We start from the raw sequence: 57,671 nt of genomic DNA on the forward strand, positions 1-57,671 counted from the left end.
CTCAACCGAGGCGCGCATTCTACAGCAGCCTCATTTGCTGTCAAGTGATTATTTTCAGAAGTTTTCGAAGAATTCTTCAACAACTTCAACCACTTGCGCTTCCGATCTCTCGTTAGCGGGAGGCGAATTCTACAGCGTTAAACGCTGCTGTCAACACCTCTTTTTCTCCGCTTTCGACCGAGAGGATCGAACCGTTAAAAGAGCAACACATCACCGCTCTTTCAACTTCTTCCAGGCTTCGATGATCTGAAGCAAGTCGCTGTCGAAAATCGCTTAACTCTTTGAATCTCAAGGAATTTTCCGTTTCGACTGCGCCGGAAGTGGGGCGAATTATAGACCTCTAAGATTCGCCGTCAACCCCTATTCCCAACTTTATTCAGTTTTCAGCGTAATACGCGCAAACGCCTTCTTGCCGGCCTGGCAAACATGAGTCGCGCCCAGTACGTATATAAAGGAGCGATCAACCACTTCACCATCAACACGCACGCCTCCCGCCGCCAACAGATCGCGCGCCGCTGCCGAGTTCTTTACCAGACCAGCCTTATTAAGGACGGCAGCAATAGGCATGTCTTCAACCGAAGCCAGCTCAATTTCTGGCAAATCATCTGGCAGCTCGCCATCCTTCATGCGGTTGCCAGCGCCACGGTGAGCATTTGCAGCCGCCTCTTCACCATGGAAACGCGCAACGATCTCTTCAGCCAGCTTGATCTTGATGTCACGCGGATTCGCACCCGCCTCAACATCAGCCCGGAATGCGTTTATTTCATCCATGGAACGGAAGCTGAGCAATTCGAAGTACCGCCACATCAGCGCATCCGGGATGGAAACCAGCTTGCTGTACATGACGCCCGGTGCTTCCTGAATACCGACGTAGTTGCCCAACGACTTGGACATCTTCTTAACGCCATCCAGACCTTCCAGCAAAGGCATGGTCAGAATGCACTGAGCCTCCTGTCCATAACCGCGCTGCAACTCGCGCCCCATCAACAAGTTGAATTTCTGATCGGTACCACCCAGCTCGACATCCGCGCGCAGTGCGACCGAATCGTAGCCCTGCACCAGCGGATAGAGGAACTCGTGAATAGCGATTGGCTGATTGGTGGTGTAGCGCTTGTCGAAGTCATCGCGCTCAAGCATGCGGGCGACGGTGTATTGCGAAGTCAGACGAATGAAATCCGCCGGACCCATCTTGTCCATCCAGGTGGAGTTGAAGGCCACTTCGGTTTTCGCCGGATCAAGAATTTTGAAAACCTGAGTCTTGTAGGTTTCGGCGTTCTCGAGGACCTGTTCGCGCGTCAGCGGCGGGCGCGTTGCGCTCTTGCCACTCGGGTCGCCGATCATGCCGGTGAAGTCGCCGATAAGGAAGATCACCTGATGCCCCAGCTCTTGGAACTGACGCAGCTTATTAATAAGCACGGTATGACCCAGATGCAGATCCGGAGCGGTAGGGTCGAAACCAGCCTTGATACGCAGCGGTTGGCCGCGTTTGAGCTTCTCGACCAGCTCGGACTCGACCAACAGTTCTTCCGCACCACGTTTAATCAGCGCTAGCTGCTCTTCAACCGACTTCATAACAGACCCGCAAGGCTCAGATTCAAAGGGAACCAACCATACAAGAACGCGCACCAATTACAAGTTTTGCCCGGCGCACGGACAGCAATCCACAGGCCCGAGGTCTGTGGACTTGCTTCAGAGATGATTTGGTTATATTTTATACAGTTATTTCATCTTCATCATGTCATTCATCTTTTCCAATTCATCTATTTCAAAGTCAAAAATTACCTATGACCACAGAACCGTCTAAAGCGCCCCCGCTTTACCCGAAGACCCACCTGCTCGCCGCAAGTGGAATCGCCGCCCTTCTCAGTCTGGCGTTGCTGGTATTTCCCTCCAGCGATGTTGAAGCCAAAAAGACGACTCTGAGTCTTGAACTGGAAAGTCCTGCTGAACAACTGACACAAGATCAAGACGCTGCTGAAGCAGCTCAAGCCACAAACGAGCCCGCAGCCTCACCGTTCGCACAAATCGAAAACACTGACGAAGCTGAGCCTCAGACGGCTGAGGCCGCGCCGGCTCCTGCTGCTCCGGCAGAAAAGCCGAAAGAGCCCGGCCATCGCGAAGTGATAGTCTCCAAAGGCGATACGCTGTCGACCCTGTTTGAAAAGGTAGGTCTGCCGGCGGCATCCGTGCATGAAGTGCTGGCAAGTGACAAGCAAGCCAAACAGTTCAGCCAGCTCAAGCGCGGCCAGAAACTCGAATTCGAACTGAGCCCGGAAGGCCAGTTGACCAGCCTGCATAGCAAGGTCAGCGATGCTGAAACCATCACCCTGACCAAGAACGACAAGGGCTTTTCATTCAACCGCGTCACCGCCAGGCCCACTGTTCGCACTGCCTACGTACACGGCGTTATCAATAGCTCGCTATCGCAATCCGCTGCACGCGCCGGCCTTTCTCACAGCCTGACCATGGATATGGCCAGCGTATTCGGTTACGACGTCGATTTCGCGCAGGACATTCGTCAAGGTGACGAATTCGATGTGATCTACGAGCAGAAAGTCATCAACGGCAAGGCTGTGGGCACCGGCCCGATCCTGTCCGCGCGCTTTACCAACCGCGGCAAGACTTACACCGCCGTTCGCTACACCAACAAGCAGGGCAACAGCAGTTACTACACCGCCGATGGCAACAGCATGCGCAAGGCTTTCATCCGTACGCCGGTTGACTTCGCCCGCATCAGTTCGAAGTTCTCCATGGGCCGCAAACACCCGATTCTCAATAAGATCCGCGCCCACAAAGGCGTGGACTACGCGGCGCCACGTGGCACGCCCATCAAGGCTGCAGGTGATGGCAAAGTATTGTTGGCCGGTCGACGCGGTGGCTACGGTAATACTGTGATCATTCAGCACGGCAACACTTACCGTACGCTCTACGGCCACATGCAGGGTTTCGCCAAAGGCGTGAAAACCGGTGGCACTGTCAAACAGGGCCAAGTGATTGGCTATATCGGTACCACAGGTCTGTCCACCGGCCCGCACTTGCATTACGAGTTCCAGGTCAATGGCGTTCATGTCGATCCTCTCGGCCAGAAGCTGCCGATGGCTGACCCGATCGCCAAGTCCGAACGGGCCCGCTTCCTCGCGCAGAGCCAGCCGTTGATGGCGCGTATGGATCAAGAGAAGGCCACCATGCTGGCTTCGAGCAAGCGCTGAGTCATGGCCCTGTATATCGGCGTGATGTCCGGAACCAGTCTCGACGGGCTGGACATCGCCCTGATCGAGCAGACCTCGGCGATCAGACTGATCGCTACCCACTACCTGCCGATGCCTGACTCCCTGCGCGCCGAGCTGCTTGGCTTGTGCGCCAGCGGCCCCGACGAGATCGCCCGCTCGGCGATTGCCCAGCAACACTGGGTCGAACTTGCTGCTTCAGGTATTCACGCCCTCCTCGCTCAACAACAGCTCCCACCCGAGGCCATCCGCGCCATTGGCAGCCACGGCCAGACCATCCGCCATGAACCGGCACGCGGCTTCACCGTGCAGATTGGCAATCCAGCGCTGCTGACTGAGCTGACCGGCATCACCGTTGTCAGTGACTTCCGCAGCCGCGATGTCGCTGCCGGCGGCCAGGGTGCGCCGCTGGTGCCAGCCTTCCATGAGGCCTTGTTTGAAGAGCGTAGCGGCAACCAGGCGGTCTTGAATGTCGGCGGATTCAGCAATCTCAGCCTGATTGAGCCGAACAAACCTGTAGCCGGTTTCGACTGTGGCCCGGGGAATGTTCTGATGGACGCCTGGATTCACCGGCAACGTGGCGAGAACTATGATCGGGACGGCCAATGGGCTGCGACCGGCACGGTTCAACCGATCCTGCTCAAGGCACTGCTCAGCGACCCGTTCTTCGTTACCAAAGGCCCGAAGAGTACCGGCCGTGAGGTCTTCAATTTGCCTTGGCTGGAACAGCATCTCTCGCGCGTGCCGACCTTCGCCGCCGAAGACGTTCAGGCCACGCTGCTCGAACTGACGGCGCAGACCATCGCCGATTCGCTGCAAAGTGCTCAAACGGACACACAGGAACTGCTGGTCTGTGGCGGCGGCGCGCATAACGCCACATTGATGACGCGCTTGGCGCAACTACTGCCCGATACTAAGGTTGCCAGCACTGCCGCCCGCGGCGTTGACCCTGACTGGGTTGAAGCCATGGCCTTCGCCTGGCTGGCCCATTGCTGCCTCGAAGGAATCGCAGCCAACCGGCCAAGCGTGACTGGCGCGCGGGGTCTGCGCGTACTCGGCTCCATCTACCCGGCATAATCTGCACACACAAAAACGCCGCAGAACCGAAAGAGCTCTGCGGCGTTTTGTTGTGTGCAGTGAAGTGCGATCAGATCGAGAACGAGGATCCGCAACCACATGTCGTTGTGGCGTTCGGGTTCTTGATCACGAAGCGCGAACCTTCCAGACCTTCCTGATAATCCACCTCGGCACCGGCCAGGTATTGAAAGCTCATCGGATCGACCACCAGGCTCACGCCTTCGCGCTCAACAATGGTGTCGTCATCGGCCACGTCTTCATCGAAGGTGAAACCGTATTGAAACCCTGAACAACCGCCGCCCGTAACGAATACGCGCAGCTTCAAGCGATCATTCCCCTCTTCATCGACCAGGCTCTTCACCTTGTGCGCAGCACCTTGAGTGAATTGCAAAGCCGTGGGGGTGAAGGATTCGACGCTCATGCTGACTATCTCCCGGCGTTACGCCGCCATAATGCGTGATGACGCGCATTATCCGCTTGTCCTAGAAAATTGGTCAACTATTAGAGGAGCAGCGGCAAGCTTCAAGCGGTGAGCTTCAAGCTTGCAGCTGGCAACTTTTAGCGTGTGGCTGCTTTCAAGGAAGCATGCCGGCGTGGGACAGACCGAAGCGCTCGTCCAGGCCGAACAGAATGTTCATGTTCTGCACCGCTTGGCCCGAGGCGCCCTTGACCAGGTTGTCGATCACCGAAAGCACCACCACCAGATCGCCATCCTGCGGACGATGCACGGCGATACGACAGACGTTGGCACCACGCACGCTACGGGTTTCCGGATGACTGCCGGCTGGCATGACATCGACGAACGGCTCGTTGGCATAACGCTTTTCGAACAGCGTCTGCAGATCCACTGAGCGATCGACCACCGTCGCGTAGAGCGTTGAGTGGATACCGCGAATCATCGGCGTCAGGTGCGGCACGAAGGTCAGGCCGACTTCCTTGCCAGCTGCGCGACGCAAGCCTTGGCGAATTTCCGGCAAATGACGATGACCTTTTACCGCATAGGCCTTCATGCTTTCCGAGGTTTCGGAATACAGAGAACCTACAGCCGCACCGCGACCGGCACCGCTGACGCCGGATTTGCAGTCGGCGATCAAACGCGAAGCATCCGCCAGACCCGCTTCCAGCAACGGCAGGAAACCCAGTTGCGTAGCTGTTGGATAGCAGCCCGGCACCGCGATCAGACGCGCTTTCCTGATCTGCTCGCGATTGACTTCCGGCAGACCATAAACGGCTTCGTCCAACAGTTGCGGCGCACCGTGCGGCTGGCCGTACCACTTGGCCCATTCTTCAGCGTCCTGCAAACGGAAGTCGGCCGACAGGTCGATGACTCTGGTGCCAGCTGCGAGCAACTCGCCTGCCAGTGCGTGAGCCACACCATGCGGCGTGGCGAAAAACACCACATCGCAAGCGCCGAGGGTTTTCACGTCCGGCACGCTGAACGCCAGACCGTCGTAGTGGCCGCGCAGATTCGGGTACATGTCGGCCACGGCCAGACCGGCCTCGGATCGGGAAGTGATGACGACCACTTCTGCCTGCGGATGCTGTGCCAGCAGACGCAGCAGTTCGACACCGGTGTAACCCGTGCCGCCGACAATACCGACCTTGACCATAAACCTGCCCTCAACGAACCCACTGGAAAGCCGTCGATAATAGGGGCCGCGCGCGCCTGCGACAACCGCCAAGGTGACGTGCGGACGCTCAAGCCTCTACTATCTGGCTACCGTGAATGAGGGAATAACCAAAAATGCTCTATCTATGGCTCAAAGCGTTCCACATTGTCAGCGTTGTCTGCTGGTTTGCCGGACTGTTCTACTTGCCGCGCCTGTTCGTTTACCACGCGCAAAGCGCCGACACGATCAGCAAAGAACGCTTCAGCGTCATGGAGCGCAAACTGTATCGCGGCATCATGGGCCCGGCGATGATCGCCACGCTGATCTTCGGTGGCTGGCTGATCTACCTGAATCCGAGCCTTTTCAGCCAGGGCGGCTGGATACACGCGAAACTGACACTGGTCGTGTTGCTGATCGGTTACCACCACATGTGCGGCGCGCAGGTAAAACGCTTCGCCCGTGGCGAAAACAAACGCAGCCATGTCTTTTATCGCTGGTTCAATGAAGTGCCGGTTCTGATATTGCTGGCTATTGTAATTCTGGTCGTGGTCAAGCCGTTCTAACTTCATTCAGTACAAATCCTGGGGTGTTCATCATGTCGCTGCCCGCTCTGCTCGAACAACATCTGCGTCTGCCCGTGGTAGCGGCGCCGATGTTCCTGATCTCCAATCCTGAACTGGTGCTTGCCTGCTGCCGCAACGGCGTGGTGGGCAGCTTTCCAGCGCTGAACCAACGCGAAAGCAGTGGGTTCAAGGCCTGGCTGGAACAGATCGAAGCAGGCCTCGCGACACTGCAAAATCCTGCCCCTTATGCGGTGAACCTGATCGTTCACCACAGCAACCCGCGCCTGCAGGCGGATCTGGACATATGCGTCGAGCACAAAGTACCGATAGTTATCACCAGCCTCGGCGCGGTGAAGGAACTGGTCGACGCGGTGCACAGCTATGGTGGTCTGGTTTTTCACGACGTCACCACGCGACGTCACGCCGAGAAAGCCGCTGAAGCCGGCGTCGATGGCCTCATCGCCGTCGCGGCCGGTGCCGGCGGGCACGCGGGCACCTGGAGTCCGTTTGCCTTGATCGCCGAGATTCGCCAGTTCTTCGACAAGACGCTGTTGCTTGCAGGATGTTTGAACCACGGCCACGAGATTCTCGCCGCCCAACTGCTTGGCGCGGATTTGGCCTACTTCGGGACGCGATTTATCGGAACCACCGAAAGTCACGCGCCTGACGCCTACAAGGACATGCTGCTGACAGCCAAGGCTTGCGACATCATTCATACTCCAGCGGTGTCGGGAGTGCCGGCCAGTTTCATGCGCCAGAGTCTGGAGGCGGCCGGTTTCGACACGGCAGCACTTCAAGGCAAGGGTGAGGTGAACTTCGGCGACAAACTCAAACCGATCAACGACGAAGCCAAAGCCTGGAAGACCGTGTGGTCGGCCGGCCAGGGTGTCGGGCAGATTGATGACCTGCCGAGCGTGGATCAGCTGATCGCGCGACTGGACGCCGAATATCGTCAGGCCCAAGTGCGCGCCGCACAGTTGCCGCAACGCTGGCCACGCTGAAAACATGCCAGCTGGAAACAGCCTGGCCGTACACTGAACACCTGCAAATCAATCGCGACAAGGATGCCCCGCAAATGAGCGAACCCCGTTACAAGATCGTCTTCGACGGCGCCCTCCAGCCCGGCGTCGACCCCACTACCGCCAAACTGAATCTGGCGGACCTGTTCAAAAGCGACATAGCCGCCATCGAGCGCCTGTTCAATGGCCGCGCCGTCGCCCTCAAACGGGATTTGTCCCACAACGATGCCCAGACGTATTTCCAGGCGTTGAGCAAAACCGGGATCGATGCGCGGATCGAAGCGGAACCTGCCATTGAGCTGAATCTCGCGGAGGTTCATGACAACCCTGCAGCTGTAGCCGAACCGGACTCGCCCTACGCCCCGCCTCGCGCGAACGTCGGAGAGAACCTGCCGCCGTTTGCCACACTCAAGCCATTCAGTGTCGAAGGCCGAATCGGTCGCCTGCGCTTTCTGGCGTGGACCATGGTCTTGAGTCTGGTGACCCTGCCCATCGTTGGCGTGTTCGCCTTGTTCGCTTTGGGACTGGTCAGCGGCGACTCCACCACGGGCCTGATCATCGGCGGGATTCTGGCTTTCTTCCTGTTCATTGGCTTCATGATCGTCAGCATCCTGTTCAGCGTTCAGCGTCTGCACGATATCGGCTGGTCGGGCTGGCTGTGGTTGTTGAATCTGGTGCCCGTCGTGGGCAGCTTCTTCCCGCTGGTGATGATGGTCGTCCCCGGCAATACCGGCGCCAACCGTTACGGCCCGCCGCCTCCGCCGAACAGCACGGCGGTCAAAGTGCTGTGCTCATTGTGGATCGTGTTCTTCGCGCTGATTTTTACTGGCGGGATACTCGGCGGTTTCTCGGCTGTACAGGAGGAATACGAAAGCAATCTGGAAAGTAGTTACGACAGCGGTTCGGTGACCACCGATGAAGTTGAGGCCGTCGAGCCGCCAGCGATTTCCGCTGACGAGGCAGCCGAACCTGAGCAGGCCCCTGTAGACTCTGCAAAAGAATGAACAGCGCTCCCCGCAGTGACAACCGCGTCGCCGGCGCGGAGCTGTTGCGATGGAGAACTGCATGACCCGTTACGCTCTGATCACTGGCGCTTCCAGCGGCATCGGCCTGGCCATGGCCGAAGCGCTGGCCCGGCGCGGCCGCAGCCTGATTCTGGTGGCACGACAGCGTGATCAGCTGGAAAGTATTGCCATCGAGCTGACCCAGCGCTTCGATGTCGAAGTGTTGTTTCGCGCCTGTGACCTCGGTGAACCTTTGCGTCTGTCCGGCTTTTTGCTGGAGCTGGAAGAAGGAGACCGGCAGATCGACCTGCTGGTCAATTGCGCTGGCATGGGCACTTGCGGCCCTTTCCTCGCCCAGGACTGGATGACCGAGCAGGATCTGATCGAGGTCAACATCCTCGCCCTCACCCGCCTTTGCCATGCGGTGGGCAACAACATGGCGCTCTTGGGCGGCGGGCAGATTTTGAACGTCGCTTCGGTGGCCGCCTACAGTCCCGGCCCGTGGATGAGCACCTACTACGCCAGCAAAGCCTATGTGCTGCATTTTTCCGAAGCCCTGCGCGTTGAACTCAAACAAAGCGGCGTAAAAGTCTCGGTACTGTGCCCTGGACCGACGCGCACACCTTTTTTCCGTACGGCGCAAATGAACAGCGAAAAGATCGAAAGCAGCCATTCGCTGATGAGCCCGGAAGAAGTGGCGCTGCACGCCGTACGCGCTCTGGATAAAAACCGTGCGATCATCATTCCGGGACGCCGCAACCGCTGGCTGGCGTTCCTGCCGCGACTGGGGCCGCGCTGGCTCAACCGCACGATCGCAGGCATGGTTAACAAGGCCTACTGCCCGCGCTGAAACGACCTACAAAAATCATTGGGCGGGGATCTTTGCTCGTGATTACACTCAGACCAGCCCTAATAACGGAGAAAACAGCAGTGGATACTCTGTTCACCAAGATCATCAACCGGGAAATCCCGGCCAACATCATCTACGAGGACGACCAGGTTCTGGCCTTCCACGACATCGCCCCGCAGGCTCCGGTGCACTTTCTGGTAATCCCGAAGAAACCGGTGCGCACGCTCAATGACCTGACCGAAGATGACAAGGCGCTGGCCGGACATATCCTGTTCACCGCACAGCGTCTTGCGCTGCAACTGGGCTGCGAGGAAGGCTTTCGCGTGGTGATGAACTGCAATGAACTCGGCGGGCAGACTGTCTATCACATTCATATGCATGTGCTGGGTCAGCGTCAGATGAACTGGCCGCCGGGCTGAAACTCACCGCCTGTGTGTAGGAGCTGCCGAAGGCTGCGATCTTTTGATCTTAAAAAACCACAGCAAAATCAAAAGATCGCAGCCTTCGGCAGCTCCTAAATGAGGCGAATGAACCGCGACACTGCGGCCAATGACCCAGCGCAAACCTTCGCCGGCCGATTCGGTTAAACTGGCCGCCGAGATTCTTCTGGAGGTCAGCATGACTACCCAACGTCACTACTCGCCCATTGACCGTCTGCTGCTGCAAGCCGATGCCGCGATGCGGACCCTGTTGCCTTTCAGCGGCCAACCCTACCGTCCATCACCGGCGCTTCTGCAAGCGGATAGGCAAATGAGCGATGAAGACACCCGCCACGTCGCTGGCCTGATGCGTATCAACCATACCGGTGAAGTCTGCGCCCAGGCGCTGTATCAGGGCCAGGCGCTGACCGCCAAGCTGCCGCAGGTACGCGAGGCCATGGAGCATGCGGCAGAGGAAGAAATCGATCATCTGGTCTGGTGCGAGCAGCGAATCCATCAGTTGGGCAGCCATACCAGCATCTTGAATCCGCTGTTCTATGGCATGTCATTCGGCATTGGCGCAGTGGCCGGATTGATCAGTGACAAGGTCAGCCTCGGGTTTGTCGCGGCGACCGAGCATCAGGTCTGCAAGCATTTGAATGAGCATCTGGAACAATTGCCGGTGGAGGACGAGAAGTCCCGGGCGATTCTGGAGCAGATGCGCGCCGATGAAGAACATCATGCGCAAAGTGCGCTGGATGCGGGCGGCTTTCGTTTTCCGGCGCCAGTGAAGTTCGGGATGAGTTTGTTGGCGAAGGTGATGACCAAGAGTACCTACAGGATCTGAAATCAGTATCGCTGCAGAAGGCCTCTTCGCGAGCAGGCTCGCTCCCACAGGTGGCAGTGTTCCGAGCATGAAAAAGGCGACTGCCGTGACGGAGTCGCCTTTTTTTGTGTCCGGGAATCTTACGTGGGCATGTTGCGCGCGTAGAAGATTTCCAGCATTTCGTGTTTCACACGGTCCGTCACCTGGGCACGCTGCTCGGGCGAGAGGTTGCTGGTGGCGTCGCCGAACAGGTAATTATCCAGTTCGAAGTTCTTCAGCAGCATTTTGGTGTGGAACAGATTCTCCTGATACACGTTGACGTCGGTCATCTGATACGCGTCGCGAGTGTCTTCGGAAAGGTAGTTCTGGATCGAGTTGATCTCGTGGTCGATGAAGTGCTTGTTGCCTTCAACATCACGGGTGAAGCCGCGCACACGATAATCCACGGTGACGATGTCCGAATCGAACTGGTGGATGAGGAAATTGAGCGCTTTGAGCGGTGAAATGACACCACAGGTCGACACGTCGATATCTACACGGAAGGTTGCAATACCGTCGTCCGGATGGATCTCCGGATAGGTGTGCACCGTGATGTGACTCTTGTCGAGGTGGGCCAGGATAATTTCGGGCAATGGGCCCGGCGATTCTTCGATCTGGCTGTCAGTCGGGGTCACCGGCTCTTCCGAAATCAGAATCGTGACGCTGGCGCCCTGAGGTTCATAGTCCTGACTGGCAATGTTCAGGATGTTGGCACCAATGATCTCGACAACTTCTGTGAGAATCTGCGTCAGGCGTTTCGCGTTGTACTCTTGATTGATGTACTCGACGTAAGCCTGCTGGTCTTGCGGGGTTTCCGCGTAGCAGATGTCATAGATGTTGAAGCTCAAGGTCTTTGTCAGGTTATTGAACCCGTGGAGCTTGAGTTTGCTTTTCACCGTTAAAAACTCTCTATGTATGCGGCGCGGCCGCGTGATCAAGCATGCCCGTCAAGTGCGAACAACGCACCTGCGTAGGACGGTTAACACCTCTTCGCGATGGCGATTTTGGTTATCTGTTCAGGCGGATGACCTGTCGGCTGACCGATCACTGCCCTGAAAAAAGTGGCGCATTATGCAGACGTCAGCGGGGGATCGCCAGAGTCTGCACTGCTTTTATGATAGTTGAATGTCGGATCAGCCGAGTTCGACGATTTCGTAATCGTGGGTAATGGCTACACCGGCCGCGCCGAGCATGATCGACGCCGAGCAATACTTCTCGGCGGACAGCTCAATGGCGCGCTTGACCTGAGCTTCTTTCAGCCCTCGGCCCTTGACCACGAAGTGCATGTGGATCTTGGTGAACACCTTCGGATCTTCAGTGGCGCGCTCGGCGTCGAGAAAGGCTTCACAACTTTCAACGGCCTGACGCGACTTCTTCAGGATGCTGACCACGTCGAAGTTGCTGCAACCGCCGACACCCAACAGGAGCATTTCCATCGGGCGAACCCCGAGATTACGCCCACCAGCGTCGGGCGGACCGTCCATCACCACGACGTGACCACTGCCGGATTCGCCGAGGAACATGGCTTCGCCAGCCCATTGGATGCGTGCCTTCATCGCCCAGACTCCACTATAAAAAAAGGGTCGCCAGCTTAGCACAGCGGTTTGCCCCGACCGGAATGACGTCCTAGGAAGGATGCTTTTTGGCTGTAGGTAATTTCTCGAATTTTCGACGAAGTGTCTGGTAAGCTGGCGCCAATTCGCTGGCGCCCATTCGTCAGCTGTGTAGCGACCGCCTTCAGCGCCTCATAAAAACTCAAACATCACCGTGCAGTCTTTTCGGGATACAACCATGGTTGCTATTACCCCCACACCCAAAATCAAGAACATCGACAAGCTGTTGATGCATTGCCAGCGCCGGCGTCATGCGGCCAAGAGCAACATCATCTGCGCCGGTGATCGCTCGGATACGCTCTACTTCATCATCAAGGGCTCGGTCACCATCCTCATCGAAGACGACGATGGTCGCGAGATGATCATCGCCTACCTCAACGCTGGCGATTTCTTCGGCGAACTGGGCCTGTTCGAGCAAGCAGGTCAGGAGCAGGAACGCAGCGCCTGGGTGCGGGCCAAGGTCGAATGTGAAACGGCGGAAATCAGTTACGCCAAGTTCCGCGAACTGTCGCAGCACGATCCAGACATTCTTTACGCGCTCAGCGGACAAATCGCACAACGCCTGCGCAACACCACGCGCAAAGTCGGCGACCTGGCGTTTTTCGACGTCACCGGTCGAGTCGCTCGCTGCCTGCTGGAATTGTGCAAACAGCCGGACGCCATGACCCACCCCGACGGCATGCAGATCAAGGTCACCCGTCAGGAAATCGGTCGGATTGTCGGTTGTTCGCGGGAGATGGTCGGGCGCGTACTCAAGGATCTTGAAGAACGCAACCTGGTCGATGTGAAAGGCAAGACCATGGTGGTCTTCGGGACACGCTAAACGTAGATCCGCGCCAGCATCAGACGAAACAATTCATCAAGACGCGCCAATGCCTGTGGCGCGTTGAATTTCTCGTGCAGGGCGATGTGGCTTTGCGCCCTGACCCGCTGCTCCAGGCCGCAGGCTTCATTGAAGCGATTGACCGCTGCGACCATCGCTTCACGTTCGTCGTCCATCAGCATCGCACCGTGCACCAGGCCCACCGGGCGTTGCCCACCCTGACTCTGGCGCCAGCGCTGGGCGGTGCCAACCATTTTGCGACCGTCGAGATTGACGTTGAAGCGGCCATCGCAGAAGGCGCCGTCGATTTCGCCCACCGACGAAGTACCGCCCAATTCATCGAGCAACTGACAGATCGGATCGCACAGGCGGCGGTAACCGGTTTCGATACGGTTAAGGTCGCCTTCGCTGCGAGGTGGCGCGTAGACCAGCGCGATGTTGATAGTCGACGCCGATTGCGGCACCGGTTCACCGCCAGTTTCGCGCAGCAGCACCGGCCAGCCAGCGGCAGCGCTGATTTCGCAGGCGTGCTCGAATCCAGGAAGTCGGTTGAGGCGACGCGGCATGACCAAGGCGCGGTCGGTGGGTTGCCAGAACAGCAGGCCGAATTCGGCGTCGCCAGCGCAGACCGAGGCCAGCAAGTCCTGTTCGGCTTGCAGGCCGGATTCGATGGTCAGCGGGGTTGGCAGCGACATGGGGGGCTCCGGCAGATTGAATCTCTTTAGCGGAATTTAGGGCCTCTTCGCGAGCAGGCTCGCTCCCACACTGGAATGCATTTCCCTGTGGGAGCGAGCCTGCTCGCGAATGAGGGCGACTCGGTCAGTCGAGGGTCGAACCGCTGACTACTGGACCACCACGCTCAGGGAAGAACAGGCGCTGCAACTCAATGCCCGGGTTTTCCGCGCGCATGAATGCTTCGCCGACCAAAAACGCATACACGTCGCTGATTTCCATCAGTTCAACATCGGCACGATTGAGGATGCCGCTCTCGGTGATCACCAGGCGATCGCGCGGAATGCGTGGCAGAAGATCAAGGGTGGTTTCCAGGCTCACGTCAAATGTGTGCAGGTTGCGGTTGTTGACCCCGACCAGCGGCGTGTCGAGGGTTTTCAGCGCACGCTCCAGTTCGTCGCCGTCATGCACTTCCACCAACACATCGAGACCGACGCCTTTGGCCACGGCGGCCAGTTCGGCCATTTTCACGTCGTCCAATGCGGAGACGATCAACAGCACGCAATCGGCGCCAAGCGCGCGGGCTTCAACGATCTGGTAGGGATCGATCATGAAGTCCTTGCGGATCACCGGCAGCTTGCAGGCGGCGCGCGCTTGTTGCAGGTAGGCATCGGCGCCCTGGAAGTAATCGATATCGGTCAGCACCGACAGACAGGTTGCCCCGCCCTTCTCGTAGCTTTTGGCGATGTCGGCTGGCACGAAGTCTTCGCGGATCACGCCTTTGCTCGGCGAGGCCTTCTTGATTTCGGCAATCACTGCCGGTTGTTTCTTCTTCGCTTGCGCCAGCAATGCCTGGGCAAAACCACGGGGTGCATCGGCCGCCTTGGCCAGACTTTCCAGCTCGCTCAGGCTGACCCGAGCGCTGCGCTCGGCGACTTCCTCAACCTTGCGCGCCAGAATGTTTTCCAGAACCGTCGGTACACTCATCCTTCATTCTCCACTTTGAATACCGCGGTAAAGGCACCCAGCTCCTCGAGCTTTTCCCGAGCGAGGCCAGTGTGCAGCGCGTCGTGCGCCAGCTCCACACCCTGTTTCAGACTGCTTGCCAGATCGGCGGCGTACAGCGCCGCACCGGCATTGAGCACAATCATCTCTGCAGCTTTCTGACCGTTTTCAGTTTTGCGCTTGCCGAGTGCATCGCGGATCAGCGCCAGCGACGCCTCTGGGCCTTCGACCGACAGACCGTGCAGGCTCTGGCTCTTCATGCCCAGATCTTCCGGCTCGACCCAATACTCAGTGATCTGGTTGTTTTTCAGCTCGGCGACAAACGTCGGCGCGGCGAGGCTGAATTCGTCCAGACCGTCCTTCGAGTGCACTACCAGCACATGTTTGCTGCCCAGACGCTGCAAGACTTCGGCCAATGGCCGGCACAGCGCTTGGGTGAACACGCCGACTACCTGATGTTTCACACCGGCCGGATTCGTAAGCGGGCCGAGCATGTTGAATAGTGTGCGCAGGCCGAGTTCACGGCGCGGGCCTGCGGCGTACTTCATCGCTTTGTGGTGAGTCTGGGCGAACATGAAACCGATGCCGACGTTGTCGATGCAGCGCGCAACCTGTACCGGCGTCAGGTTCAGATAAATGCCGGCAGCTTCCAGCAGATCGGCGCTGCCACTCTTGCCCGATACCGCGCGGTTGCCGTGCTTGGCCACGGTGCAACCGGCTGCGGCGACAACAAAAGAAGAAGCAGTCGAAACGTTGAAGATGTTCGCACCGTCACCGCCGGTGCCGACCACATCGACCACGCCGTCGAGGGTTTTCAGTTCGACCTGATCGGCCAGCTCACGCATCACCGACACGGCGCCGACGATTTCGTCGATGCTCTCGCTCTTCATGCGCATGGCCATCATGAACGCGCCGATCTGCGCTTCGGTGCATTGGCCTGTCATGATCTCGCGCATCACGTCGCGCATTTCATCGGTGCTGAGGTCGAGGTGATCGACGATACGGCTCAGGGCTGTCTTGATATTCATGGGAAGTCCTTAGCGCGTACCGCCGGTTTGTTTGAGGAAATTGGCCAACAGTTCATGCCCCTGCTCGGTGAGGATCGACTCGGGGTGGAACTGTACACCCTCGATGTTCAGGGTCTTGTGACGCAGGCCCATGATTTCGTCGACCGAGCCGTCGTCGTGTTGCGTCCACGCCGTCAGTTCCAGGCAGTCGGGCAGGCTCTCGTGCTTGACGATCAGCGAGTGATAGCGAGTGACGGTCAGCGGGTGATTGAGGCCGGCAAACACGCCCTTGTCCTCATGGAATACCGGGCTAGTCTTACCGTGCATGACCTGGCGGGCACGCACCACATCGCCGCCGAAGGCCTGGCCGATGGACTGGTGGCCGAGGCAGACGCCAAGAATCGGCAGTTTGCCGGCGAAGTGCTTGATGGCATCGATGGAAACGCCCGCCTCGGTGGGCGTGCAAGGTCCAGGGGAAACGACGATGCGTTCGGGATTCAGCGCTTCGATTTCGGCGATGGTCAGCTCGTCGTTGCGCACCACTTTGACCTCGGCACCCAGTTCGCCGAGGTATTGCACAACGTTGTAGGTAAAGGAGTCGTAGTTGTCGATCATCAGCAACATGGCGTTTCGAACCTCTTGAATTCTGACTTGATGACAGCCTTCAGATGACTTGCCCGCAGGGCGCTGTACGATGTCGGACGCGCAGAGGGCGCCAGCACAGCGGCATTTCAAACAGGCAAGGAAGGCAAAGCGATACAGATCCGGCGGGGCCGGCAGAGAAGATTCAGGCGCGCCAACGCCAGCGGGCGTGTGCCTTGATGACTTGATCCAGAAGTTTGCTGGTGATCAACACGGGGAAGGTCTCGTTCATACGTTCCGGCACAGTAACTTAGCTGGACGGAGCGTGCAATATGGCGGGGCCTGCGGCTTATGAAACGGGAGAAGGATTCGCGACCGATGGCAAAACGCCGGAAGTTTTTGGTACTGTCGTTTCGTTCATCTACAACAATAAATAAACGGACTTGCTCATGATCAGACAAACTTTGTTTGTACCGCTGGCCGGCTGCTTGCTCGCGCTGGCTTGTGCCCAGGCCAACGCAGCGCCCAACCCTTATTCCAGTTTCATCGTGTTCGGCGACAGCCTCAACGACGCCGGCACCTTCGCCGACACGGGCGGCCCGGCAGGTTCCACCGAGCGTTACACCAACCGCACCGGGCCGGTTTACCAGGATGGCAGCGGCGAAGTCTATTCGTTGAATTCCACGCAGTTGCTTGGCGGCCGCCTGGGCTTTTCGCCCGACCAGACAGCCTCTTCCAGTTCCGCGGTACGCGCGGAAAACGGCCAGGTCGACGGCAACAACTGGGCGGTCGGCGGCTATCGCACCGACCAGATTCTCGACTCGATCACCACGCAATCGGCGACCGGCGAACGCACCCGCGCCGGTTACCTGCCGTCGAACGGCTTTCGCGCCGACCCGAATGCGCTTTATTACATTTCCGGTGGCGGCAACGATTTCCTCCAGGGCCGCATTCTCAGCCTGCCCCAGGCCAACGCCGCAGCCGATCGACTGGCCGACAGCGTGCAGACTCTGCAGACCGCCGGCGCCAAATACGTGATGGTCTGGCTGCTGCCCGACGTTGGCCTGACCCCGGCCCTCAATGGCACGCCGCTGCAGGCGTTCAGCAGTACCCTTGCCAATCAGTTCAACAGTCAGTTGGTGACGCGCCTGCAAGGCATAAACGCCGAAGTCATTCCGTTGAACATTCCGGCGCTGCTCTCGGAAGTGTTTGCCGACCCGGGGCGTTTTGGCCTGGCCACCGATCAGAATCTCACCGCAACCTGTTTCAGCGGCAGCGGTTGCCCGGAAAACGCCCGCTACGGGATCAACAGTGCCACGCCGGATCCGACCAAGCTGATTTACAACGACGGCGTGCACCCGACCGAAACCGGGCAAAAACTCATCGCCGATTACGCCTATTCCCTGCTCGCGGCCCCTTGGGAGTTGAGCCTGCTGCCGGAAATGGCTCACGGCACCGTGCGTGCGCATCAGGATGAATTGCGTAACCAGTGGCAGGCGGATTGGGAAAACTGGCAAGCAGTCGGCCAATGGCGCGCCCTCGTCTCGGCCGGCGGTCAGCGTCTGGATGTCGACAGCCAAAGCAGCGGCGCCAGTGCCGACGGCAGCGGTTACAACCTCAACGTCGGCGGCAGCTATCGCCTGAACGAGGCCTGGCGGGTGGGTGTGGCCGCCGGGTTGTACCGGCAGAATCTCGAAGCCGGCCACAACGATTCCGACTATAAACTCAACAGCTACATGGCCACCGCGTTCGCCCAGTTCCAGCAGAATCGCTGGTGGGCCGATGCCGCGCTGACTGGCGGCAAGCTCGACTACGACAACCTCAAGCGCAAGTTCGACCTCGGCGCCAGCGAGGGCGCCGAGAAAGGCGACACCGACGGCAGCCTGTGGGCGTTCAGCACACGCATTGGTTATGACATCGCGCAGCCAGGCAGCGAGTGGCACCTGTCACCCTTTGTCAGCGCCGACTACGCCAGTGTCGATGTCGACGGTTACTCGGAAAAGAGCAACCGCGCCACCGCGCTGACCTTCGATGACCAGAGCCGCGATTCGAAACGCTTGGGCCTGGGGATTCAAGGCAAGTACAACTTCACCGCGCAAACCCAGGTGTATGGCGAATACGCTCACGAGCGTGAGTACGAAGATGACGTGCAAAAGGTCAACATCGCCCTCAACACCCTTCCGGCCAATGACTTCACCCTTGAGGGCTACACACCGGCGAGCCACCTCAACCGCTTGAGCCTGGGCGTCAGCCACAAGCTGACGGCGGACTTGGCGCTGCGTGGTGGTTATACGTTGCGCAAGGATGATGACTTCAAGCAGCAGGGAGTGAATGTCGGGGTTGTGCTGGATTTTTAATGGCAGATGTAAAAAAGCGGCGCCTTTGAGGGCGCCGCTTGTTTATAACCCGACACAAAACCAATGTGGGAGCGAGCCTGCTCGCGAAAGCGCTGGGTCAGCCAACATCAACGGTGACTGACACACCTCTTCGCGAGCAGGCTCGCTCCCACATGGGAAATGGCGTGGGTCAGGCGTCCGGGGTTTGCTCGGCCAGGGCCACGGCGCGGAACATGGCGCGGCGCTTGTTCAGGGTTTCTTCCCATTCCAGCGCCGGAACCGAGTCGGCGACGATGCCGCCACCGGCCTGCACATGCAGCTCGCCGTTCTTGATCACCGCCGTGCGAATGGCAATCGCGGTGTCCATGTTGCCGTTCCAGGCGAAGTAACCGACCGCACCGCCATACACGCCACGCTTGACCGGCTCGAGTTCGTCGATGATTTCCATCGCGCGAATTTTCGGCGCGCCGGACAAAGTGCCCGCCGGCAGAATCGCCCGCAGTGCGTCCATTGCGGTCAGGCCCGACTTCAACTGGCCGGTGACGTTGGAAACGATGTGCATCACATTGGAATATCGCTCGATGACCATTTTCTCGGTGAGCTTCACCGAACCGATTTCCGAGACGCGCCCGGTATCGTTGCGGCCCAGGTCGATCAGCATCAGGTGCTCGGCGATCTCTTTGTCATCCGAAAGCAGGTCCTGCTCCAGCGCCACATCGGCTTCTTCGGTCGCGCCGCGTGGGCGAGTGCCGGCGATCGGGCGCACGGTGATCAGGTTGTCTTCAACGCGCACCAGCACTTCCGGCGAACTGCCAACGACATGGAAATCGCCGAAGTTGAAGAAGTACATGTATGGCGTCGGGTTGAAGCAACGCAGAGCGCGGTACAGATCGATCGGCGCAGCCTTGAAGTCGATCGACATGCGCTGCGACGGCACGACTTGCATGCAGTCACCGGCGAGGATGTATTGCTTGATGGTGTCGACGGCTTTTTCGTAATCGTCCTGAGTGAAACTGGAACGGAATACCGGGTCAGCCGATTGCTGCTTGCTGAAATCCAGGCCACGGCGCGGGGTAATCGGCTGACGCAGTTTCTCCAGCAGCCCCTGCAATTGCGCCTGACCTTGTTCGAAGGCGTCCGCCTGCGCAGGATCGGCCAACACGATGGCGTGCATCTTGCCGGCGAGGTTGTCGAACACCACGACGGCGTCGGAGACCATCAGCAGAATATCCGGCACGCCCAGTGGATCCGGGTTCGGGCACTTGCCCAGGCGCTTCTCGACATAACGCACGCAGTCGTAGCCGAAATAACCGACCAGGCCACCGTTGAAACGCGGCAGACCGGCGATGGTCGGTACGTTGTAGCGCGCCTTGAAGGTTTCGACGAAGGCCAGCGGGTCTGCAACGTCGTGGCTTTCGGTTTCGACGCCATCGACGGTAATACTCACGTGATGGTCGTGCACCCGCAGCACCGTGCGGCACGGCAGGCCGATGATCGAATAACGGCCCCATTTTTCGCCGCCCTGCACGGATTCGAGCAGGTAGGAGTTGGGCTGGTCGGCCAGTTTCAGGTAGATCGACAGCGGCGTGTCGAAGTCGGCCAGGGTTTCGCAGGCCAGCGGGATGCGGTTGTAGCCGTCAGCGGCCAGACGCAGGAATTCTTCGCGGATCATAAGGTGCCTCGTGGTGTGAGGTGCAAATCAGTCAGTCAGGCAAACGCGCCGGCAGGCCGGCCAGAATCAGTCAGGCGCGCCAACGCCAGCGGGCCAGGGCCTTGATGACTTTCATCCAGAGTTTGCGGGTGACCACCACGATGGCGTTTCCAGAAGGGGGTTGAACAGCGTCGGGCAACGTTATCCCACCGGCCAGATCCAGGCAACCGGGAATTAGTTTGCGTAAATCGTCGATCACCAGTGCCGGCGATTCCTCGGCAATCGGCCGGCCATGGTTGTAGCCATAGCTCAGCGCCACACACTTGACCCCCGCCGCTTTCGCCGCCTGCACATCGCTGCGCGAGTCGCCGACGAACAACGACTGCGAGGCCGGAATGTTGGCCATTTTCATCACGAAGAACAGCGCCGCCGGGTCAGGTTTCTTCTGCGGCAGGGTGTCGCCGCCGATGATCCACTTGAAGTAGCGACCGATCTTCATCTGATCGAGCAGCGGCGCGACAAAGCGCTCCGGCTTGTTGGTAATCAGCGCCATGGCCACGCCTTGCTTGTGCAGCCACTTGAGGGTGTCGCGAACACCGGGATAGACCACGGTCAGCTCATGGCTGGCGCCGTAGGCGTCCATGAAAATCTCCAGCGCGCGCTCGGCTTCGGCATCATCCACTGCCGCGTGATCGATGCCACCGGCCAAGGCCCGGCGAACCAGCACCGGGGCGCCGTTGCCAACCCATTCACGCACCGCTTCGATGCCCGCCGGCGGGCGGCCGAGGGAGAGCAGCATGGTGTCCACCGCCGCTGCCAGGTCGGGAACCGAATCGATCAGCGTGCCATCCAGATCGAACATTACCAACCGTGGCAGTTGCCCCGGGAACAGCTGCTCAAAACCGCTCATGGGCGCGCCAGCGCCAGTTCGGAACGCATCTTGCCGATGACTTCCTGATAGTTCGGCGCGTTGAAAATGGCTGAGCCGGCGACAAAGGTGTCTGCGCCGGCGGCAGCGATTTCGCGGATGTTGTTGAGGTTGACACCGCCGTCGATTTCCAGACGGATGTCGCGGCCCGAGGCATCGATGATCGCCCGCGCTTCGCGCAGTTTGTCGAGGGTGCCGGGGATGAACTTCTGCCCGCCGAAGCCCGGGTTGACGCTCATCAGCAGAACCATGTCGACTTTGTCGATGACGTACTTGAGCACATCCAGCGGGGTCGCCGGATTGAACACCAGGCCGGATTTGCAGCCGCCTTCGCGGATCAGTTGCAGCGAGCGATCGACATGCAGGGTGGCTTCCGGGTGAAAGGTGATGTAGGTCGCGCCGGCTTCGATGAAGTCGCCAACGATGCGATCCACCGGGCTGACCATCAGGTGCGCGTCGATCGGCGCGGTGATGCCGTACTTGCGCAGCGCCGCGCAGACCATCGGGCCGATCGTCAGGTTGGGCACATAGTGGTTGTCCATGACGTCGAAATGAACGAAGTCGGCGCCAGCGGCGAGAACGTTGTCCACTTCCTCGCCAAGGCGGGCGAAGTCAGCGGAGAGGATCGACGGAGCAATTACGAAGGGCTGCATGACGCACCTGTTCTGAGCTAAATCACGATGGCGCGCATTGTATACCTCAAGTTTGTGCGCACGCACCGGGACCGCGATGATTGGGTTATGCCATGAGCGCTGAGCGACCGCGCCTCAGTAGGCTGCGCGGTAGATCTTCTCGATGTCCGCGGCGCTGAGCTTGCGCGGGTTGTTGCGCATCAGACGCTCGATTCCGGCGGCTTCCACGGCCATGGCCGGGATAGCCTCCTCCGGCACGCCGAAACTGCGCAACCCGACGGGAATTTCCACCGCCGCGCACAGATCGCTCATCGCTTGCACGGCTTTGTCGGCTGCTTCGCTGAGGCTCAGATGAGCAGTCTTCACGCCCATGGCTTCGGCAATATCCTGCATGCGTTCGACGCAGGCCATTTTGTTCCAGGTCATCACATACGGCAGCAGCAATGCGTTGCTGACGCCGTGGGCAATGTTGAAGCGCCCGCCCAGCGGATACGCCAGCGCATGCACCGCACCGACCCCGGCATTGCCGAACGCCATGCCGGCCATCAGGCTGGCGGTGGCCATGTCTTCACGCGCTTGCAGGTTGGCACCGTTGGCGTAAGCCTTGGGCAGCGCGCTGGCAATCAGCTTGATCGCGCCGATGGCCAGGGAGTCGGTGATCGGCGAAGCGTTCACCGACAGGTAGGATTCGATGGCGTGCACCAGCGCATCGACGCCACTGGCGGCGGTGACGCTGCGCGGACAGGTCAAAGTCATTTGCGGACTGACCAGCGCCACGTCCGGCAACAGATAGTCGCTGACAATGCCTTTCTTCAGTTGCGCGACCTTGTCGGAGAGGATTGCCACGTTGGTGACTTCGGAGCCAGTGCCGGCGGTGGTCGGGATGGCGATCAGCGGCGGGCCTTTGCGCGGCACCTGATCGACGCCGAACAGGTCTTCCAGCGCGCCGTGATAACCGGCGTAGGCAGCGACACTTTTGGCGATGTCGATGGCGCTACCGCCGCCGAGGCCGATCAAACCGTCATGCCCGCCTTCGCGGTAGGCGCGCATGCAGTCTTCGACGATAGCGATTTCCGGGTCGGGCAACACGCGGTCGAAGATTTCGTATTCGCGCCCGCCAAGCTGTACCAGTGCCAGCTCGACAGTGCCGGATTTGACCAGCGCGGCGTCGGTGACGATCAGCGGGTTGTCGATGTCCAGCCGGGTGAGTTCGGCAGCCAGTTGTTCGATGGCTGCGGCGCCGGTGATCAGTTTGTGAGCGATTTTGAACTGGGACAGACTCATGGTGCGCAGCCTCTTATAGATAGGGGAGCTGGGCACAAGATTAGCTGGGGATTTGGGGTTCTCTGCTATTCAGGTCATGAATGACCGCGCGAACCCTTTGAACGACTGCCCCCTGTAGGAGCTGCCGAAGGCTGCGATCTTTTGATCTTGATCTGAAAGCAAAGTCAAAAGAACGCAGCCTTCGGCAGCTCCTACAGAGGACGATTCGGTTCGGCAGGGGGGCTGGTGTCAGACCTGGGCGGTACGCAGCTTTTCGCTACGGCCGCGCAGCCATTCCAGGGTCAGCAACAGGATGACGGAGAAGGCGATCAGCAACGTCGCCGCCGCTGCAATCGTCGGGCTCAGATTCTCGCGAATCCCGCTGAACATCTGCCGTGGCAACGTCGCCTGCTCGGGACCTGCGAGAAACAGCGTCACTACCACCTCATCGAACGACGTCGCAAAGGCAAACAGCGCCCCGGAAATCACCCCCGGCGCGATCAGCGGCAAGGTCACCCGGCGAAACGCGGTCAGTGGCGAAGCACCCAGGCTGGCCGCCGCCCGCACCAGATTGTGATTGAACCCCTGCAACGTCGCCGACACGGTGATGATCACAAACGGCACACCCAGCACCGCATGCACCACGATCAACGAGAAGAAGCTGTTACCCAGTCCCAGTGGGGCGAAGAACAGATAACTCGCGACGCCGATGATCACTACCGGCACCACCATCGGCGAAATCACCAGCGCCATCACCAACGATTTGCCGGGGAAGTCGCCACGGGTCAGGCCGATCGCCGCCAGCGTGCCGAAGATCATCGCCAGCACGGTTGCGGCCGGGGCGACGATGATGCTGTTCTTCAACGCACGCATCCATTCCGCCGAAGCGAAGAAGTCGTGGTACCACTGCAGCGAGAAACCTTGCAGCGGGTAGACCAGAAAACTGCCCGAGTTGAATGACAGCGGCACGATCACCAGTACCGGCAGAATCAGAAACAACAGGATCAGGCCGCAGAGGATCCGCAGGCTGTAGAACCACACCCGTTCGATGGGCGACATGTAAGGACTCAGCATCGCAAATTCCCCTTAACTCAGGCGCAGGCGACTGGCGCCCACCAGCCAGCTGTAGATCAGATAAAGCACCACGGTCGCCAGCAAGAGCAGCCCGCCGAGCGCGGTCGCCATGCCCCAGTTGATGCTGGTGTTGGTGTAGAACGCGACGAAGTAGCTGACCATTTGGTCGTTCGGGCTGCCGAGCAGCGCCGGAGTGATGTAGTAGCCGATGGCGAGGATGAACACCAACAGGCAACCGGCGCCGACGCCGGCGTAGGTCTGCGGGAAGTACACCCGCCAGAAACTGGCGAACGGGTGACAGCCGAGGGAAATCGCGGCGCGCATGTAGGTCGGCGAGATGCCCTTCATCACGCTGTAGATCGGCAGAATCATGAACGGCAGCAGAATGTGCACCATCGAGATGTACACGCCGGTGCGGTTGAACACCAGTTCCAGCGGCTTATCGATAATCCCCATGGCCAGCAGCGCGCTGTTGATCAGACCGCCGGATTGCAGCAGCACGATCCACGCTGCGACCCGCACCAGAATCGAGGTCCAGAACGGCAGCAGCACCAGAATCATCAGCAGGTTGCTCTGCCGCGACGGCAGGTTCGCCAGCAGGTAGGCCAGGGGATACGCCAGCAGCAGGCAGATCCCGGTGATAACCAGGCCCATCCAGAAGGTGCGCGCAAAGATGTCGAGGTAGATCGCCTGATCCGGGGTGGCCGGGGCCAGTTCGCCGAGGTCGTCGATACGGTGATCAACCGCTGCGAGCAGGTAATACGGGGTGATACTGCTGGTGTTGCGTTTGACCGCTTGCCAGTAGGCCGGGTCGCCCCAACGTTCGTCGAGGCCTTCCAGGGCTTCTTTATACGAGCCCGGTTCGCTGGCGAACGGCAGCGCCCGGGCGGTTTTGGTCAACAGGCTGCGATAGCCGGCCAACTCCATGTTCAAGCGCTTGGACAGATCGCCCAGCGTCTGGTTTTTGCGAGCTTCGGCCAGGTCTTCGCTGGCAGCCTTGTACACCGGTTCGGCGGGCAGGCCACGACCGTCCCAACTGGCGATGGCGGCAACGGTGCGCGGCATGCCGCCGACCACTTCGGGGTTGCCGACGCTTTTATAGAGCAGCGCCACAATTGGCACCAGAAACACCAGCAGCAGAAACAGCACCAGCGGCGCAATCAACGCCTGGGCCTTCCAGCGGTTGACCCGCTCGGCATGCTTGAGCTTCTGCTTCAAGGTGGGGCTGGCGCCCTCGTTCAGGGGAACGGCGATGGCCATGACGTACTCCGCAAATCTTTGAATGGGCGGCATCACCCACGGTGATGCCGCATTACATCAACACTCATGAAACACATCGCATCTGTAGGAGCTGTCGAGTGCAACGAGGCTGCGATCTCTTGATCCTGAAAGGCAAAGTCAAAAGATCGCAGCCTTCGGCAGCTCCTACAGGGCGAAGATTATTTCGCGGCCCAGGAGTTGAAGCGCTGTTCCAGTTGCTCGCCGTTGTCAGCCCAGAAGCTGACGTCGATCTGCACCTGATTGGCGATGTTTTCCGGGGTGGTCGGCATGTCTTTCAGGACATCCTTGGCCAGCAGCGGCACAGCCTGGGTGTTGGCCGGGCCATAAGCGATGTTTTCCGAGTAAGTCTTCTGCTGTTGCGGCTGCACCGAGAAGGCGATGAATTTCTTCGCCGCTTCGGCACGCTTGGCGTCCAGACCTTTCGGGATGGCCCAGGCGTCGAAATCGTAGATGCCGCCGTTCCACACCACTTTCAGATTGGATTCTTTCTGCACCGCAGCGATGCGACCGTTGTAGGCCGAACTCATGACCACGTCGCCGGAAGCCAGATACTGCGGCGGTTGCGCGCCGGCTTCCCACCACTGGATGCTCGGCTTGAGTTCATCGAGTTTCTTGAAGGCGCGATCCTGCCCGCCCTTGCTCGCCAACTCTTTGTAGACGTCTTTCGGCGCCACACCATCGGCCATTAGCGCGAATTCGAGGGTGTACTTGGCGCCTTTGCGCAGGCCACGTTTGCCCGGGAATTTCTTGGTGTCCCAGAAATCCGCCCAACTGGTCGGCGCGGTTTTCAGTTTGTCGGCGTTGTACGCCAGCACGGTCGACCAGACGAAGAAACCCACGCCACACGGCTGGATGGCGCCTTTGACGTAATCTTCGGTCTTGCCGAACAACGCCGGGTCGAGTTGCTCGAACATGTCTTCGTCGCAACCACGGGACAGCTCTGGCGACTCAACTTCGACCAGGTCCCAGGACACGCTCTTGGTGTCGACCATGGCTTTGACCTTGGCCATTTCGCCGTTGTATTCGCCCGCAACGATCTTGCCGTTGCCCGCCGCTTCCCACGGTGCATAGAAGGCTTTGACTTGCGCGGCCTTGTTCGCTCCGCCAAACGACACCACGGTCAAGTCCGGGCCGGCAGCCATCGCGCCGGTCGCGCCCATCAGGCCCAGGGTCAGGGCGGTGAACTTCAGGGATCTCAACATTTATTGTTCTCTCCACATGCAGGGTTGGTGTTGGTATTGCCGGGGCGATCAATTCGCCTCTAGAAGAGGATCGAGCGCACGAACGTGCTCGACCTGCCAGCCAAGCGGAACCACGTCACCGACCGCGAGTTCAGGATCGAGCTCGGCAATCGGCTGTTTCACGAAGAAGTCGTTCTTGCCGCAGACTTCCAGGCGCACCCGGACGTGGTCGCCCAGATAGATGAATTCCGCCACCCTCCCTGAGAAGCGGTTGACGCATTGATCGCTCGAGCCATTGAGGCTGACGCGCTCCGGACGGATCGACAGGGTCACCGGCTCGCCGGTCTGGCCAACATTCACCGCCAGCGCCTCGACCTTTTCACCCCGGCCCAGTTCGACTACGCAGCGTTCGCCGCTGTGGCTGAGCAGGCGCCCGTTGAGGCGGTTGTTCTCACCGATGAAGTTGGCTACGAAGGTGTTTTTCGGCTCTTCGTAGAGTGTGCGCGGCGGTGCGATCTGCTGGATCTCGCCCTGATGGAACACGGCAACACGGTCGGACATGGTCAGCGCCTCACCCTGATCGTGGGTCACGTAGACCACGGTCACGCCGAGGCGCTGGTGCAGGTGTTTGATTTCCATCTGCATGTGTTCACGCAGTTGTTTATCGAGGGCGCCCAACGGCTCGTCCATCAGCACCAGTTGCGGCTCGAATACCAAGGCGCGGGCCAGCGCCACACGTTGTTGCTGACCACCGGACAATTGCGCGGGATAGCGCGACGCGAACGCGTCGAGCTGAACCATGCTGAGGACTTTCTTCACCCGGTCGCTGACGTCGCTTTTGTTCAGGCCGCGCACGGTCAACGGGAAGGCGAGGTTTTGCGCGACGGTCATGTGCGGGAACAGTGCGTAGTTCTGGAACACCATGCCGATGTCGCGCTTGTGCGGCGGCACGTTGTTGATCGAACGCCCGGCGAGGAGGATTTCCCCAGCGGTCGGGGTTTCGAAACCGGCGAGCATCATCAGGCTGGTGGTCTTGCCGGAACCGGACGGCCCGAGCAGGGTGAGGAATTCGCCTTTGCGAATGTCCAGGTTGAGGTCTTTGACGATCAGGTTCTCGCCGTCGTAGCTCTTCTGCACTCCACGAAAGCTGACCAGCACATCACTGGTCCCTGCGCTTGTATCGACCTGGCTCATACCCACACCTTTGTTGTTGATGACTGCTTGTTCATCAAGCCTAGTGGCTGGCGCCAGCCACGCAAATCGGGGCGCAGGAGAGAATCGCTTAAGCGCAATGGAAGGTTGAGGGTAGGGATTGCCCTACAAGGATGGCGCGAACGGATAAGGCAGTGGTGAGCGGCAAGCTGCAAGCCGCAAGCAGGGGCGAAAGCGTTTGTCGCTAACAGATATGCCAACGCGGTCTCCTGTAGGAGCTGCCGAAGGCTGCGATCTTTTGACCTTGCCGTTTATAAGATCAAAAGATCGCAGCCTTCGGCAGCTCCTACAGGGGGCGGGCGGGGTCAGAGGAGTTTGTGTTCCATCGCATATTTCACCAGCTCGGCCAGCGAGGTGATGTTGAGTTTCTGCATCAGCCGCGCCTTGTGGGTGCTGATGGTCTTGCTGCTCAGGGCCAGTTGCTGAGCGATGTCGTTGACGTTGGCGCCTTGTGCCAGGCGCTCGAACACCGAGAACTCGCGCTCGGACAACAACGAATGCAGCGGCCGTGTGTCGGTCAGGCCGACTTCGAAGACCATCCGGTCAGCCAGTTCCGGATCGATGTAACGCCCGCCCGCCGCGACTTTGCGGATCGCCGTAAGCAGCAGCGCCGGATCGCTGTCCTTGGTCGCATATCCGGCCGCGCCGACCTTCAACGCCCGCGCGGCCATTTGCGCTTCATCGTGCATCGAGAGCACCAGAATCGCCGGCGGATTGTGCAGTGCACGGATGCGCGGGATCGCCTCCAGCCCATTGACCCCGGGCATGGAGATGTCCAGCAGCACCACCTCGCAAGGCACACTGCGCAGGGTGTCGAGCAACTGCTCGCCATTGCTCGCCTCGCCCACCACTTGCAGATCCTTGGCCAGGCCGATCAATTGCTTGATGCCTTCGCGGACGATAGTGTGGTCTTCGGCTACCAGTACACGGATCACGTTCTTCTCCTCAGCCAAAATATTTCGCGAGCAGGCTCGCTCCCCCCCTGGAATGCATTCTCCCTGTGGGAGCGAGCCTGCTCGCGAAGGCGTCAGCACTCACGGCTCAGATCCTCAGACCTCACTCACCGGCACCCACACCTTGAGACTGGTGCCCTCCCCCGGCTCACTCACAAGCTCCAGCCGGCCGCCCATGATCAGCACCCGCTCGCGCATGCCGACCAGGCCAAACGACGTTGGCCGATCGTCAGCGGCAATAAATCCTACGCCATCATCGGCGACCGTCAGACACAATTCATCGCCCGCAAGCTCCAGCGTCAACTCCACCGTATGCGCCTGAGCATGGCGCATCACGTTGGTCAGGGCCTCCTGCAGAATCCGGAACAGGCCCACTGCCTTGGCATCACTGAGTGCTGGCAAATTATCCGGCACCTGCACCAGACACGGAATCTGCGTGCGCGCTTCGAAGCGGCGCGCCTGCCACTCGATTGCCGACGCGATGCCGGCATCCAGAATCGGCGGGCGCAACGCGGTCGCGACATCGCGCACCAGCTGGAACAACTGCGCGATCAGGCGCTTCATGCTGTTGAGCCGTTCGTTCAGACCCGGATCGAGTTGCGCGTAGGCCAGTTCGCACATCGATGTCTCCAGTTTCAGCACGGTGAGCATCTGTCCCAACTCATCATGGACTTCGCGGGCGATGCGCGCCTTCTCTTCTTCGCGCACGCTCTCCAGGTGCGCCGAGAGTTCACGCAGCTGCTCACGCGAGGCGGCCAGTTCCAGCTCGATGCGTTTGCTTTCGCTGATGTCCCAGACAATGCCGTCCCAGACGTAAGCGCCATCCTCCAGTTGCCGGGTGATCGCCTTGATCTCGGCCCAGCGCTGCTCGCCCTGGCGCGTGACGATACGGCCCTGCCACGACCAATCGCTGTCGGTATCCAGCGCTTGGTCCTGGGTGCGGTGATAACTGGCCTTGTCGTCGGGATGCACCAGGCTGCGCAAGCCCATGTCGCGATGCGCGATGGCCGCCGGCGCATAACCGACCAGACTCTCGCTGCCCTCGCTGATGTAGGCGAAGTCGATATGACCCGTCACCGGCGCCCGCTCCAGGCGAAACACCAGACCCGGGACGTTGGCGGCGATGCCTTGCAGCCGCGCTTCACTTTCCTGCAAGGCAGCCAGTGCGCGACGCCGGTCGGTGACATCGGTGAGGTAGACCACCAGATACTCGCTGTCGCGAAAGCGCAGGAAACTCAGGGAAACGTCGGCCGGCAACATGCTGCCGTCGGCGCGCAGGCAACTGGTTTCGAAGCTCAGCGGGCCTTCTTCGCTGGCCCGCGCGCGCTTCCACAGATTCAGCCAGCGGTCCATGTGCAAGCCGGGTTCGAAGTCGATCAATGGTCGCTCAATAAGCCCGCCCGAGGGATACCCGAGCATGTTTTCCGCCGCCCGGTTGGCGTAGCGCACATGGCTGTCCCAATTGACCCAGAGAATGCCGACGGTGCTTTGATCGATGGAAAACTGTGTGAGCCGCAGCGCCTCTTCACTGGCTGCGCGCAATGCGATGTCCTCGCGGGCGCTGAGCAGGCGCTGTTCGAGGCTGTGCTGCTGGCGACGCTGCCAGAACACGATCGCCACGCAACTGAGCAGCATCACCGCGAACAACAGGCTGAGGTTCTGCCAGAACCCCGGCGATTCGGCGAGCCGTGGGTACTTCGGCTGCAGCCACTGGTTGTGCAGTTGTTCCAGATCCTTGGCCGGAATCGCCCGCAAGGCGCTCTGGACGATGTCGGCCAGTTCCGGCCAATCGCGCCGCGAGGCCACGCGCAGCAATTGCGGCAGGCCAATATCGCCGACCACCACCAGTTCGGCGAACTCAGGTTCCACCGACAGGCGTCCCAATTGCGCTTCATCAACCACCGCGTAAGACGCTTGCTGGCTCAACAGCAATTGCAACGCCTGACGCTCCAGCGGCACGCCCTGCAGATTCAGCTGCGGATAGTTGCTGCGCAGATAATCGGCGGTGGTACTCGGCATGCGCACGGCGACGCGAGTCTGGCTGTCGAGTTTTTCCAGATCGACCGCGCCGCTGCTTTTCTGGTCGCTGACCACCAGTTGCGGCACGCGCATGTACGGGTCGGAAAACTGCCAGAGGCGCAGCGCACCCGGCGTCTGGCTGAGTCCCGGGGCGATGTCGATTTCGCCTTCGCGCAAAGCGGCCTCAAGCTGCCCGAGATCCTGAAAGTTGCGCCAGCTCAGTTCCACGCCCAGCGCTTTGGCGAGCAGTTTCATCAACTCGACATTGGCCCCGGACAATCGCTGCAAGCGTCGATCGTACGTCGCGTAGGGCGCCTGCAAGACCAGGCCGACGCGCAATTCATTGTGCTGTGCCAGCCATTGCTGCTGATCGGGCGACAGTTGCGCGGCATGCACCGGGGACGCAGGCGCCGCCCAGCCCATCAAGGGAAACCACAAACAGCCGATAAGCCACAGGCAGCAAAATCGCTTCATTGAAGTCTCATACACTGACAAATTCTGACCAACCCATTAGGCTGCCGGGATACTTTCTGGCCTGGAATAACCGATGCCCTCTGTCTACCGCCTGGCACTGCCAGCATTGTGCCTGTCGCTGATCCTGCCCTGTGCGTTTTCTGTCGAAGCCGCCGACGCGGCACCTGCCGCCACGGACAAGCCCGCCGCAGAAAAACCGGCCGAACGCCAGCCACTGCTTGAGCGTAGTCAGGAAGAGGCCGCCGCACTGCAACGTAAACTGCCGGCGCAAGAGCAGCAACAATTGCAGGCTGGCAGCGATACCTTTCTCGCCCTGTGGAGACCGGCCAATACCGCCGAGCCCAAAGGCGCGGTAATCATCGTCCCCGGTGCCGGCGAAACCGCTGACTGGCCGCAGGCGATCGGCCCGTTGCGGCGCAAGTTGCCGGATGCCCAATGGAGCAGCCTGAGCATCACCCTGCCAGATCTGCAAGGCGACGCCATCGCCCCGCGCGTGGTCGAACCCGCCGCTGCGGCGAAAGCCCCGGAAACCGGGAGCAAGGATGCCACCACCGCACAGCCGATCGAACAAGCCGCTGGCGGTGAAGCGGAAGTCGCCGAACAGGCGGTGGCCGAAACGAGCGAAGAACAGGCCAAAGCCGATGCCGAGCGCATCTTCGGACGGATCGACGCGGCGATTGCCTACGCCGAACAGCAGAGCGCGCGCAGCATTGTCGTGATCGGCCATGGCACCGGCGCCTATTGGGCGGCGCGTTTTCTCAGCGAGCGGCAAACGCCGCAGGTGGAAAAACTGGTCATGGTTGATGCGCAAACCCCGGCCAAGGCCCTGCCGCCATTGGCGGAACTGACGCCAACGTTGAAGCTGCCGACGGCAGATATTTTCTACATGGATAAAGCTCTGGATCGCAACGCAGCGCTGGAGCGCATGCAGGCGAGCAAGCGTCTGAAAACGTCGGCGTTCAGCCAGGTGGCGCTGCAAGTGTTGCCGGACAAGAAGGCTGAGCAGGAGCAATTGTTTCGACGGGTGCGGGGTTGGTTGAATCCACAAAATACGGACTGATAAAAGCAAAAGATCGCAGCCTTCGGCAGCTCCTACAGGAAAATGCATTCCAAAGGTAGGAGCTGCCGAAGGCTGCGATCTTTTGATCTTCAAGGGTCAACGAAAATCCCGCCGCTCCCGAATCAACGTATAGGCACTGTGCAATTCCCGCGTGCGCTCGGTCGCTTCGCGCACCTGCGCCGGCGTCGCACCACTGCCGGCAATCTTGTCCGGGTGATGACGGCTGAGCAGACGCCGGTAGGCGCGCTTGATCTGTGCCGGCTCGCTGCTCGCCGATACCCCGAGCAGTTTCATCGCCTCCTGATAACTCACCGCAGCACTGACGATCGGCCGTTTGCCCGGTTCGTAATCGCTGGCCAGCGCCTGAACTTGCTGCGGCGTCCAGCCCAGCCATTTGCCCCACTGCGCGAGCAATTCGCGTTCACTGACGCCGGCACGGCCATCGGCCCAGACCATTCGCCAACAGGCACGCAGCACACCTTCAGACGCATGCGGTTGCGCACTCAAACGGCGCAGATAACCGCGCAGATTGTCGCTGCCGGACTTGCCACGATTAAATGCGGCAATCGCCCGACGCGTCGCCGGTTCGCTCATTTCCAGCGCGCGCATTTCATTGCGCGCCTGCTGGATATGCCCGTCAGTGACGCGCCCGTCGCTCTTGGCCAGACGCCCAAGCAACACGAACAGCAGTTCATCGTTGCGCAGCATCGGCCGGCCGCCGAGCTTTTCCCGCAAGTGTCCCCAGCTCTGCAGTTGCAGGCGCCGATCCAGCGCCTGCCCCAACAATGCCCCGAGCATGGCCCCCGGAATGCTGGCGATTGCATACCCCACTCCGGCTCCAATCAGAGTCCCTGGCCACAGCATGTCAGCGACTCGCTTCTATCAAGGCTTCAGCTTCGGCCAAGCGCTCATGGGTACCGACATCGACCCAATGACCTTTCAGGCGCTCGCCCGTCACTTCGCCGTTGGCCATCGCTGTGCGCAGCAACGGCGCGAGCTTGAAGGCGCCATCGCTGCAACCGTCGAACAGCTGCGGATGCAGCACGGCGATACCGCTGTAGGTCAGCGTCTGCGCATCAGGCTGGCCATCTTGCACTTTGCCGTCTACCAGGCTGAAGTCACCGTCCGGGTGATGCGGCGGATTGTCCGCCAGCACCAGATGCGCCAGCCCGTTGATCGGCTGATGCAGCACGCTGAAGTCGTAATCGGTCCAGATATCGCCGTTGACCACCAGAAACGCATCGTCACCGAGCAACGGCAGCGCACGGAAAATCCCGCCGCCGGTTTCCAGCGGCTCGCCTTCCGGCGAGTACTGAATGCTCAGACCGAAGCGTGAACCGTCGCCCAGATGATCCTCGATTTGCTGACCGAGCCAGGCGTGGTTGATGACGACTTCGTTGAAGCCTGCTGCCGCGAGGGCGCGCAGGTGATATTCGATCAGTGGCACACCAGCGGCACGCACCAGCGGTTTCGGCGTGGTCAGGGTCAGCGGGCGCATGCGCTCGCCTTTGCCCGCCGCCAGAATCATTGCCTTCATGCTGTCGCCCCAGCACGCAAACTGCGCAGCAGCGCTTGCAGTTCCGCCAGTTCGGGACGGCGGGCAATCACCGCTTCTATATAAGAGAAGAAGCGCGGCACGTCGGCCAGATAACGCGGCTTGCCGTCGCGATGGCAGATCCGCGCGAAGATGCCGATGACTTTCAGGTGACGCTGCACGCCCATCAGGTCGCTGGCGCGCAGGAAATCTTCGAAATCGGCCTGCACCGGAATGTCCAGTGCCGAGGCCTGCTGCCAATAACTTTCCAGCCAGCCGCGCACACGCTCTTCAGGCCAACTGAGGAAGGCGTCCTTGAACAGGCAGGTCACGTCGTAAGTCACCGGGCCATAGACCGCGTCCTGGAAATCCAGCACGCCGGGGTTAGGCTCGCTGAGCATCAGGTTGCGCGGCATGTAGTCGCGGTGCACCAGCACTTTCGGCTGAGCCAGGGCGCTGTCGATCAGCAGCTCGCTGATGTGCTGCCACTGTTGCTGCTGGGCGGCGTCGAACTCGGCGCCCAGCTCGCGCTTGACGTACCACTCGGGGAACAACTCCAGCTCACGGCGCAACAAGGCAACATCGTAACTGGGCAGAGGCGCAACCATCGGCAGTTGCTGAAAAGCCAACAGCGCTTGCAAGGCATCGTGAAATAACGCGTCGGCATTTTCGCTATCGATCACGTCGAGATAGGTCTTGCTGCCCAGGTCATTGAGCAAAAGAAAACCGCGTTCGAGGTCTTCGGCATAAATTTTCGGCACGTTGATCCCGGATTTCGCCAGCAAAAAGGCGATATCCACGAACGGTTTGCAGTTTTCCTGCGGTGGCGGCGCGTCCATCACGACGAAACTGCGACCGTCGCCCTCCCAACGGAAGTAACGGCGGAAACTCGCATCGCTGCTGGCCGCGGTCAACGTGGCCGGGGGCACAGTGCCCCAGCCCTGCTCGGCAAACAGCTTTGCCAACTGCTCATCGAGCCAAACTTTCAGGTGTTGCAAGCGTACATCTTGGTCAGGCATTGCAAGGGTCTCCGACGGCGCTAGCCGTCAAGCGGGTCATGCTTTATTATCCAGCATCTTTTTCAGACCATCGAGAGGCGTGCGGCCCACACCGCGGGCAGATGGCACGCAGGAAGCCCGGACTAATAAGATGGCATTGAAATCCCCCGCGTTTCGTAAAAAATTTCCGTTGTTGGTAACCGGCAGTCTGCTGGCTATGCAACCTCTGGCCAGTCAATTCGTTGTTGCCGCCGAGCAGTATGACTGCTCCGTCTCGGCTACGGGTGGCTGGGACTGTGCGCCCAAGTCGCCCGCCGCGGCGTTGCCGCCGCGTCCGGTGCATGACGGCAGTGCCGTCAGCGCCGCCGGTGAAACCCCGGCCAGCAAAGGCTCCGACGCAGAGACCGGCGCGAAAACCGCACTGGTCACCGAAGCCAAGGGCCGTGGCCTGAAATCCCGTAGCGAAGACTACAGTCACCTCGACTGGGTTCCGCGCGAGAAGCTCACCGCCGCCCAATTGGCCGAGACCGGTCCTTACTGCTCTGGTTCCTATATCGAACCGATTCGTCCTGGCATGAATGACAAGACGAATAAAAGTGACGCGCCGACCTTCATCGGTGCCAAAGCGTCGCGTTATGAGCAGGACACACAAGTCGCCAGCCTCGCCGGTGACGTGGTCATGCGTCAGGGCAGCATGCAGGTCGAAGCCGACGAGGCGAACCTGTATCAGGCCGAAAGCCGCGGCGAACTGGCCGGCAACGTACGCATCCGCGACAACGGTGCGCTGATCGTCGGCGACCACGCCGATGTGCAGCTCGACACCGGTGAAGCCAAGGTCGACAACGCTGAATACGTGATGCACAAATCGCGCATTCGCGGTAACGCGCTGTACGCCAAGCGCGCCGAAAACGCGATCATCCGCTTGAAGGACGGCACGTACACCACGTGCGAACCGAACAGCAACGCGTGGCAGCTCAAGGGCAACAACATCACGCTGAACCCGGCTACCGGTTTCGGTACCGCGACGAACGTGACATTGCGCGTCAAAGACATTCCGATTCTGTACACCCCGTACATCTACTTCCCGATCGACGATCGTCGTCAGTCGGGCTTCCTGCCGCCGACCATCGGTTCGGGCAGCGACACCGGCTTCATGCTGGTCACCCCGTACTACTTCAACCTGGCGCCGAACTACGACGCTACGTTGTACCCGCGCTACATGAGCAAGCGCGGCATGCTGGTCGAAGGCGAATTCCGTTACCTGACCAAGTCGAGCGAAGGCCAGTTCGGTGCGGCGTACCTCAATGACGAGGACGATGATCGCAAGCGCCAGTCCGACTACAAAGACACTCGCTACATGTACAACTGGCAGCACAAGGGCGGTCTCGACTCACGCCTGCTGACCGAAGTGGATTACACCAAGATCAGCGATCCGTATTACTTCCAGGATCTGCAGACCGACCAGATTGGTGTGAAGAGCAGCGATTTCGTCAATCAGCAGGGTGCTGTCACCTATCGTGGCGACAGCTATACCGCACGCCTGAATGCCCAGCAGTACCAACTGGCTACCGTTTCGAACATCACCCCGTATGGTCGTCTGCCGCAGATCACCTTCAATGGTCAGCTGCCGTATCACCCGGAAGGTCTGAATTTCGATTACGAGACCGAGTTGGTACGTTTTGACCGTGACCTGCGTAGCGGCACATTCGTACAGGAAGACGGCATTACCACCGAGTCGCGTCTGGACAACAACATCACCGGACTGGCTCGCGCCAACGGCGATCGCTTGAATCTGAAGCCGGGCGTCAGCCTACCGATGAACTGGACGTATGGCTTCCTCAAGCCATCGTTGAAATATCAGTACACCCAGTATCAGCTTGATCTGGATAACACCGGCAAATCGCAAATCGATGCACTCTCGCCGGAAAACCAGAAGCTCTACGGCAAGTTCGACAGCAACCAGAACCGTGGCGTACCAATCGCCAGCATCGATGGTGGCCTGTACTTCGACCGCGACACGTCTTACTTCGGCAAGAACTACCGTCAGACCCTGGAGCCGCGCCTGTTCTATCTCTATGTACCGGAGAAAGATCAGGAAGACATTCCAGTGTTCGACACCAGCGAATACACCTTCAACTACGCTTCGCTGTTCCGCGACAACCGTTTCTCCGGCGCCGACCGTGTCGGCGACGAGAACAAACTGTCGCTGGGCGTGACCAGCCGCTGGATTGAAGAAAACGGCTTCGAGCGTCAGCGCATCAGCGTAGGCCAGGCGTACTATTTCAAAAACCGCGAAGTGCAATTGCCTGGCATCAATGCGAAAACCCGGGAAGATTCCAAATCCAGTGTTTCGCCATACGCGCTGGAATATGAATACCGCTGGAACCGTGACTGGCGCGCCACTGCCGATTACAACTGGGATCCGGACAGCCGTAGCCCGCGCTCCGGTAGCGCGATGTTCCACTACCAGCCCGCAGACAACCCGAACAAGGTCATCAACGCCGGTTATCGCTATCGCAACGACCAGATTCGCTACGATCAGAATACCGGTCAGTGGGCGGTGGGCGGTGGTGACTACGGTACCCCTGGTCAGCCTGGCTACGTGAAGGACTACTACAAGATCCAGCAGCATGACTTCTCGGTCATCTGGCCGATCGTTCCGCAGTGGAACGCCATCAGCCGCTGGCAGTACGACTACAACCGCAACCGCACGCTGGAAGCCTTCGGTGGTTTCGAATACGACAACTGCTGCTGGAAACTGCGCCTGATCAACCGTTACTGGGTTTCCTATGACGAGTTCAGCCAGGAAGCTCCGCAAAACGAAAAAGGCGACCATGGCGTCTTCCTCCAAATTGTTCTGAAGGGACTCGGCGGCCTGACTGGCGCCAAGGTAGAGAGCTTCCTCGACAAAGGCATTCAAGGTTATCGTGAACGTGAAGACCAAGCTTTCTGATTGTCTGCGCCCGCTGCTGCTGGGCGCGCTGTTCCTGGGTACGGCGGCCAACGCCGCCGTGCAATCCATCGATAAAGTGGTGGCGATCGTCGACAACGACGTGGTCATGCAGAGCCAACTGGACCAGCGCGTTCACGAAGTTCAGCAGACCATCGCCAAGCGCGGTGGCGGTCTGCCGCCTCCGGGCGTGCTGGATCAGCAGGTGCTCGAGCGTCTGATCGTCGAAAACCTGCAACTGCAGATCGGCGAACGTTCCGGCATTCGCATCACCGATGAAGAACTCAACCAGGCCGTCGGCACCATTGCCCAACGCAATAACATGACTGTCGATCAGTTCCGTGCTGCGCTGGCTCGTGATGGCCTGAACTATGACGACGCCCGTGATCAGATCAAGCGCGAGATGATCATCAGCCGTGTGCGTCAGCGTCGTGTAGCCGAGCGCATCCAGGTGTCCGAACAGGAGGTGAAAAACTTCCTCGCTTCCGACCTGGGCAAGATGCAGCTTTCCGAAGAATTGCATCTGGCCAACATCCTGATTCCAACCCCGGAAAGCGCCAACTCCGATGCCATTCAGAGCGCCGCGCGTCAGGCCATGGAGGTTTACCAGCAGCTTAAGCAAGGCGCTGACTTCGGCCAGGTGGCCGTTGCCAAATCAGGCAGCGACAACGCGCTGGAAGGCGGCGACATGGGCTGGCGTAAAGCAGCCCAGCTGCCACCGCCGTTCGATCGCGAGTTGAGCAGCATGGCCGTTGGCGACATTACCCAGCCTGCACGCACCCCGGGCGGCTTCATCATTCTGAAGCTGCTGGGCAAGCGCGGCGGCGAAGCGCAGACCCGTGATGAAGTGCATGTGCGCCACATTCTGGTCAAGCCAAGTCCGATCCGTGACGAAGCGAAAACCAAAGAACTGGTTCAGTCCCTGTACAACCGCATCACCGCCGGCGAAGATTTTGCCGAGCTGGCGAAGAACTACTCGGAAGATCCGGGTTCCGCGCTCAACGGCGGCGACCTGAACTGGATCGACCCGAACGTGCTGGTGCCGGAATTCCGCGAAGTGATGGCCTCGACGCCACAAGGTCAGCTGTCCAAGCCGTTCCAGACCCAATACGGCTGGCACGTGCTGGAAGTCCTTGGTCGCCGCGCCACCGACAGCACCGAACAGGCCCGTGAACAGCAAGCGATGACGGTACTGCGTAACCGCAAATACGACGAAGAGCTGCAAACCTGGCTGCGTCAGATCCGTGACGAAGCCTACGTAGAGATCAAACTCCCTGGTGCAGACCAGGCAGCGCAGTGAAACCCAAGCGTTTCGCGCTGACACCCGGCGAACCAGCCGGCATCGGTCCCGACCTGTGCCTGCTGCTCGCCCCGCAAGCCCAGCCATATCCCCTGATTGCCATAACCAGCCGCGACCTGCTCCTTGAGCGGGCCGCGCAGCTGGGTCTGGCCGTCAATGTACTGAATGTCACGCCAGATTTTTGGCCGGATGCTCCGGCGCCTGCGGGCAGCCTGTACGTTTGGGATACACCTCTGAGTGCACCTGTCATCGCAGGACAACTGGACAAGGCCAATGCGGCGTTCGTCCTCGAGACCCTGACGCGTGCCGGAAACGGCTGTCTGAATGGCGATTTCGCCGGGATGATCACCGCACCGGTGCACAAAGGCGTGATCAACGACTCAGGCATCGCATTTTCCGGACACACCGAGTTTCTTGCTGACCTGACGCACACCGCGCAAGTGGTGATGATGCTTGCGACTCGCGGTTTGCGCGTAGCGCTGGTTACCACGCACCTGCCACTGCGCGATGTCGCTGATGCGATCACGCCGCAGCGACTGGAGCGAGTCACGCGAATTCTGCACACCGACCTGCAAGACAAATTCGGCATTGCCCGGCCGCGCATCCTGGTTTGCGGACTCAACCCGCACGCTGGTGAGGGCGGCCACCTGGGCCATGAAGAAATCGACATCATCGAACCGACATTAGAGCGCCTGCGCGGCGAGGGCATGGATCTTCGTGGCCCGCTGCCTGCCGACACTCTGTTTACCCCCAAATATCTGGAGCACTGCGATGCGGTGCTGGCGATGTACCACGATCAGGGCTTGCCTGTGCTCAAGTACAAAGGCTTCGGCGCCGCCGTCAACGTGACGCTGGGCCTGCCGATCATCCGCACATCGGTTGACCATGGCACCGCCCTGGATCTGGCCGGCAGCGGCAGGATCGACACCGGCAGCCTGCAAGTCGCGCTGGAAACCGCCTACCAGATGGCCGAGACCCGTTTATGAACGAGCAATACCAACACAAGGCGCGCAAACGCTTTGGCCAGAACTTCCTGCACGATGCCGGCGTTATCGACCGCATCCTGCGCTCGATCCACGCCAAGTCAGACGATCGCCTGCTGGAAATCGGCCCCGGCCAGGGCGCCCTCACCCAGGGTCTGCTCGGCTCCGGCGCGCAACTTGACGTAGTGGAACTGGACAAGGATCTGATCCCGATTCTCAACCAGCAGTTTGCCGGTATGAGCAATTTCAACCTGCATCAGGGCGATGCGCTGAAATTCGACTTCAACACGCTGAACGCCGCGCCGAACAGCCTGCGCGTGGTGGGTAACCTGCCCTACAACATCTCGACGCCGCTGATTTTTCACCTGCTGAACAACGCCGGGATCATCCGCGACATGCACTTCATGCTGCAGAAAGAAGTGGTCGAGCGTCTGGCGGCGGGTCCGGGTGGCGGTGACTGGGGCCGTTTGTCGATCATGGTTCAATACCATTGCCGCGTGGAACATCTGTTCAACGTCGGCCCGGGCGCGTTCAATCCGCCGCCGAAAGTCGACTCGGCCATCGTTCGTCTGGTGCCGCATGCGGTACTGCCGCACCCGGCCAAAGATCATCGTCTGCTCGAGCGTGTGGTACGCGAAGCGTTCAACCAGCGGCGCAAAACCCTGCGCAATACCCTCAAGCAGCTGCTCAGCAATGCCGAGATCGAAGCCGCTGGCGTCGATGGCAGCCTGCGCCCGGAACAGCTGGATCTGGCGGCATTCGTACGTCTGGCCGACCAGCTGGCCATACAGGTCTCGACCGCTCCTGCCGCCGACTGACCGGCGATGAACGCTATCGGGCAGCACACCACTCTGGTTTACTGCCCGATACTTGCCTAGACTGATTCACCATCAGCTACGCCCTGCGTTCCGCTTCGTTAAGGCCTTTTGCATGTCCGATTCCCGTTATCAGGTTGATGTCAGCGTCGTTACCCATTATCTGGCAGACCAATCGCAACCCGAACACGACCGTTTCGCCTTCGCCTACACCATCACCGTGCAGAACAACGGTGAGATTGCGGCCAAGCTTCTCTCCCGGCATTGGGTGATTACCGATGGCAATGGCCATGTCGAACAAGTACGCGGTGAAGGCGTGGTCGGCGAGCAGCCCCTGATCGCTGCGGGCGAAAGCCATACGTATACCAGCGGCACGGTAATGATCACCAAGGTCGGCACCATGCAGGGCACCTATCAAATGCTCGCCGATGACGGCAAACATTTCGATGCAGTCATCAAACCGTTTCGCCTCGCCGTACCCGGGGCCCTGCACTGATGACGACTTATGCCGTCGGTGACCTGCAAGGCTGCCTCGAACCGCTCAAATGTCTGCTCAAGCAAGTTTCCTTCGACCCGACGCTGGATCGGCTGTGGCTGGTCGGCGATCTGGTCAACCGTGGCCCGCAGTCGCTGCAAACCCTGCGCTTTCTCTACGGCATGCGCGAGTCGCTGGTTTGCGTACTGGGCAATCACGACCTGCACCTGCTGGCCGCCGCGAAGAAAATCGAGCGCTTGAAGAAAAGCGACACCTTGCGCGAAATCATCGAGGCGCCTGACGGCCCGCAACTGATGGAGTGGTTGCGCCAGCAGAAGCTGATGCACTACGACGAAATGCGTGATGTCGCCATGGTCCACGCTGGTATCCCGCCGCAATGGTCGCTGCGCCGAGCCCTCAAGTGCGCCGCCGAAGTCGAGGCCGCCCTGCGCGACGATAACGTTTTCCCCGCGTATCTGGACGGCATGTACGGCAACGAGCCGGCAAAATGGGACAACGACCTCAAAGGCATCGACCGTCTGCGGGTGATCACCAACTACTTCACGCGCATGCGTTTCTGCACCGCCGAAGGCAAGCTCGACCTCAAGAGCAAGGAAGGCCTCGACAGCGCCCCGCCCGGCTTCAAGCCATGGTTTCAGCACAAGGAGCGCAAGACCAAAGGTCTGCGCATCATCTTCGGCCACTGGGCGGCACTGGAAGGCAATATCCACGAGCCGGGCATTTCGGCGCTGGACACCGGCTGCGTCTGGGGCGGCAGCCTCACGCTGATGAACGTCGACAGCGGCGAACGCCTGTCGTGCAAGTGCGATGAGCATGGCGGGCTTGCGCCACTTATCCCCGAATCTTCGCCAGTCGACGCGCCGCGTTAGACTGCACCTTCAGTTGAGCAACAGGAACCCGCCATGAGCGAATTCAAACGAATCCCCCCGGAACAGGCGCAGGCCTTGCGTGAACAAGGCGCCGTTGTAGTCGACGTCCGCGATCCGGCGACCTTTGCCGCGCTGCATATCGCCGGCTCCAAACATCTGGACAATCACTCGCTGCACGCTTTCATTCAGGGCGCCGACCTCGACGCGCCGACCGTCGTGGTCTGCTACCACGGCAATTCCAGTCAGGGTGCCGCCGCTTATCTGATCAGCCAGGGTTTCTCCGACGTCTACAGCATGGATGGCGGTTTCGAGCTGTGGCGTGCGACCTATCCTTCGGAAACTGCGCAAGGCAACGACGAATAAATTTTTTTGTTACGCGCAGGCCCCGGCTCCCGTGGGCCTGCGCATGGCAGACGAACGGTCTGCCACAACTAATTACGTATCTCGCCTTTACCTCCCGAATTCCCAACTATCCTTAAGCGCAGGCCATCCAAAACAGGGGAGAGCCGGTACACCGGCGCACGGGTCATCGGGAGTAGCTTTCGCGGTTTGTCGACCGTGAAGGAATTCTGGGGGGTAAACAGCAGCTGCCACAGCGGCTGCTGCCAGCATCGACTGAGTGATCCGGCGTCGGCTCCACGTATCGAGCGAGGTGACGTCATGAGTATCTTTAGCCACTTCCAACAACGCTTCGAATCCACACGCCAGGAAGAATTCTCCCTGCAGGAGTACCTGGAGCTGTGCAAGAAGGATCGCAGCGCCTACGTTTCCGCCGCCGAGCGTCTATTGATGGCCATCGGCGAGCCGGAACTGCTCGACACTTCGACCAATTCGAGGCTGTCGCGCATCTTCTCCAACAAGGTGATCCGTCGCTATCCGGCCTTTGAAGACTTCCACGGGATGGAAGAGTGCATCGACCAGATCGTCTCGTATTTCCGCCACGCCGCCCAGGGCCTGGAAGAGAAGAAACAGATCCTTTACCTGCTCGGCCCCGTCGGTGGCGGCAAGTCGTCCCTGGCCGAGAAGCTGAAACAACTGATGGAGAAGGTGCCCTTTTACGCCATCAAGGGCTCGCCGGTCTTCGAATCACCTCTGGGTCTGTTCAACGCCACTGAAGATGGCGCGATCCTCGAGGAAGATTTCGGCATCCCACGGCGCTACCTGAACACCATCATGTCGCCCTGGGCGACCAAGCGCCTGGCCGAATTCGGCGGCGATATCAGCCAGTTCCGCGTGGTCAAGCTCTACCCGTCGATCCTCAACCAGATTGCTGTGGCCAAGACCGAACCGGGCGACGAGAACAACCAGGACATTTCGGCGCTGGTCGGCAAGGTCGATATCCGCAAGCTCGAAGAGTTTCCCCAGAACGACGCCGATGCCTACAGCTACTCCGGTGCGCTGTGCCGGGCCAACCAGGGCCTGATGGAATTCGTGGAAATGTTCAAGGCACCGATCAAGGTGCTGCATCCATTGCTGACTGCCACTCAAGAAGGCAACTACAACAGTACCGAAGGCCTCGGCGCGATTCCGTTCACCGGGATTCTGCTGGCTCACTCCAACGAGTCGGAGTGGCACACCTTCCGCAACAACAAGAACAACGAAGCGTTCATCGACCGGATCTACATCGTCAAAGTGCCGTATTGCCTGCGCGTCAGTGATGAAGTGAAGATCTACGACAAATTGCTGTTCAACAGCTCCCTGTCCAAGGCCCATTGCGCACCGGACACCCTGAAAATGCTCGCGCAGTTCACCGTGCTGTCACGCCTCAAGGAGCCGGAAAACTCCAACATCTATTCGAAGATGCGCGTCTACGATGGCGAAAACCTGAAAGACACTGATCCGAAGGCCAAGTCGATTCAGGAGTACCGCGATTCGGCCGGTGTCGACGAAGGCATGAACGGTCTGTCGACCCGCTTCGCCTTCAAGATCCTCTCCAAGGTGTTCAACTTCGACCCGCATGAAATCGCCGCCAACCCGGTGCACCTGCTCTACGTGCTGGAACAGCAGATCGAACAGGAACAATTCCAGGCCGAGACCCGTGAACGTTATCTGCGGTACCTGAAGGAATATCTGGCACCGCGTTACATCGAGTTTATCGGCAAGGAAATCCAGACCGCGTACCTGGAGTCCTACAGCGAGTACGGTCAGAACATCTTCGATCGCTACGTGCTGTACGCAGATTTCTGGATTCAGGATCAGGAATATCGCGATCCGGAAACCGGCGAAATCCTCAACCGCGTGGCGCTGAACGAAGAACTGGAAAAAATCGAAAAACCGGCCGGCATCAGCAATCCGAAGGATTTCCGCAACGAAATCGTCAACTTCGTACTGCGTGCGCGGGCCAACAACAATGGCAAGAACCCGACCTGGCTCAGCTACGAAAAACTGCGGGTGGTCATCGAGAAGAAAATGTTCTCCAACACCGAAGACCTGTTACCCGTCATCAGCTTCAACGCCAAGGCCAGCAAGGAGGATCAACAGAAACACAACGACTTCGTTACGCGAATGGTTGAACGTGGCTACACCGACAAACAGGTACGCCTGCTGTCCGAATGGTACCTGCGGGTCCGGAAGTCGCAGTGAGGCAGCTGCAAGCTATAAGCCACAAGCTGCAAGTACAAAGCGCGTGAACCAGAAAACACGGGCATTCGCTTCTACTTGCGGCTTGCAGCTCAAAACTTGAAGCTCCCCGGAGGGGCCTTATGAGCTATGTGATCGACCGACGCCTCAATGGCAAGAACAAGAGCACGGTGAACCGCCAGCGTTTTCTGCGGCGTTACCGTGACCACATCAAAAAGGCTGTCGAAGAGGCAGTCAGCCGGCGTTCCATTACCGATATGGAGCACGGTGAACAGATCAGCATCCCCGGTCGCGACATCGATGAACCGGTGCTTCACCATGGTCGTGGCGGCAAACAGACCGTGGTTCATCCCGGCAACAAGGAATTCACTGCTGGCGAACATATCGCCCGTCCACCGGGAGGCGGCGGTGGACGCGGTCCGGGCAAGGCCGGCAATTCCGGCGAGGGCATGGACGAATTCGTCTTCCAGATCACCCAGGAAGAATTTCTCGAATTCATGTTCGAAGACCTCGAGCTGCCTAACCTGGTCAAGCGCAACCTGACCGGCACCGACACGTTCAAAACCGTGCGGGCCGGCATCAGCAACGAGGGTAACCCTTCACGAATCAACATCATCCGCACGCTACGCTCGGCGCACGCACGTCGCATCGCCCTGTCCGGCAGCAGCCGCGCGAAACTGCGTGAGGCCAAGGAAGAACTGGCACGGCTCAAGCGCGAAGAGCCGGACAATTTCGGTGATATCCAGGAACTGGAAGCCGAAATCGAAAAGCTCAGCGCGCGCATTCACCGCGTGCCGTTCCTCGATACTTTCGACCTGAAATACAACCTGCTGGTCAAACAGCCCAACCCGAGTTCGAAAGCAGTGATGTTTTGCCTGATGGACGTGTCCGGCTCGATGACGCAAGCGACCAAGGATATCGCCAAGCGCTTTTTCATCCTGCTGTACCTGTTCCTGAAACGGAACTACGACAAGATCGACGTGGTGTTCATTCGTCACCACACCAGCGCTCGGGAAGTGGATGAAGAGGAGTTTTTCTATTCTCGTGAAACTGGCGGCACCATAGTTTCCAGCGCCTTGAAGCTCATGCAGGAGATCATGGCCGAGCGCTATCCGAGCAATGAGTGGAATATCTACGCCGCCCAGGCATCCGATGGCGATAACTGGAACGACGATTCACCCATTTGCCGCGACATACTGATCAATCAGATCATGCCGTTTGTGCAGTACTACACTTACGTGGAGATCACCCCGCGCGAACATCAGGCCTTGTGGTACGAGTACGAACGCATCGCCGAAGCCTTCTCTGACACTTTTGCCCAGCAGCAACTGGTCTCGGCCGGAGATATCTATCCGGTCTTCCGTGAACTCTTCCAGCGCAGGTTAGTGACATGACCGCCAAAGAGCAGAAGCGCCAACCCATTTCCACCGGCTCCGAATGGACATTCGAGCTGATCCAGACCTACGACCGCGAAATCGCCCGGATCGCGGCCCGTTATGCGCTGGACACCTACCCCAATCAGATCGAGGTGATTACCGCCGAGCAAATGATGGACGCTTATGCCTCGGTGGGTATGCCGCTGGGTTATCACCACTGGTCCTATGGCAAACACTTCCTCAGCACCGAAAAATCCTACAGCCGCGGGCAGATGGGTCTGGCCTACGAGATCGTGATCAATTCCGACCCGTGCATCGCCTATCTGATGGAAGAAAACACCATCTGCATGCAGGCGCTGGTGGTGGCTCATGCCTGCTACGGTCACAACAGCTTTTTCAAGGGCAACTACCTGTTCCGCACCTGGACCGACGCCAGCTCGATCATCGATTACCTGGTGTTCGCCAAGCAGTACATCATGCAGTGCGAAGAGCGCCATGGCATCGATGCCGTGGAAGACCTGCTCGACTCCTGCCACGCGCTGATGAACTATGGCGTCGATCGCTACAAACGGCCTTATCCGATATCCGCCGAAGAGGAACGTCGGCGGCAGAAGGACCGCGAAGAGCACATGCAAAAGCAGATCAATGATCTGTGGCGCACCATTCCCAAAGGCGCGGACAAGTACAGTGACAAGGACAACGCCCGCTTCCCCGCCGAGCCGCAGGAAAACATTCTGTATTTCATCGAGAAACATGCGCCACTGCTTGAACCGTGGCAGCGCGAGATCGTGCGGATCGTGCGCAAGATCGCTCAGTACTTCTATCCGCAGCGCCAGACCCAGGTGATGAACGAAGGTTGGGCGACGTTCTGGCATTACACGCTGATGAATGATCTGTATGACGACGGCCTGGTCACTGACGGGTTCATGATGGAATTCCTGACATCGCACACCAGTGTGGTATTCCAGCCGGGCTTCGACAGTCCGTACTACAACGGCATCAACCCCTATGCCCTGGGTTTCGCGATGTATCGGGATATCCGTCGCATGTGTGAAGAGCCTACCGAGGAGGATCGTCGCTGGTTCCCGGACATCGCCGGCTCCGACTGGCTGTCGACGATCAAGTTCGCCATGAGCAGTTTCAAAGACGAGAGTTTCATCCTGCAATACCTGTCGCCCAAGGTTATCCGTGATCTGAAGCTGTTCAGCATTCTCGATGACGACCAGAAAGACGATTTGCTGGTGCCGGCCATTCATGACGAGGGCGGTTACCGCATCATTCGCGAAACCCTGGCAGCGCAGTACAACCTCGGCAATCGTGAACCGAACGTGCAGATCTACAGCATCGATCGGCGCGGCGATCGCTCACTGACCCTGCGCCATCAGCAGCACGACCGCAAACCATTGGGCGACTCCACCGAAGAAGTGCTCAAGCACTTGCACCGATTGTGGGGCTTCGACATTCACCTGGAAACGTTGCAAGGCGACCAGATCATGAAAACCCATCATGTGCCGCCGCGCAGTGAACACAGCGAAGGCGATTACGGCCGGCTCGATCTGGCCGTGATTCATCTTTGATCCGGTTTTGGCCTCCGAAAGTCTGACGCAAGGGTTATCCTGTCGGACTGACGGAGGTTTTTTATGCAGGTTTACAAGGTTGGCGGCGCGGTACGTGATCGCCTGTTGGGATTGCCGGTCACCGACATAGACCGGGTCGTGGTCGGCGCCACCACGGAAGAAATGCTCGCCAAGGGATTCCGTCCGGTCGGCGCGGATTTTCCGGTGTTTTTGCATCCGAAGACCGGTGAGGAGTACGCCCTCGCCCGCACCGAACGCAAGAGCGGCCGCGGTTACGGCGGGTTCACCTTCTACGCCAGTCCCGAGGTGACGCTGGAAGAAGACCTGATTCGCCGCGACTTGACGATCAATGCCATGGCCGAGGACGATCAGCTCAACCTGACCGACCCCTATCATGGCCAGCGCGATCTCGAAGCACGAATTCTGCGCCACGTTTCCCCGGCATTCGCCGAAGATCCCCTCCGTGTGTTACGTGTTGCCCGCTTTGCTGCCCGTTACGCCGGGCTGGGGTTCACTGTCGCCAGCGAGACACTAAAGTTGATGCGTCAGCTCAGCGAGTCCGGCGAATTGCAGGCGTTGACTGCTGAGCGCAGCTGGAAGGAAATATCCCGAGCACTGATGGAAGACCATCCGCAAGTGTTCATCGAGGTGTTGCGCGACTGCGGTGCACTCAAGGTGCTGATGCCGGAAGTCGACGCGTTGTTTGGCGTGCCGCAGCCGGAGATCCACCACCCGGAAATCGACACGGGCCTGCATACCCTGAGCGTGCTGGAGCAATCGGCACTGCACAGGCAGCCACTGACGGTGCGCTGGGCCTGCCTGCTGCACGATTTGGGCAAAGGCTTGACACCGGAAGCAGAGTGGCCGCAACACATCGCCCACGAACACACCGGTTTGAAACTGATCAAAGCGCTCAACGAGCGCTTCAAGGCACCCAAGGATTGCCAGGAACTGGCCCTGTTGGTCGGGCAATATCACACCCATGGACACCGGGCTCTGGAATTGAAAGCCTCGACGCTGCTGGAGTTGCTGCAGAGTTTCGATGTCTATCGTCGACCACAGCGCTTCGAGGAGTTCATCGCCGCCTGCGAGATGGACGCCCGTGGCCGCAAAGGCCTGGAGCAGCGAAGTTATCCACAGGCGGATTATTTGCGCGGAGCGGCGAACGCTGCCCGAAAAGTCGCGGTGCAGCCGTTGCTGGAAATGGGCTTCAAGGGTCCCCAGTTGGGCGAAGCGCTAAAGCGGGAACGGCTCAAAGCGTTGAAAATCTACAAAGACAACACCTGAAGCAAGATCAAAAGATCGCAGCCTTCGGCAGCTCCTACAGCGGAATCAGCGTTTTCCTGTAGGAGCTGCCGAAGGCCGCGATCTTTTGCTTTAAAGATTCGATGGAGTCAATTGCTGCCCATTCCATTCGAACGCAACCGGCGCCAACACCTGATCAATCTGCGCCTCAGCCCACAACGTCGCAAAACTTTTTCCCACACCCGGATGCACCCGATCCGGCGCAATCAGCGACAGCGGCCACAGCACAAAAGCGTTTTTCAGGATTTCCGCCCGAGGCAGGACCAGTCCGTCGAAATTCCCCACCAGATCGCCATACAGCAGCACATCGATGTCCAGCGGCAAGCCTTTGCGATCCGGTGCATAGCGACCGTTATCGGCCTCGATGAACTTCAAACGGCGATCCAGCTCCATCAATGGCAGATCGGTGTAGGCCGACACCACGAAATTGAAGAAGGGTCCGCTCTTGATGCCCACCGGCTGGCTCTCGAACACCGCTGAACAGCGGATATCCACCAGGAACGCGGCCAGCGCATCGAGCCCGGCGCGCAAGTGGGTTTCACGCTCGATATTGCTACCGAGCCCGAGATAGACCTGAGTCAGCGACATCCGCGCTCGATCTCCACACCTACGCCGCCCTTCGCAGCCGGCACAGCACCCGGCTTGGTCAGTTTCAGCCGCACCCAGGTGATCTTGAATTCAGTCATGAGCACTTCGACCAGACGCTCGGCAAAGGTCTCGACCAGTTGGAACTGCGCTTGCTCGGCAAAGGCCTGAATGCGCGTGGAAACGCTGGCGTAATCGAGCGCCAGGGTCAGGTCGTCACCGGCGGCGGCCGGGCGATTGTCCCAGGCGAAGCTCAGATCAAGACGCAGGCACTGATGGATGCCGCGCTCCCAGTCGTAGGCACCGATCACGGTATCGACTTCCAGGCCCTCGATAAACACTCTGTCCAAGCACTTCTCTCCGCTGCACGACAAGGGCGCGATGCGCCGTTAGAATCAGGGCTTCCTCGCCCGGAATAGTTAGCATGTTTTGGTTACTGGCGATTCTCGCCTACCTGCTTGGCTCGCTGTCCTTCGCCATTCTGCTCAGCCGCCTGACCGGAAATCCGGATCCGCGAATGAGTGGCTCGGGTAATGCCGGCGCCACCAACATGCTGCGCCTGGCCGGCCGCAAACTGGCCATCCTGACCCTGCTCGGTGATCTGTGCAAAGGCTTGCTGCCGGTGCTGATCGCTGCGAGCGCGGGCCTTTCTGTGCAAGATCAGGCCTGGATCGGCGTATGCGCCGTGATCGGTCACCTGTTCCCACTGTATTTCCGCTTCCGCGGCGGCAAAGGCGTCGCCACTGCCGCCGGCATGCTGCTCGGCCTGTATCCACCCGCCGCGCTACTGGCCGTGTGTGCCTGGCTGCTGACGTTCTACCTGACCCGCACCAGCTCGTTGGCGGCGCTGATCGCCACGCCTTTGACTCTGCCGCTGCTGGCCTGGCAGGAGCCGAAAGCCTTGCTGCCAATGAGCGCGTTGACCTTGCTGATTGTCTGGCGTCATCGCGGCAATCTACGCGACCTGTTCGCCGGGCGCGAACGGCATTTTTAAATGCCGAGCGCGAACATCGGCGGTCACAGCGCCGACAACTGCTCCATCGGCCAGCGCGCCTGCACGGTGATTGCCAGACTTTCCTGCTGACCGGCCTGCAGACGCTGGCAACCGGCAAACGCGATCATCGCGCCGTTGTCCGTGCAGAACTCCGGTCGCGCATAGAACACATCGCCTTTCATACCGGCGAGCATCTTTTCCAGCGAAACCCGCAACGCCTTGTTGGCGCTGACGCCCCCGGCGATTACCAGACGCTGCATGCCCGCCTGCTTCAGGGCGCGCTTGCATTTGATGGTCAAAGTCTCCACCACGGCCTGCTGGAACGCCAGCGCGATGTCGCAACGGGCTTGCTCGCCGTCGTCCCCGGCGCTGACGCATTGCTGCCAGGTGTTGAGGGCGAAGGTTTTCAGACCGCTGAAGCTGAAATCCAGGCCCGGGCGATCACACATCGGCCGCGGGAAGATGAAACGTCCTGCGACGCCCTTCTCGGCGAGCTTGGCAATTTCAGGCCCGCCGGGGTAGTTGAGGCCCATCATTTTCGCGGTTTTGTCGAAGGCTTCGCCGGCCGCATCGTCGAGAGTCTCGCCAAGCAGGCTGTATCGGCCAATGCCGTCGACCTGAACCAGCTGCGTATGACCACCGGACACCAACAAAGCGACGAACGGGAATTCCGGCGGTTCTGGCTCGAGCATAGGCGCCAGCAAGTGACCTTCCATGTGATGCACGCCGAGCGCGGGGATGCCCCAGGCAAACGCCAGCGCCTGAGCGCAGGAAGCACCGACCAGCAGCGCGCCGACCAGGCCGGGGCCGGCGGTGTAGGCGATCGCATCGATCTCGGTCGGGACGCAATCGGCCTCGGCCAACACCTGACGAATCAAGGGCAGCATGCGCTTGACATGGTCACGCGAGGCGAGCTCCGGCACTACCCCCCCATAGACGCGGTGCAGGTCGATCTGGCTGAACAGTGCGTCGGCCAACAGACCGCGTTCACTGTCATACAATGCGACGCCGGTTTCGTCGCAGGAAGTTTCTAATCCCAGTACTAGCATGGGTTTGCGCCTTGTTTAGGCTGAATTCGAAGGCGCGCATAATAGTCGCCACGTGATGCCCCGACCAGCGGTTTTCGATCAGAGGCTTTGCATTCCGAGCGATGAGGGGTTAACATCCGCAACCCTTAAAAACCGACGTCTTCAAGTGCTCTTTTGCCGCGAGGATGTTGACCCCGGTAATGAATGAAGGTAGCTCTGGATGCCAGCCGTCAAAGTAAAAGAGAACGAACCCTTCGACGTAGCTCTGCGTCGTTTCAAGCGCTCCTGCGAAAAAGCCGGTGTACTGGCTGAAGTTCGTAGCCGCGAATTTTACGAGAAGCCAACTTCTGAGCGTAAGCGCAAGGCAGCTGCTGCTGTTAAGCGTCACGCCAAGAAAGTTCAGCGCGAACAGCGCCGCGCCGTTCGCCTGTACTAATACACAGACGATCGTAGCAAGCTTCTTGCCTAAGCCCGGCCTTCAGCCGGGCTAATGGCATTTGCGTAAAACGCTTGATGCTTCACCGTCGAAGCCGCCGATGCGACCGAGACAAATCTGCTTCACCGCGTCAGGCCTGGCTCTTTTGCCAGCGGTGCACGTCTTTTCTGACGAGCCTTTCAAGGCTACTGACGAGCACACCCACTGATTCCTCTTACGACGATCAGCCCAAGGCACCTGCATGTGTGCCCGCTTTATTGAGCTATCCGAGGCCGACAACCGGCCGTCAGCGGATTCAGCGCAACACTTTCAAATAGTCGAAGACTGATAGGTACTAACGTCAGTGGATTTTCGGCAGATACACTTCCCGACAGCGATCACGCAGACGACACCGGTCGAGCCGCATACTTTGTGCGCTTCCCTCAACGACCCGCGTCCGACAGCCTGTCGCAACGGACTTACTGCAGCGCAGACGACGAGAACGCCATGGCCGGGCTGATTCCCCAGAGCTTCATTGACGACCTGCTGAACCGCACCGACATCGTCGATGTGGTCAGCTCGCGCGTGCAATTGAAGAAGGCCGGCAAAAACTACACCGCCTGCTGCCCGTTTCACAAAGAGAAAACCCCGTCGTTCAGCGTCAGCCCTGACAAGCAGTTCTATTACTGCTTCGGCTGCGGCGCTGGCGGCAACGCCCTCGGCTTTCTCATGGATCACGACAACCTGGATTTCCCCCAGGCCGTCGAAGATCTGGCCAAAGCCGCCGGCATGGAAATCCCCCGCGAAGAAAGCGGCCGCGAGCGCAAACCGCGCCAGCCGACCGATTCGCCGCTGTACCCGCTGCTCACTGCCGCCGCTGACTTTTACCGCCAGGCGCTCAAGAGCCATCCATCGCGCAAGGCCGCCGTGGATTACCTCAAGGGTCGCGGCCTGACCGGCGAGATCGCCCGGGATTTCGGCCTCGGCTTTGCGCCGCCGGGCTGGGACAACCTGCTCAAGCATCTGAGCAGCGACACCCTGCAACAAAAGGCCATGATCGAAGCCGGCCTGCTGATCGAGAACGCCGAAACCGGCAAACGCTATGATCGCTTCCGTGATCGCGTGATGTTCCCGATTCGCGACACGCGTGGACGAATCATCGCTTTCGGCGGACGCGTACTCGGCGACGACAAGCCCAAATACCTGAACTCACCGGAAACGCCGGTGTTCCATAAAGGCCAGGAACTCTACGGCCTCTATGAGGCGCGCAAGAACAACCGCAACCTCGACGAAATCATCGTCGTCGAAGGCTACATGGACGTCATCGCTCTCGCCCAGCAAGGCTTGCGTAACGCCGTCGCCACGCTGGGTACCGCGACCAGCGAAGAACACTTGAAGCGCCTGTTCCGCGTGGTGCCGAACGTGTTGTTCTGCTTTGACGGCGACCAGGCCGGCCGCAACGCCGCGTGGCGCGCTCTGGAAGCGACACTGCCGTGCCTGCAGGACGGTCGCCGCGCGCGGTTCCTGTTTCTGCCCGAAGGCGAAGACCCGGACACTCTGGTCCGCGCCGAAGGCACTGACGCTTTCAAGGCACGCATCAATCAGCACGCGCAACCGCTGGCGGATTATTTTTTCCAGCAACTGACCGAAGAAGCCGACCCGCGCTCACTCGAAGGCAAGGCGCACATGGCGACACTGGCCGCGCCGCTGATCGATAAAGTGCCGGGCGCAAATCTGCGCATCCTGATGCGTCAGCGCCTGAGCGAAATCACCGGCCTGAGCAGCGAAACCGTCAGCCAATTGATACAGAGTGCACCGCAGGAAGCGCCGCCAGCCTACGATCCGGGCATCGATTACGACGCCATGCCGGACTACAGCGACTACCATCAGCCGCAGGCACAGGACATGTATGTGCCGCAGCAGGAATGGACGCCGAAGAAACCCGGCGCCGGCGGCAAGAAGTGGGACAAGAAGCCGTGGGACAAGAATGGCAAGCGTGGCGGCGATCGCGAGCAGCAGCGCCCACGCACGCCGATTGGCGTCGAATCGCCAACCCTGACGGCCCTGAGAACATTGCTCCATCATCCGCAACTGGCCAAGCGCGTGGAAGACGCCGGGCACATTGCCGATGAAAATCAGACCAACGCCCAGCTGCTTGTGGCGCTGCTCGAAGCCGTACAGAAGAATCCCAAGCTAAACTCATTTCAGCTGATCGCGCGATGGCACGGTACCGAACAGGGTCGCTTGCTCAAGGCGCTGGCAGAAAAGGAATGGCTGATTGACGGAGATAACCTTGAACAACAGTTTTTCGACACCATTACTAGCTTGTCAGCCCGCCAACGCGAGCGAAATCTGGAACAGCTGCTCAGGAAAGCGCGACAAAGCGAACTGAGCACGGAAGAGAAAAATCAACTGCGCGACCTTTTAAGTCGCAATGTTTCCGCATCAAACCCGACCTCAACTGGCGCGTGAGGTCATAGCTCAGGTATAATCCTCGGCTTGTTTTTTGCCCGCCAAGACCTTCAGTGGATAGGGTGTTATGTCCGGAAAAGCGCAACAGCAGTCTCGTATTATTGAGTTGATCAAACTGGGTCGTGAGCAGAAGTATCTGACTTACGCCGAGGTCAACGACCACCTGCCCGAGGATATTTCAGATCCGGAGCAGGTGGAAGACATCATCCGCATGATTAACGACATGGGGATCCCCGTACACGAGAGTGCTCCGGATGCGGACGCCCTTATGTTGGCCGACGCCGATACCGACGAGGCCGCTGCGGAAGAAGCAGCCGCTGCGTTGGCGGCGGTGGAGACCGATATCGGTCGCACCACTGACCCGGTGCGCATGTACATGCGTGAAATGGGTACGGTCGAGCTTCTGACCCGTGAAGGCGAAATTGAAATCGCCAAGCGGATCGAAGAAGGCATTCGTGAAGTGATGAGCGCGATCGCGCACTTCCCTGGCACGGTTGACCACATTCTCTCCGAGTACACCCGCGTCACTACCGAAGGTGGTCGCCTGTCCGACGTCTTGAGCGGTTATATCGACCCGGACGACGGTATTGCACCGCCTGCGGCAGAAGTGCCGCCGCCGATCGATCCGAAAGCCGTCAAGGCCGACGACGACACCGACGACGATGAAGCCGAATCTTCCGATGACGAAGAAGAAGCCGAAAGCGGGCCGGATCCGGTCATCGCTGCGCAGCGCTTTGGCGCCGTGGCCGACCAGATGGAAATCACCCGCAAGGCCCTGAAGAAGCACGGTCGTCACAACAAGGCAGCGGTTGCCGAGTTGCTGGCCCTGGCCGAGCTGTTCATGCCGATCAAACTGGTGCCGAAGCAGTTCGAAGCCTTGGTCGAGCGTGTACGCAGTGCCCTGGATCGTCTGCGTCAGCAAGAGCGCGCGATCATGCAATTGTGCGTACGTGATGCACGTATGCCACGCGCCGATTTCCTGCGTCAGTTCCCGGGCAACGAAGTCGACGAAAGCTGGTCCGACGCCCTGGCCAAAGGCAAGAGCAAGTACGCCGAAGCCATCGGTCGCGTGCAGCCGGACATCATCCGTTGCCAGCAGAAGCTGATCGCGCTGGAAACCGAGACCGGTCTGACCATCGCAGAAATCAAGGACATCAACCGTCGCATGTCGATCGGCGAGGCCAAGGCCCGCCGCGCGAAGAAAGAGATGGTCGAAGCCAACCTGCGTCTGGTGATCTCGATCGCCAAGAAGTACACCAACCGCGGCCTGCAATTCCTCGATCTGATCCAGGAAGGCAACATCGGCCTGATGAAGGCGGTGGACAAGTTCGAATACCGTCGCGGCTACAAGTTCTCGACTTATGCCACCTGGTGGATCCGTCAGGCGATCACTCGCTCGATCGCCGACCAGGCCCGCACCATCCGTATTCCGGTGCACATGATCGAGACGATCAACAAGCTCAACCGTATTTCCCGGCAGATGTTGCAGGAAATGGGTCGTGAACCGACCCCGGAAGAGCTGGGCGAACGCATGGAAATGCCTGAGGACAAGATCCGCAAGGTACTGAAGATCGCCAAAGAGCCGATCTCCATGGAAACCCCGATCGGTGATGACGAAGATTCCCATCTGGGCGATTTCATCGAAGACTCGACCATGCAGTCGCCAATCGATGTCGCCACGGTGGAAAGTCTGAAAGAAGCGACTCGCGAAGTACTCTCCGGTCTCACTGCCCGTGAAGCGAAGGTACTGCGCATGCGTTTCGGTATCGACATGAACACCGACCATACGCTCGAAGAAGTGGGCAAACAGTTTGACGTAACGCGTGAGCGGATCCGTCAGATAGAAGCCAAGGCGCTGCGCAAACTGCGTCATCCGACGCGAAGTGAGCATCTGCGCTCCTTCCTCGACGAGTGATACCAGACCCCCGGCCCAGGCCGGGGGTTTTGTTTTATGGCAGATTAAATTCCCCGCACTACCCTCCCCACCGCATACCCCGTCTACACTCGAAACAATCACCCCCGAGCCCTGACGAGAGCGTTATGCCCAGACTGGCGCCCGTGCTTTTCCTGCTGTCATTGATGATCTGCACCGCCACGGCTGACGCGCTGACTCTGACCGATGAAGAACGCAGCTGGCTGGCGGCTCACCCCGATTTACGCCTGGGGGTCGATGCGTCGTGGCCGCCCTTTGAGTTTCGTGACGATCAGAACCGTTATCAGGGCCTGGCCGCCGACTACATCGACGTGATCCGTCAGCGTCTGGCGATCAAGCTGACACCCATCGAGCCAGTAAGCTGGACGGTGGTGCTGGAGCAGGTGAAAAAGGGCAAAATCGATTTGCTGCCGGGGATCATGTCTACGCCGGAACGCCAGAACTACCTGTCGTTCACGCGCCCCTACCTCGATTTTCCAATCGTGATCCTCGCCCATGTCGGCGGCGCCCAGCCGCGCAAACTCGACGACCTGTACGGTCTGAAAATTGCCGTGGTGGAAAACTACGCCCCCCACGAACTGCTGCGTACTCATCATCCCGATCTGAATCTGGTCGCCATGCCCAACGTCAGTTCGGCGCTGCAGGCATTGGCCATCGATGAAGTGGACGCCGTGGTCGGCGACCTCGCTTCCAGCATCTGGAGCCTGCGCCAGCTCAAGCTCGACGGCCTCTACGTCAGCGGCGAAACCCCATATCGCTATCAACTGGCGATGGCTGTGCCTCGCGACAACAAGGCGCTGGTGGGCATTCTCGACAAAGTTCTGGCCGACATGACGCCGGCGGAAATCAGCAGCATTCAGGAACACTGGGTCGGCAACGTGCTCGATCACCGCACGTTCTGGTCGGATTTGCTGATATACGGCTTGCCCGGTCTGCTGCTATTGATGACAGTGCTTGCCGTGGTCATTCGTATCAACCGGCGGCTGAGCTCGGAAATCACCCGGCGCATCAACCTCGAACAGGAACTGCGCAGCAGCGAATATCACTATCGCGGCCTGGTG

Annotated in this window: 53 protein-coding genes (1 of these 53 running past the window's edge); 28 read left to right on the plus strand and 25 right to left on the minus strand. The window is 59.5% G+C overall.

The window, feature by feature from the left end; genetic code table 11:
* The coding region (locus VNV36_RS07250; RefSeq protein WP_325717173.1) for a hypothetical protein at positions 1-250 on the plus strand (250 nt) is incomplete at its 5' end.
* 122 nt (positions 251-372) lie between these two features.
* On the opposite strand, the gene tyrS is transcribed toward VNV36_RS07250, so the two are convergent.
* The gene (gene tyrS / locus VNV36_RS07255; protein WP_325717350.1) at positions 373-1,572 is read right to left on the minus strand and encodes a tyrosine--tRNA ligase; all 1,200 of its coding nucleotides are present in this window, start codon (positions 1,570-1,572) and stop codon (positions 373-375) included.
* A gap of 212 nt (positions 1,573-1,784) precedes the next feature.
* Here tyrS and VNV36_RS07260 point away from each other — a divergent pair, with 212 nt between their 5' ends.
* Positions 1,785-3,209: a peptidoglycan DD-metalloendopeptidase family protein gene (locus VNV36_RS07260; RefSeq protein ID WP_325717351.1), complete on the plus strand. Its 1,425-nt coding sequence runs from the start codon at positions 1,785-1,787 to the stop codon at positions 3,207-3,209.
* 3 nt (positions 3,210-3,212) lie between these two features.
* Positions 3,213-4,304, plus strand: coding sequence for an anhydro-N-acetylmuramic acid kinase (locus VNV36_RS07265; protein ID WP_325717174.1), 1,092 nt, complete (start codon positions 3,213-3,215; stop codon positions 4,302-4,304).
* A gap of 70 nt (positions 4,305-4,374) precedes the next feature.
* Here the strand turns inward: VNV36_RS07265 and erpA are convergent, their stop codons facing one another.
* Together erpA and argC are read right to left on the minus strand one after the other, a co-directional pair.
* Positions 4,375-4,725, minus strand: a complete 351-nt coding sequence (erpA, locus tag VNV36_RS07270) for an iron-sulfur cluster insertion protein ErpA (RefSeq protein WP_007918905.1) — start codon at positions 4,723-4,725, stop codon at positions 4,375-4,377.
* A gap of 154 nt (positions 4,726-4,879) precedes the next feature.
* Complete coding sequence (argC, locus tag VNV36_RS07275; RefSeq protein ID WP_325717175.1) at positions 4,880-5,914, minus strand: N-acetyl-gamma-glutamyl-phosphate reductase; 1,035 nt, start codon at positions 5,912-5,914, stop codon at positions 4,880-4,882.
* Positions 5,915-6,048: 134 nt separating this feature from the next.
* Between argC and hemJ the strand changes: the two genes are divergently transcribed.
* The 6 genes from hemJ (at position 6,049) to coq7 (ending at position 10,616) form a co-directional block, all read left to right on the plus strand.
* The gene (gene hemJ, locus VNV36_RS07280) at positions 6,049-6,477 is read left to right on the plus strand and encodes a protoporphyrinogen oxidase HemJ (protein ID WP_325717176.1); all 429 of its coding nucleotides are present in this window, start codon (positions 6,049-6,051) and stop codon (positions 6,475-6,477) included.
* Between the two features lie 32 nt (positions 6,478-6,509).
* Positions 6,510-7,478: an NAD(P)H-dependent flavin oxidoreductase gene (locus VNV36_RS07285; RefSeq protein WP_325717177.1), complete on the plus strand. Its 969-nt coding sequence runs from the start codon at positions 6,510-6,512 to the stop codon at positions 7,476-7,478.
* A gap of 74 nt (positions 7,479-7,552) precedes the next feature.
* On the plus strand, positions 7,553-8,500 hold the full coding sequence (locus VNV36_RS07290; protein WP_325717178.1) for a DUF805 domain-containing protein: 948 nt from the start codon (positions 7,553-7,555) through the stop codon (positions 8,498-8,500).
* 61 nt (positions 8,501-8,561) lie between these two features.
* Entirely contained in the window at positions 8,562-9,350 is a 789-nt protein-coding gene (locus VNV36_RS07295) for an SDR family NAD(P)-dependent oxidoreductase (RefSeq protein WP_325717179.1), read from the plus strand.
* Between the two features lie 80 nt (positions 9,351-9,430).
* Complete coding sequence (locus tag VNV36_RS07300; protein WP_325717180.1) at positions 9,431-9,769, plus strand: histidine triad nucleotide-binding protein; 339 nt, start codon at positions 9,431-9,433, stop codon at positions 9,767-9,769.
* Positions 9,770-9,968: 199 nt separating this feature from the next.
* A complete protein-coding gene (gene coq7 / locus VNV36_RS07305; RefSeq protein WP_325717181.1) occupies positions 9,969-10,616 on the plus strand; it encodes a 2-polyprenyl-3-methyl-6-methoxy-1,4-benzoquinone monooxygenase in 648 nt (215 codons plus the stop codon).
* 119 nt (positions 10,617-10,735) lie between these two features.
* Here the strand turns inward: coq7 and speD are convergent, their stop codons facing one another.
* Positions 10,736-11,530 (minus strand): adenosylmethionine decarboxylase, encoded by a 795-nt coding sequence (speD, locus tag VNV36_RS07310; protein ID WP_024014530.1) that lies wholly within the window; start codon positions 11,528-11,530, stop codon positions 10,736-10,738.
* A 237-nt stretch (positions 11,531-11,767) separates the two neighbouring features.
* Positions 11,768-12,190, minus strand: a complete 423-nt coding sequence (locus VNV36_RS07315; RefSeq protein WP_016772921.1) for an OsmC family protein — start codon at positions 12,188-12,190, stop codon at positions 11,768-11,770.
* A 235-nt stretch (positions 12,191-12,425) separates the two neighbouring features.
* Between VNV36_RS07315 and crp the strand changes: the two genes are divergently transcribed.
* Positions 12,426-13,070 carry a cAMP-activated global transcriptional regulator CRP gene (crp, locus tag VNV36_RS07320; protein WP_325717182.1) on the plus strand — a complete coding sequence of 215 codons (645 nt, stop codon included), beginning with the start codon at positions 12,426-12,428 and terminating at the stop codon, positions 13,068-13,070.
* Here crp and VNV36_RS07325 read toward each other — a convergent pair.
* From VNV36_RS07325 to VNV36_RS07340, 4 genes are all read right to left on the minus strand, one after another.
* Positions 13,067-13,765 carry a lipoate--protein ligase family protein gene (locus VNV36_RS07325; RefSeq protein WP_325717183.1) on the minus strand — a complete coding sequence of 233 codons (699 nt, stop codon included), beginning with the start codon at positions 13,763-13,765 and terminating at the stop codon, positions 13,067-13,069. The genes crp and VNV36_RS07325 overlap by 4 nt on opposite strands.
* A gap of 124 nt (positions 13,766-13,889) precedes the next feature.
* Entirely contained in the window at positions 13,890-14,729 is an 840-nt protein-coding gene (gene trpC / locus VNV36_RS07330) for an indole-3-glycerol phosphate synthase TrpC (protein ID WP_325717184.1), read from the minus strand.
* Complete coding sequence (trpD, locus tag VNV36_RS07335) at positions 14,726-15,775, minus strand: anthranilate phosphoribosyltransferase (protein WP_325717185.1); 1,050 nt, start codon at positions 15,773-15,775, stop codon at positions 14,726-14,728. Before trpD ends, trpC begins: the two co-directional genes overlap by 4 nt.
* A 9-nt stretch (positions 15,776-15,784) precedes the next feature.
* A complete protein-coding gene (locus VNV36_RS07340; protein WP_325717186.1) occupies positions 15,785-16,378 on the minus strand; it encodes an aminodeoxychorismate/anthranilate synthase component II in 594 nt (197 codons plus the stop codon).
* Positions 16,379-16,785: 407 nt separating this feature from the next.
* Between VNV36_RS07340 and estP the strand changes: the two genes are divergently transcribed.
* Positions 16,786-18,693 carry an esterase EstP gene (gene estP / locus VNV36_RS07345; protein ID WP_325717187.1) on the plus strand — a complete coding sequence of 636 codons (1,908 nt, stop codon included), beginning with the start codon at positions 16,786-16,788 and terminating at the stop codon, positions 18,691-18,693.
* Between the two features lie 169 nt (positions 18,694-18,862).
* Here estP and trpE read toward each other — a convergent pair whose 3' ends face one another.
* The 10 genes from trpE to VNV36_RS07395 form a co-directional block, all read right to left on the minus strand.
* Positions 18,863-20,344 (minus strand): anthranilate synthase component I, encoded by a 1,482-nt coding sequence (gene trpE / locus VNV36_RS07350; protein ID WP_325717188.1) that lies wholly within the window; start codon positions 20,342-20,344, stop codon positions 18,863-18,865.
* A gap of 70 nt (positions 20,345-20,414) precedes the next feature.
* Positions 20,415-21,233, minus strand: coding sequence for a phosphoglycolate phosphatase (locus tag VNV36_RS07355; protein WP_325717189.1), 819 nt, complete (start codon positions 21,231-21,233; stop codon positions 20,415-20,417).
* Positions 21,230-21,904: a ribulose-phosphate 3-epimerase gene (gene rpe / locus VNV36_RS07360; RefSeq protein ID WP_325717190.1), complete on the minus strand. Its 675-nt coding sequence runs from the start codon at positions 21,902-21,904 to the stop codon at positions 21,230-21,232. The genes VNV36_RS07355 and rpe overlap by 4 nt, the downstream gene beginning before the upstream one ends.
* Positions 21,905-22,018: 114 nt before the next feature.
* Positions 22,019-23,167, minus strand: a complete 1,149-nt coding sequence (locus VNV36_RS07365) for an iron-containing alcohol dehydrogenase (RefSeq protein ID WP_325717191.1) — start codon at positions 23,165-23,167, stop codon at positions 22,019-22,021.
* 228 nt (positions 23,168-23,395) lie between these two features.
* Positions 23,396-24,220 (minus strand): ABC transporter permease, encoded by an 825-nt coding sequence (locus tag VNV36_RS07370; RefSeq protein ID WP_093097808.1) that lies wholly within the window; start codon positions 24,218-24,220, stop codon positions 23,396-23,398.
* A gap of 12 nt (positions 24,221-24,232) precedes the next feature.
* Positions 24,233-25,480 carry an ABC transporter permease gene (locus VNV36_RS07375; protein WP_325717192.1) on the minus strand — a complete coding sequence of 416 codons (1,248 nt, stop codon included), beginning with the start codon at positions 25,478-25,480 and terminating at the stop codon, positions 24,233-24,235.
* A gap of 179 nt (positions 25,481-25,659) precedes the next feature.
* Positions 25,660-26,703 carry an ABC transporter substrate-binding protein gene (locus VNV36_RS07380; protein ID WP_016772907.1) on the minus strand — a complete coding sequence of 348 codons (1,044 nt, stop codon included), beginning with the start codon at positions 26,701-26,703 and terminating at the stop codon, positions 25,660-25,662.
* Between the two features lie 48 nt (positions 26,704-26,751).
* On the minus strand, positions 26,752-27,876 hold the full coding sequence (locus tag VNV36_RS07385) for an ABC transporter ATP-binding protein (protein WP_325717193.1): 1,125 nt from the start codon (positions 27,874-27,876) through the stop codon (positions 26,752-26,754).
* A 323-nt stretch (positions 27,877-28,199) separates the two neighbouring features.
* Positions 28,200-28,829, minus strand: a complete 630-nt coding sequence (locus VNV36_RS07390; RefSeq protein ID WP_325717194.1) for a response regulator — start codon at positions 28,827-28,829, stop codon at positions 28,200-28,202.
* Positions 28,830-28,943: 114 nt separating this feature from the next.
* Positions 28,944-31,340 carry a PAS domain-containing sensor histidine kinase gene (locus VNV36_RS07395; RefSeq protein ID WP_325717195.1) on the minus strand — a complete coding sequence of 799 codons (2,397 nt, stop codon included), beginning with the start codon at positions 31,338-31,340 and terminating at the stop codon, positions 28,944-28,946.
* Between the two features lie 73 nt (positions 31,341-31,413).
* Here VNV36_RS07395 and VNV36_RS07400 point away from each other — a divergent pair, with 73 nt between their 5' ends.
* Positions 31,414-32,400, plus strand: coding sequence for an alpha/beta hydrolase family protein (locus VNV36_RS07400; protein ID WP_325717196.1), 987 nt, complete (start codon positions 31,414-31,416; stop codon positions 32,398-32,400).
* A 96-nt stretch (positions 32,401-32,496) separates the two neighbouring features.
* Here the strand turns inward: VNV36_RS07400 and VNV36_RS07405 are convergent, their stop codons facing one another.
* The 3 genes from VNV36_RS07405 to VNV36_RS07415 are packed head-to-tail and all read right to left on the minus strand — an operon-like array spanning position 32,497 to position 34,953.
* A complete protein-coding gene (locus tag VNV36_RS07405) occupies positions 32,497-33,264 on the minus strand; it encodes a TerB family tellurite resistance protein (protein WP_325717197.1) in 768 nt (255 codons plus the stop codon).
* A gap of 1 nt (position 33,265) precedes the next feature.
* A complete protein-coding gene (gene murU / locus VNV36_RS07410) occupies positions 33,266-33,937 on the minus strand; it encodes an N-acetylmuramate alpha-1-phosphate uridylyltransferase MurU (RefSeq protein WP_325717198.1) in 672 nt (223 codons plus the stop codon).
* Positions 33,934-34,953, minus strand: coding sequence for an aminoglycoside phosphotransferase family protein (locus tag VNV36_RS07415; RefSeq protein ID WP_325717199.1), 1,020 nt, complete (start codon positions 34,951-34,953; stop codon positions 33,934-33,936). Before VNV36_RS07415 ends, murU begins: the two co-directional genes overlap by 4 nt.
* Positions 34,954-35,083: 130 nt before the next feature.
* On the opposite strand from VNV36_RS07415, the gene VNV36_RS07420 reads away from it, so the two are divergent.
* From VNV36_RS07420 to VNV36_RS07470, 11 genes are all read left to right on the plus strand, one after another.
* Positions 35,084-37,885: an LPS-assembly protein LptD gene (locus tag VNV36_RS07420; RefSeq protein WP_325717200.1), complete on the plus strand. Its 2,802-nt coding sequence runs from the start codon at positions 35,084-35,086 to the stop codon at positions 37,883-37,885.
* Positions 37,860-39,182, plus strand: a complete 1,323-nt coding sequence (gene surA / locus VNV36_RS07425) for a peptidylprolyl isomerase SurA (RefSeq protein WP_325717201.1) — start codon at positions 37,860-37,862, stop codon at positions 39,180-39,182. The genes VNV36_RS07420 and surA overlap by 26 nt, the downstream gene beginning before the upstream one ends.
* Positions 39,179-40,168: a 4-hydroxythreonine-4-phosphate dehydrogenase PdxA gene (gene pdxA, locus VNV36_RS07430; protein WP_325717202.1), complete on the plus strand. Its 990-nt coding sequence runs from the start codon at positions 39,179-39,181 to the stop codon at positions 40,166-40,168. Before surA ends, pdxA begins: the two co-directional genes overlap by 4 nt.
* The gene (gene rsmA, locus VNV36_RS07435) at positions 40,165-40,983 is read left to right on the plus strand and encodes a 16S rRNA (adenine(1518)-N(6)/adenine(1519)-N(6))-dimethyltransferase RsmA (protein WP_325717203.1); all 819 of its coding nucleotides are present in this window, start codon (positions 40,165-40,167) and stop codon (positions 40,981-40,983) included. The genes pdxA and rsmA overlap by 4 nt, the downstream gene beginning before the upstream one ends.
* A 112-nt stretch (positions 40,984-41,095) precedes the next feature.
* The gene (gene apaG / locus VNV36_RS07440) at positions 41,096-41,476 is read left to right on the plus strand and encodes a Co2+/Mg2+ efflux facilitator ApaG/CorD (protein ID WP_325717204.1); all 381 of its coding nucleotides are present in this window, start codon (positions 41,096-41,098) and stop codon (positions 41,474-41,476) included.
* Positions 41,476-42,345, plus strand: coding sequence for a symmetrical bis(5'-nucleosyl)-tetraphosphatase (locus VNV36_RS07445; RefSeq protein WP_325717205.1), 870 nt, complete (start codon positions 41,476-41,478; stop codon positions 42,343-42,345). The genes apaG and VNV36_RS07445 overlap by 1 nt, the downstream gene beginning before the upstream one ends.
* A gap of 33 nt (positions 42,346-42,378) precedes the next feature.
* Complete coding sequence (gene glpE, locus VNV36_RS07450) at positions 42,379-42,708, plus strand: thiosulfate sulfurtransferase GlpE (RefSeq protein WP_325717206.1); 330 nt, start codon at positions 42,379-42,381, stop codon at positions 42,706-42,708.
* 297 nt (positions 42,709-43,005) lie between these two features.
* A complete protein-coding gene (locus VNV36_RS07455) occupies positions 43,006-44,928 on the plus strand; it encodes a PrkA family serine protein kinase (RefSeq protein WP_186621008.1) in 1,923 nt (640 codons plus the stop codon).
* A 119-nt stretch (positions 44,929-45,047) separates the two neighbouring features.
* On the plus strand, positions 45,048-46,319 hold the full coding sequence (locus VNV36_RS07460; RefSeq protein WP_039757709.1) for a YeaH/YhbH family protein: 1,272 nt from the start codon (positions 45,048-45,050) through the stop codon (positions 46,317-46,319).
* A complete protein-coding gene (locus VNV36_RS07465) occupies positions 46,316-47,878 on the plus strand; it encodes a SpoVR family protein (protein WP_325717207.1) in 1,563 nt (520 codons plus the stop codon). The genes VNV36_RS07460 and VNV36_RS07465 overlap by 4 nt, the downstream gene beginning before the upstream one ends.
* A gap of 63 nt (positions 47,879-47,941) precedes the next feature.
* Positions 47,942-49,165, plus strand: a complete 1,224-nt coding sequence (locus tag VNV36_RS07470; RefSeq protein ID WP_325717208.1) for a multifunctional CCA addition/repair protein — start codon at positions 47,942-47,944, stop codon at positions 49,163-49,165.
* A gap of 90 nt (positions 49,166-49,255) precedes the next feature.
* Here VNV36_RS07470 and folK read toward each other — a convergent pair whose 3' ends face one another.
* On the minus strand, positions 49,256-49,771 hold the full coding sequence (folK, locus tag VNV36_RS07475) for a 2-amino-4-hydroxy-6-hydroxymethyldihydropteridine diphosphokinase (RefSeq protein ID WP_325717209.1): 516 nt from the start codon (positions 49,769-49,771) through the stop codon (positions 49,256-49,258).
* A complete protein-coding gene (folB, locus tag VNV36_RS07480; protein WP_325717210.1) occupies positions 49,762-50,118 on the minus strand; it encodes a dihydroneopterin aldolase in 357 nt (118 codons plus the stop codon). Before folB ends, folK begins: the two co-directional genes overlap by 10 nt.
* A gap of 74 nt (positions 50,119-50,192) precedes the next feature.
* On the opposite strand from folB, the gene plsY reads away from it, so the two are divergent.
* Positions 50,193-50,762 carry a glycerol-3-phosphate 1-O-acyltransferase PlsY gene (plsY, locus tag VNV36_RS07485; RefSeq protein ID WP_325717211.1) on the plus strand — a complete coding sequence of 190 codons (570 nt, stop codon included), beginning with the start codon at positions 50,193-50,195 and terminating at the stop codon, positions 50,760-50,762.
* A gap of 23 nt (positions 50,763-50,785) precedes the next feature.
* Here the strand turns inward: plsY and tsaD are convergent, their stop codons facing one another.
* Positions 50,786-51,811 (minus strand): tRNA (adenosine(37)-N6)-threonylcarbamoyltransferase complex transferase subunit TsaD, encoded by a 1,026-nt coding sequence (gene tsaD, locus VNV36_RS07490; RefSeq protein ID WP_325717212.1) that lies wholly within the window; start codon positions 51,809-51,811, stop codon positions 50,786-50,788.
* 199 nt (positions 51,812-52,010) lie between these two features.
* Here tsaD and rpsU point away from each other — a divergent pair, with 199 nt between their 5' ends.
* From rpsU to VNV36_RS07510, 4 genes are all read left to right on the plus strand, one after another.
* Positions 52,011-52,226, plus strand: a complete 216-nt coding sequence (rpsU, locus tag VNV36_RS07495) for a 30S ribosomal protein S21 (protein WP_002551877.1) — start codon at positions 52,011-52,013, stop codon at positions 52,224-52,226.
* Between the two features lie 486 nt (positions 52,227-52,712).
* Positions 52,713-54,677: a DNA primase gene (gene dnaG, locus VNV36_RS07500; RefSeq protein WP_325717213.1), complete on the plus strand. Its 1,965-nt coding sequence runs from the start codon at positions 52,713-52,715 to the stop codon at positions 54,675-54,677.
* Positions 54,678-54,744: 67 nt separating this feature from the next.
* On the plus strand, positions 54,745-56,592 hold the full coding sequence (gene rpoD / locus VNV36_RS07505) for an RNA polymerase sigma factor RpoD (protein WP_325717214.1): 1,848 nt from the start codon (positions 54,745-54,747) through the stop codon (positions 56,590-56,592).
* Positions 56,593-56,717: 125 nt separating this feature from the next.
* Positions 56,718-57,671, plus strand: the beginning of a protein-coding gene (locus VNV36_RS07510; protein ID WP_325717215.1) for an EAL domain-containing protein. The gene runs 2,793 nt beyond the window's last position; the window shows 954 of its 3,747 coding nt (coding positions 1-954); the start codon lies at positions 56,718-56,720; the stop codon falls past the right edge of the window.

It is taken from the genome of Pseudomonas sp. (genome assembly GCF_035554175.1).
GTDB lineage: Bacteria > Pseudomonadota > Gammaproteobacteria > Pseudomonadales > Pseudomonadaceae > Aquipseudomonas.

Bases quoted from the DNA above. Each gene is read 5' to 3' on its own strand.
- VNV36_RS07465 (WP_325717207.1), top strand. From the start codon at position 46,316: ATGACCGCCAAAGAGCAGAAGCGCCAACCCATTTCCACCGGCTCCGAA.
- VNV36_RS07385 (WP_325717193.1), bottom strand. From the start codon at position 27,876: ATGAGCCAGGTCGATACAAGCGCAGGGACCAGTGATGTGCTGGTCAGC.
- plsY (WP_325717211.1), top strand. From the start codon at position 50,193: ATGTTTTGGTTACTGGCGATTCTCGCCTACCTGCTTGGCTCGCTGTCC.
- hemJ (WP_325717176.1), top strand. From the start codon at position 6,049: ATGCTCTATCTATGGCTCAAAGCGTTCCACATTGTCAGCGTTGTCTGC.
- trpE (WP_325717188.1), bottom strand. From the start codon at position 20,344: ATGATCCGCGAAGAATTCCTGCGTCTGGCCGCTGACGGCTACAACCGC.
- estP (WP_325717187.1), top strand. From the start codon at position 16,786: ATGATCAGACAAACTTTGTTTGTACCGCTGGCCGGCTGCTTGCTCGCG.
- VNV36_RS07420 (WP_325717200.1), top strand. From the start codon at position 35,084: ATGGCATTGAAATCCCCCGCGTTTCGTAAAAAATTTCCGTTGTTGGTA.
- VNV36_RS07265 (WP_325717174.1), top strand. From the start codon at position 3,213: ATGGCCCTGTATATCGGCGTGATGTCCGGAACCAGTCTCGACGGGCTG.
- VNV36_RS07325 (WP_325717183.1), bottom strand. From the start codon at position 13,765: ATGTCGCTGCCAACCCCGCTGACCATCGAATCCGGCCTGCAAGCCGAA.
- glpE (WP_325717206.1), top strand. From the start codon at position 42,379: ATGAGCGAATTCAAACGAATCCCCCCGGAACAGGCGCAGGCCTTGCGT.
- dnaG (WP_325717213.1), top strand. From the start codon at position 52,713: ATGGCCGGGCTGATTCCCCAGAGCTTCATTGACGACCTGCTGAACCGC.
- erpA (WP_007918905.1), bottom strand. From the start codon at position 4,725: ATGAGCGTCGAATCCTTCACCCCCACGGCTTTGCAATTCACTCAAGGT.
- crp (WP_325717182.1), top strand. From the start codon at position 12,426: ATGGTTGCTATTACCCCCACACCCAAAATCAAGAACATCGACAAGCTG.
- VNV36_RS07400 (WP_325717196.1), top strand. From the start codon at position 31,414: ATGCCCTCTGTCTACCGCCTGGCACTGCCAGCATTGTGCCTGTCGCTG.
- folK (WP_325717209.1), bottom strand. From the start codon at position 49,771: ATGTCGCTGACTCAGGTCTATCTCGGGCTCGGTAGCAATATCGAGCGT.
- argC (WP_325717175.1), bottom strand. From the start codon at position 5,914: ATGGTCAAGGTCGGTATTGTCGGCGGCACGGGTTACACCGGTGTCGAA.
- VNV36_RS07295 (WP_325717179.1), top strand. From the start codon at position 8,562: ATGACCCGTTACGCTCTGATCACTGGCGCTTCCAGCGGCATCGGCCTG.
- murU (WP_325717198.1), bottom strand. From the start codon at position 33,937: ATGAAGGCAATGATTCTGGCGGCGGGCAAAGGCGAGCGCATGCGCCCG.
- VNV36_RS07405 (WP_325717197.1), bottom strand. From the start codon at position 33,264: ATGCTGTGGCCAGGGACTCTGATTGGAGCCGGAGTGGGGTATGCAATC.
- rsmA (WP_325717203.1), top strand. From the start codon at position 40,165: ATGAACGAGCAATACCAACACAAGGCGCGCAAACGCTTTGGCCAGAAC.
- VNV36_RS07290 (WP_325717178.1), top strand. From the start codon at position 7,553: ATGAGCGAACCCCGTTACAAGATCGTCTTCGACGGCGCCCTCCAGCCC.
- trpC (WP_325717184.1), bottom strand. From the start codon at position 14,729: ATGAGTGTACCGACGGTTCTGGAAAACATTCTGGCGCGCAAGGTTGAG.
- VNV36_RS07375 (WP_325717192.1), bottom strand. From the start codon at position 25,480: ATGGCCATCGCCGTTCCCCTGAACGAGGGCGCCAGCCCCACCTTGAAG.
- rpsU (WP_002551877.1), top strand. From the start codon at position 52,011: ATGCCAGCCGTCAAAGTAAAAGAGAACGAACCCTTCGACGTAGCTCTG.
- apaG (WP_325717204.1), top strand. From the start codon at position 41,096: ATGTCCGATTCCCGTTATCAGGTTGATGTCAGCGTCGTTACCCATTAT.
- tyrS (WP_325717350.1), bottom strand. From the start codon at position 1,572: ATGAAGTCGGTTGAAGAGCAGCTAGCGCTGATTAAACGTGGTGCGGAA.
- trpD (WP_325717185.1), bottom strand. From the start codon at position 15,775: ATGAATATCAAGACAGCCCTGAGCCGTATCGTCGATCACCTCGACCTC.
- rpoD (WP_325717214.1), top strand. From the start codon at position 54,745: ATGTCCGGAAAAGCGCAACAGCAGTCTCGTATTATTGAGTTGATCAAA.
- VNV36_RS07460 (WP_039757709.1), top strand. From the start codon at position 45,048: ATGAGCTATGTGATCGACCGACGCCTCAATGGCAAGAACAAGAGCACG.
- VNV36_RS07455 (WP_186621008.1), top strand. From the start codon at position 43,006: ATGAGTATCTTTAGCCACTTCCAACAACGCTTCGAATCCACACGCCAG.
- rpe (WP_325717190.1), bottom strand. From the start codon at position 21,904: ATGCAGCCCTTCGTAATTGCTCCGTCGATCCTCTCCGCTGACTTCGCC.
- VNV36_RS07445 (WP_325717205.1), top strand. From the start codon at position 41,476: ATGACGACTTATGCCGTCGGTGACCTGCAAGGCTGCCTCGAACCGCTC.
- VNV36_RS07470 (WP_325717208.1), top strand. From the start codon at position 47,942: ATGCAGGTTTACAAGGTTGGCGGCGCGGTACGTGATCGCCTGTTGGGA.
- VNV36_RS07285 (WP_325717177.1), top strand. From the start codon at position 6,510: ATGTCGCTGCCCGCTCTGCTCGAACAACATCTGCGTCTGCCCGTGGTA.
- VNV36_RS07340 (WP_325717186.1), bottom strand. From the start codon at position 16,378: ATGTTGCTGATGATCGACAACTACGACTCCTTTACCTACAACGTTGTG.
- VNV36_RS07380 (WP_016772907.1), bottom strand. From the start codon at position 26,703: ATGTTGAGATCCCTGAAGTTCACCGCCCTGACCCTGGGCCTGATGGGC.
- tsaD (WP_325717212.1), bottom strand. From the start codon at position 51,811: ATGCTAGTACTGGGATTAGAAACTTCCTGCGACGAAACCGGCGTCGCA.
- VNV36_RS07355 (WP_325717189.1), bottom strand. From the start codon at position 21,233: ATGAGCGGTTTTGAGCAGCTGTTCCCGGGGCAACTGCCACGGTTGGTA.
- VNV36_RS07415 (WP_325717199.1), bottom strand. From the start codon at position 34,953: ATGCCTGACCAAGATGTACGCTTGCAACACCTGAAAGTTTGGCTCGAT.
- VNV36_RS07395 (WP_325717195.1), bottom strand. From the start codon at position 31,340: ATGAAGCGATTTTGCTGCCTGTGGCTTATCGGCTGTTTGTGGTTTCCC.
- VNV36_RS07370 (WP_093097808.1), bottom strand. From the start codon at position 24,220: ATGCTGAGTCCTTACATGTCGCCCATCGAACGGGTGTGGTTCTACAGC.
- VNV36_RS07315 (WP_016772921.1), bottom strand. From the start codon at position 12,190: ATGAAGGCACGCATCCAATGGGCTGGCGAAGCCATGTTCCTCGGCGAA.
- VNV36_RS07365 (WP_325717191.1), bottom strand. From the start codon at position 23,167: ATGAGTCTGTCCCAGTTCAAAATCGCTCACAAACTGATCACCGGCGCC.
- VNV36_RS07260 (WP_325717351.1), top strand. From the start codon at position 1,785: ATGACCACAGAACCGTCTAAAGCGCCCCCGCTTTACCCGAAGACCCAC.
- coq7 (WP_325717181.1), top strand. From the start codon at position 9,969: ATGACTACCCAACGTCACTACTCGCCCATTGACCGTCTGCTGCTGCAA.